Origin of the sequence: Bradyrhizobium sp. (genome assembly GCF_035570375.1) — a bacterium.
Taxonomy (GTDB): domain Bacteria; phylum Pseudomonadota; class Alphaproteobacteria; order Rhizobiales; family Xanthobacteraceae; genus Bradyrhizobium.
Map to the genome: position 1 here is coordinate 1 of NZ_DATMLW010000152.1, position 47,809 is coordinate 47,809.

37 protein-coding genes and 1 pseudogene are annotated in these 47,809 nt (G+C 60.9%); 23 read left to right on the forward strand and 15 right to left on the reverse strand.

From position 1 onward, the window contains the following. The coding region (locus tag VNX23_RS15730) for a FecR family protein (RefSeq protein ID WP_414643011.1) at positions 1 to 2,249 on the reverse strand (2,249 nt) is incomplete at its 3' end. A gap of 595 nt (positions 2,250 to 2,844) precedes the next feature. Here VNX23_RS15730 and VNX23_RS15735 point away from each other — a divergent pair. From VNX23_RS15735 to VNX23_RS15765, 7 genes and pseudogenes are all read left to right on the forward strand, one after another. Further along, complete coding sequence (locus VNX23_RS15735) at positions 2,845 to 3,639, forward strand: transglutaminase-like cysteine peptidase (RefSeq protein ID WP_325631476.1); 795 nt, start codon at positions 2,845 to 2,847, stop codon at positions 3,637 to 3,639. Positions 3,640 to 4,207: 568 nt separating this feature from the next. After that, positions 4,208 to 5,305 (forward strand): lysozyme inhibitor LprI family protein, encoded by a 1,098-nt coding sequence (locus tag VNX23_RS15740; RefSeq protein ID WP_325631478.1) that lies wholly within the window; start codon positions 4,208 to 4,210, stop codon positions 5,303 to 5,305. A 175-nt stretch (positions 5,306 to 5,480) separates the two neighbouring features. Next, a complete protein-coding gene (locus tag VNX23_RS15745; RefSeq protein ID WP_325631479.1) occupies positions 5,481 to 6,233 on the forward strand; it encodes an ABC transporter ATP-binding protein in 753 nt (250 codons plus the stop codon). Continuing rightward, positions 6,230 to 7,753, forward strand: coding sequence for a permease (locus VNX23_RS15750; RefSeq protein WP_325631481.1), 1,524 nt, complete (start codon positions 6,230 to 6,232; stop codon positions 7,751 to 7,753). Before VNX23_RS15745 ends, VNX23_RS15750 begins: the two co-directional genes overlap by 4 nt. A gap of 406 nt (positions 7,754 to 8,159) precedes the next feature. Continuing rightward, positions 8,160 to 8,971, forward strand: a pseudogene (locus VNX23_RS15755) (MBL fold metallo-hydrolase). 44 nt (positions 8,972 to 9,015) lie between these two features. Then, complete coding sequence (locus tag VNX23_RS15760) at positions 9,016 to 10,068, forward strand: amidohydrolase family protein (protein WP_325631482.1); 1,053 nt, start codon at positions 9,016 to 9,018, stop codon at positions 10,066 to 10,068. 76 nt (positions 10,069 to 10,144) lie between these two features. Beyond that, positions 10,145 to 10,450, forward strand: coding sequence for an NAD-binding protein (locus VNX23_RS15765; RefSeq protein ID WP_414643012.1), 306 nt, complete (start codon positions 10,145 to 10,147; stop codon positions 10,448 to 10,450). A gap of 53 nt (positions 10,451 to 10,503) precedes the next feature. On the opposite strand, the gene VNX23_RS15770 is transcribed toward VNX23_RS15765, so the two are convergent. The 3 genes from VNX23_RS15770 to VNX23_RS15780 form a co-directional block, all read right to left on the reverse strand. After that, on the reverse strand, positions 10,504 to 11,760 hold the full coding sequence (locus VNX23_RS15770; protein ID WP_325631484.1) for an aminopeptidase: 1,257 nt from the start codon (positions 11,758 to 11,760) through the stop codon (positions 10,504 to 10,506). A 148-nt stretch (positions 11,761 to 11,908) separates the two neighbouring features. Continuing rightward, the gene (locus tag VNX23_RS15775; RefSeq protein ID WP_325631486.1) at positions 11,909 to 13,354 is read right to left on the reverse strand and encodes an MFS transporter; all 1,446 of its coding nucleotides are present in this window, start codon (positions 13,352 to 13,354) and stop codon (positions 11,909 to 11,911) included. Beyond that, entirely contained in the window at positions 13,351 to 14,520 is a 1,170-nt protein-coding gene (locus tag VNX23_RS15780) for an FAD-dependent monooxygenase (protein ID WP_325631487.1), read from the reverse strand. The genes VNX23_RS15775 and VNX23_RS15780 overlap by 4 nt, the downstream gene beginning before the upstream one ends. Positions 14,521 to 14,820: 300 nt before the next feature. Between VNX23_RS15780 and VNX23_RS15785 the strand changes: the two genes are divergently transcribed. The 4 genes from VNX23_RS15785 (at position 14,821) to VNX23_RS15800 (ending at position 20,335) form a co-directional block, all read left to right on the forward strand. Beyond that, on the forward strand, positions 14,821 to 15,435 hold the full coding sequence (locus VNX23_RS15785; RefSeq protein ID WP_325631488.1) for a helix-turn-helix domain-containing protein: 615 nt from the start codon (positions 14,821 to 14,823) through the stop codon (positions 15,433 to 15,435). After that, positions 15,432 to 18,125: a molybdopterin-dependent oxidoreductase gene (locus VNX23_RS15790; RefSeq protein WP_325631489.1), complete on the forward strand. Its 2,694-nt coding sequence runs from the start codon at positions 15,432 to 15,434 to the stop codon at positions 18,123 to 18,125. The genes VNX23_RS15785 and VNX23_RS15790 overlap by 4 nt, the downstream gene beginning before the upstream one ends. After that, complete coding sequence (locus VNX23_RS15795; protein ID WP_325631491.1) at positions 18,122 to 19,045, forward strand: FAD binding domain-containing protein; 924 nt, start codon at positions 18,122 to 18,124, stop codon at positions 19,043 to 19,045. The genes VNX23_RS15790 and VNX23_RS15795 overlap by 4 nt, the downstream gene beginning before the upstream one ends. Positions 19,046 to 19,240: 195 nt before the next feature. Beyond that, complete coding sequence (locus VNX23_RS15800) at positions 19,241 to 20,335, forward strand: PAS domain-containing protein (RefSeq protein ID WP_325631492.1); 1,095 nt, start codon at positions 19,241 to 19,243, stop codon at positions 20,333 to 20,335. Positions 20,336 to 20,433: 98 nt separating this feature from the next. On the opposite strand, the gene VNX23_RS15805 is transcribed toward VNX23_RS15800, so the two are convergent. The 6 genes from VNX23_RS15805 to VNX23_RS15830 form a co-directional block, all read right to left on the reverse strand. Continuing rightward, complete coding sequence (locus tag VNX23_RS15805; RefSeq protein WP_325631494.1) at positions 20,434 to 21,084, reverse strand: histidine phosphatase family protein; 651 nt, start codon at positions 21,082 to 21,084, stop codon at positions 20,434 to 20,436. Positions 21,085 to 21,142: 58 nt separating this feature from the next. Then, a complete protein-coding gene (locus tag VNX23_RS15810) occupies positions 21,143 to 21,784 on the reverse strand; it encodes a cytochrome b (protein WP_325631496.1) in 642 nt (213 codons plus the stop codon). A gap of 276 nt (positions 21,785 to 22,060) precedes the next feature. Then, entirely contained in the window at positions 22,061 to 22,591 is a 531-nt protein-coding gene (locus tag VNX23_RS15815) for a response regulator transcription factor (RefSeq protein ID WP_325631498.1), read from the reverse strand. 26 nt (positions 22,592 to 22,617) lie between these two features. Beyond that, positions 22,618 to 23,520 (reverse strand): S1C family serine protease, encoded by a 903-nt coding sequence (locus tag VNX23_RS15820; protein WP_325631500.1) that lies wholly within the window; start codon positions 23,518 to 23,520, stop codon positions 22,618 to 22,620. A gap of 214 nt (positions 23,521 to 23,734) precedes the next feature. Then, a complete protein-coding gene (locus VNX23_RS15825; RefSeq protein ID WP_325631502.1) occupies positions 23,735 to 26,095 on the reverse strand; it encodes a tetratricopeptide repeat protein in 2,361 nt (786 codons plus the stop codon). A 215-nt stretch (positions 26,096 to 26,310) separates the two neighbouring features. Then, positions 26,311 to 26,952, reverse strand: coding sequence for a hypothetical protein (locus VNX23_RS15830; protein WP_325631503.1), 642 nt, complete (start codon positions 26,950 to 26,952; stop codon positions 26,311 to 26,313). Between VNX23_RS15830 and VNX23_RS15835 the strand changes: the two genes are divergently transcribed. Continuing rightward, positions 26,912 to 27,673, forward strand: a complete 762-nt coding sequence (locus VNX23_RS15835; RefSeq protein WP_325631504.1) for a hypothetical protein — start codon at positions 26,912 to 26,914, stop codon at positions 27,671 to 27,673. The genes VNX23_RS15830 and VNX23_RS15835 overlap by 41 nt on opposite strands. Before the next feature lie 152 nt (positions 27,674 to 27,825). Beyond that, positions 27,826 to 29,151, forward strand: coding sequence for a TAXI family TRAP transporter solute-binding subunit (locus tag VNX23_RS15840; protein WP_325631506.1), 1,326 nt, complete (start codon positions 27,826 to 27,828; stop codon positions 29,149 to 29,151). Between the two features lie 4 nt (positions 29,152 to 29,155). Here the strand turns inward: VNX23_RS15840 and VNX23_RS15845 are convergent, their stop codons facing one another. The 4 genes from VNX23_RS15845 to phnA all read right to left on the reverse strand — a co-directional run bounded on the left by VNX23_RS15845 (position 29,156) and on the right by phnA (position 35,078). Then, on the reverse strand, positions 29,156 to 30,010 hold the full coding sequence (locus VNX23_RS15845; protein ID WP_325631507.1) for a hypothetical protein: 855 nt from the start codon (positions 30,008 to 30,010) through the stop codon (positions 29,156 to 29,158). Between the two features lie 121 nt (positions 30,011 to 30,131). Beyond that, complete coding sequence (locus VNX23_RS15850; RefSeq protein WP_325631509.1) at positions 30,132 to 31,367, reverse strand: rhodanese-like domain-containing protein; 1,236 nt, start codon at positions 31,365 to 31,367, stop codon at positions 30,132 to 30,134. Positions 31,368 to 32,281: 914 nt separating this feature from the next. Continuing rightward, positions 32,282 to 33,574 (reverse strand): MFS transporter, encoded by a 1,293-nt coding sequence (locus tag VNX23_RS15855; RefSeq protein WP_325631511.1) that lies wholly within the window; start codon positions 33,572 to 33,574, stop codon positions 32,282 to 32,284. Positions 33,575 to 33,839: 265 nt separating this feature from the next. Continuing rightward, the gene (gene phnA / locus VNX23_RS15860) at positions 33,840 to 35,078 is read right to left on the reverse strand and encodes a phosphonoacetate hydrolase (RefSeq protein WP_325631513.1); all 1,239 of its coding nucleotides are present in this window, start codon (positions 35,076 to 35,078) and stop codon (positions 33,840 to 33,842) included. Positions 35,079 to 35,379: 301 nt separating this feature from the next. Here phnA and VNX23_RS15865 point away from each other — a divergent pair, with 301 nt between their 5' ends. From VNX23_RS15865 to VNX23_RS15900, 8 genes are all read left to right on the forward strand, one after another. Beyond that, complete coding sequence (locus tag VNX23_RS15865) at positions 35,380 to 36,165, forward strand: 2-keto-4-pentenoate hydratase (protein ID WP_325631515.1); 786 nt, start codon at positions 35,380 to 35,382, stop codon at positions 36,163 to 36,165. A 157-nt stretch (positions 36,166 to 36,322) separates the two neighbouring features. Continuing rightward, positions 36,323 to 36,559, forward strand: a complete 237-nt coding sequence (locus VNX23_RS15870) for an antitoxin (RefSeq protein WP_325631516.1) — start codon at positions 36,323 to 36,325, stop codon at positions 36,557 to 36,559. 8 nt (positions 36,560 to 36,567) lie between these two features. Next, positions 36,568 to 36,957, forward strand: coding sequence for a type II toxin-antitoxin system VapC family toxin (locus tag VNX23_RS15875; protein ID WP_414643010.1), 390 nt, complete (start codon positions 36,568 to 36,570; stop codon positions 36,955 to 36,957). 497 nt (positions 36,958 to 37,454) lie between these two features. Next, positions 37,455 to 39,149 (forward strand): aspartate-alanine antiporter, encoded by a 1,695-nt coding sequence (gene aspT, locus VNX23_RS15880; RefSeq protein ID WP_325631520.1) that lies wholly within the window; start codon positions 37,455 to 37,457, stop codon positions 39,147 to 39,149. 201 nt (positions 39,150 to 39,350) lie between these two features. After that, the gene (gene pflB / locus VNX23_RS15885; protein ID WP_325631522.1) at positions 39,351 to 41,621 is read left to right on the forward strand and encodes a formate C-acetyltransferase; all 2,271 of its coding nucleotides are present in this window, start codon (positions 39,351 to 39,353) and stop codon (positions 41,619 to 41,621) included. A gap of 14 nt (positions 41,622 to 41,635) precedes the next feature. Beyond that, complete coding sequence (pflA, locus tag VNX23_RS15890; RefSeq protein ID WP_325631524.1) at positions 41,636 to 42,463, forward strand: pyruvate formate-lyase-activating protein; 828 nt, start codon at positions 41,636 to 41,638, stop codon at positions 42,461 to 42,463. A 35-nt stretch (positions 42,464 to 42,498) separates the two neighbouring features. After that, positions 42,499 to 44,103, forward strand: coding sequence for a YidE/YbjL duplication (locus tag VNX23_RS15895; RefSeq protein ID WP_325631525.1), 1,605 nt, complete (start codon positions 42,499 to 42,501; stop codon positions 44,101 to 44,103). A gap of 24 nt (positions 44,104 to 44,127) precedes the next feature. Continuing rightward, positions 44,128 to 44,991 carry a formate/nitrite transporter family protein gene (locus VNX23_RS15900; protein ID WP_325631527.1) on the forward strand — a complete coding sequence of 288 codons (864 nt, stop codon included), beginning with the start codon at positions 44,128 to 44,130 and terminating at the stop codon, positions 44,989 to 44,991. Between the two features lie 352 nt (positions 44,992 to 45,343). Here VNX23_RS15900 and VNX23_RS15905 read toward each other — a convergent pair whose 3' ends face one another. Further along, positions 45,344 to 45,574, reverse strand: coding sequence for a hypothetical protein (locus VNX23_RS15905; RefSeq protein ID WP_325631528.1), 231 nt, complete (start codon positions 45,572 to 45,574; stop codon positions 45,344 to 45,346). Positions 45,575 to 46,071: 497 nt separating this feature from the next. On the opposite strand from VNX23_RS15905, the gene VNX23_RS15910 reads away from it, so the two are divergent. Then, entirely contained in the window at positions 46,072 to 47,043 is a 972-nt protein-coding gene (locus VNX23_RS15910; protein ID WP_325631530.1) for an ABC transporter substrate-binding protein, read from the forward strand. 433 nt (positions 47,044 to 47,476) lie between these two features. Continuing rightward, a partial coding sequence (locus VNX23_RS15915; RefSeq protein WP_325631532.1) for a CBS domain-containing protein occupies positions 47,477 to 47,809 on the forward strand: 333 nt, incomplete at its 3' end.

The following is a 47,809-nucleotide window of genomic DNA, read 5'->3' on the forward strand; positions in this document are numbered from 1 at the left end:
GCGTTGGTCACCGTCAGCTGGAATTTGCCGCCGCCAAGATCGGTCACCGTCGGGCCAGAACTCGTCAGCGTCGCGCCGTGGTCGAGCGTCACCGTGATCGTCACGCTGTCGTCGGTGGTGTCCTCAAACAGCGCCGCCGCATTGGTCAATCCCAGCGTCAGCGTGCTGCTGCCGTTCTCGTTGATCGTCGCCGCCGACGCCGTCACCACCGGCTGATCGGCAACCGGGTTCACCGTCAGCGTCGCCGAGGTCGTGCCTGCGATCGAGGTGGAGCTGCCGTCATGCGCCACCGCCGAGACGCCAACATTCACCGTACCTTCGAACTCGCCGGACGGCACGATCGCCAGCCCGGCAAGATCGGCGGTGCTGGTCGCCGTCACCGTAAACGTGCCGTCGCCATTGTCGACGACCTTCGCGCCAGTGCCGGTCTGCGTCAGCTTGGCGCCTTGGTCGAGCGTCACCGTGATCGTCACACTGTCGTCGCCGTCCGCAAACAGCGCCGACGCGTTGGTCAGCGTCAGCGCCAGGGTGCTGGTGCTGTTCTCGTTGGTCGGTGCCACCGACGCCGTCACCACCGGCACACTCGCAATCGGGACAACCGTACCGGCCGAAGTCGTGCCGGTTTCGGCGAAGTTATGCGTGTCGATGAACGACACGGTCACCGTCAGCGTCTTACCCCCGGCAGAATCGCCCGGTGTGAAGGTGTTCATGCCGGCGCCGGAAGCCACCACCTTGCCGTCGACCAGCCAGGTATAGGTGATCAGGTCCGAGCTTGGTGCATCCGGCTCGGTGACGGTCGCGGTGACCGTCGCGCCTTCGACCGCGTTGTGGCTAGCATTGAGCCCGCTTAGCGAGATTGCAGCATTCTCGGCCGGGTTCTCCTGAACCACGCCAAAACCGATGGTCTGTGGAGTGGCGCCGGTCACGACCAGCTGAAGGAACATGCCTTCCTGGTCTTCAGACGGCGTGAAGTTCTGAGCGGTGCTGACCGTGACCCAGCCGGTCTGGCCGTCCTTGGAAACCTGCCAGGCGAGACTGTCACCGGTACCGCCTATGGTGGTGATCGTCGTATTTTCCGTCGCCGTCGTCGCGTTAACCTGAAACGGAACGAAAAAGGTAGATGTCAGATTGTTCTGAAGGCCGTTACCATTTGTGCCATTGTTGAGGTTGGCAAAGGTCGGGAGCTGGACCGATCCGTCCGGCGAATGGAGGCCGCTCAAGCCGTTGGGCACGATCGAATCGTTCTGGACGACCGTCGTCTTGGTGTTGGAGCTGTCCGAGAACTTCAGCGAGAACACGTCCTGGATTAGCTTTTGCACATCGGGCGGCAGCGGCTCACTCGAGTAGTTGACCTGGCCGCTGCTGATGTTGACCTGCTGCCCGGCCTTGTCGACGACCGCGTACTGGGTGAGTGTGACCTTGTCGTACAGGATATAGGAGCCGGTCGTGCCGTCCGGCTCGACCAGGACCTGGCATTTCAAAACGGGCGGCGGCAGCGCCGAGAGATTGAGGTCGGTATCGACCGGCGGAAGCGGAATCTGGAAATCGATCTCGGTCAGAACCGCCGTGCCGCGGATACCCATCGTCGCGACCGGCGTGTCGACCTTCATGTCGCCGTGTTTTGCGGTCTCGCCGGCGACAAAGGTGATGGTCCCCGCCACCAGGCTCAGCAGCGACGAATTGTTCGACCCGTTCGGGTCGTAGACCATCTCGTTGAGCACCATTCGCGAATTCGACAACAGGCCGAACACCGTGCCGTCGATGAAGGTGATGCCGAGCGTCGCGTGGGTTCCGGTCTGAACCACGTCGCCTTTTTCGACGTTGTCGCCGTTGTTGAGGATGATCGCGACGCCGTTGCGAAGACAGGTCGCACTGCCCTCGAGCTTGGTCACATGACCGATGACCTTGGCTGCAGCGGCGCTGCCATCGGCCTGCGCGTACTGGACGTGACCGGAGAGCGCATTGACCAGGTCGCCAGTGAGATGAGCGCCGTCGGGCGATGCCAGCGGCGCGCGATTTTCGCCCTTGAAGTAATCGTGCAGAACCAGCTCTTGACCGTCCTTTGAAAGGACCAGATCGAGACCGGACTTCTTGTAGTCTCCGTTGAAAAGCAAATGCGCGTTCGGAACGATGATCGCGTCCGAAGGAACGTGGGAGGCCCGAACGGTGTCGACGTTGAAGTGGCCGAATGAATGCGGACTCGAAACGTCAGCAGAAAAATTGGCGTCGAATTTGCCGGAGTAATTCACAGGCGCCACCGCAATGGTTAATATTTTTATAATTTTGAAAGTCTAAGCTTCCTTACCACCAGGAAGCTCTTCGCGAAACCATCTCCTGCTTGTGCAAGACGGCCCAAACCGCCAAGGAAGCATCATCTATTCTGACGAATCGCCGGGTGTAGCAAGTATTCGTAGGATCAAGTGTAGCCTTCAGGCAGTTTTGGCCGAGAGCAATCCAGCGCTTTGATATATTGTCATGTATAGACCGCCGCACAGATACTCTCCTGAGCTTTGTTCAGCACCTGCGGGTAGAGTAATGCGCCACTTTCAGCCCCGAAAATGTGAACTAGATAACAAAGCGTGGAACTTTCGACGAATTAGCACAAATTAGCTATGTGTTGCGGAAAATTGGAAGGTTTACAATCCGCCTCTCGCGCCGAGGGCTAAATCCATAAAATTTTCCCGAGAATCTCGAGGTTAATTTCAGCCTGATCGGCATTTTTCCCCAAGTCCCGCCGTTCTTTACGCGGATTTAGAGCCGCCTCGCCCATCATCCCCCCTTCAAGAAACGATCCGTCTCGGGCGGCTTAAGAGCCGCGCCGATGCGCGGACAGGGGGACGCGAGATGGGATTTTTCAATCTTTCGCAACCATGGCGGGTGGTGGCGCTTGCCTCCAGCCTGCTTTGGCTCGCCACGGCAGACCTCAAAGCGGCAAGCTTGATTTCGCCGGGTGCATTGGACCTGATCCACAAATCCGCCGAGCCGTTCGGGCTGTTCACTTCGAGGATTTACGGCGGCGGCTTGCGTGACAAATGGATGGGCGTGGAGCGCAAGCTCGGTGATGAAAGAGTGCAGCTTGCCCTTTGCGACGGCGACCGTGCGCGTTGCGTGTCGCCGGCAGCCCTTCGATTCCTCGCCATCGTGGACAATGCGAGGGTGCGCGATGGACGCGCCAGGCTCGGCGAGATCAATCGGGCGATCAATCTGGCGATCAGGCCGATGAGCGACCTCGCTCAACACGGCGAGATCGACGTGTGGAGTTCGCCATTGGTTACTTTCACCACCGGCGCGGGCGATTGCGAAGACTATGCGATCGCAAAGTTCGTAGCGCTGCAGATGGCCGGTATCTCGCCCGACGATCTCAGGATCGTCGTCCTGCGCGACACCATTCGCGGCGAGGATCATGCCGTCGCGATGGCGCGGCTAAACGACCGCTGGCTCACGCTGGACAACCGACGCATGGCGCTGGTCGAGGACGCAGACGTCAGGAATTATCGGCCGCTCTTTGTCATCGATCAGCACGGCGTGATGCGCTATGAAGACCCGGTACCGGCCGCCGCCGTGTCGCGCCCGGATTCACCACAGGCAACGGCCGTCAATTTTGTCGCCCCGGCGGGCATGAACTCAAAATCGAACTGACGTTCGGATAGTTGCGGTTACGGGCGAGCGGACTTGCCAGCACGGCAAATTCAGGAGGCGGCCGCGGGGCGGCCCTCGCGTTCATTTGTCGATGCAGGCGCTGATGTGCGCGGCACGATCCCTTTTCGGGACCTTGGCCTCGTCCGCCTTCTTTGAGCATTGAAGCATTCTGAGCTGCTCGGCGCGTCGCTTTTCAGCGGCCGCACGATACTCCGGCGCGACTGAATCGGGGTCCACGAGCTTTTGCGCTGCGCTCGCATCGCCCGCCAGAACAAGGGTCAGGATGGCCGGCAGGAGGGCCAGTCCAGCGGAAGATCTCCGGGCAGCTGCCCCAGGGGTTTTCCTTGAAATCATTATTGCAGACCAGGTCCGTTAATCAATGACCGCCTCGGCTCGGCGCCTCCATGGCGATATGCTAGCACAGCTTCGGCCGGCATCAACTTTTCGGCGGCAAAGGAGGGGAGCCGCGGCAATAATGTCATTTCGCCGCGATGTTCGAAAAGCTACCATGGCCCGCAATTTGGCTTGATTTATCTGGAGATCGGGGATGCGGGCAATCGGGTTGGCAATGATCGCAATGCAGGTCGGGCTCACCGTTGCCGGAAAAGCGGAAACTCCGGCAGAGTCCGACCGGTCGATCACCGACGTGCTTCCGCTCTTTGTCAAGAATCGTTGCGAGGATATCCGAAACCCCGCCGATCAGATGTTTTGCGGCGACCCCGAACTCAACGCCGTCGGCGTCAAACTCAACGCAGCGATCGCCGAAAGGCTGAACCGGATTCCAAACCACAATCTTGCGGTTGTGGAGAATGCCGAATGGATCCGCGAGCGCAATTCAAGCTGTGGCATCCTTGGAAGGCTGAGCGTCAGGGGGCAGGAAATCAAAGCTGTCAGGGACTGCCTGCTGAAGGAAACGAAAGAGAGGATCGAAATCCTGTCCGATCCGAATTTCGATTGCCTCGCCAACAATACGACCGCAGGACGTTTGATTTGCGGCGATCCGTCATTGGCGTTGGCCAAGACCGAACTCAATGAAATGGTCATGCCGTTGATCGCCAAGTTGAATGAAGACGACGCCCGCGAGGCGTTCGCCGAATTCGAACGCTGGGGCCGGGAACGCGACCGCAAATGCGGCCTTGAGGAAAAGCAACACGGACCGTCGCAAGATCCGGCGACTTCCGAGAGCTGCCTCGCCGATTATTTCACCGGGAAAATAGCCGAGGTTTCTGCCGCCAAGGGCGATCCGAAGAAACTCTTCCGGCGTCCGCGCTCTACGCCGCAGCCGAATGCCGACGCGGTCGACCTCTGTGTCGCACAAATTCATTCAACCAACCTCTGCCTGGATTTCGTCGCCGTGGAACGCGTGTTTCAGATCGACAGCGATGTGAGCGAGAAGAATGCGGAGGTAATCGCCGAAGTCGAAATGGCGGTGCTGGCTCCGTTCACGGCCTGTAGCCCGATCGCGTCGAACTGCACGGGCACGTGCTGGGATTTGACCTCCAACCGACCAAAATCGACGCCCGGAACGCGCGACAATTTCGTCATCGGCTACCGGTTGAAAATCGAAAAATCGTTCGCGTTTCAAAAGACCGACAACGGCAGCTGGCGCTGCAATTCAACCACGCTGCAGCCGGTAGAGGTCGGCCTTGCCCTGACCGGACCCTAGTGCCGGCAAGAACCGGCTCGTCCCGCTTTAGCGCCTTCTGCAATTTTCGCCCCGCGATTCACCGCGCCGAAACGGTTTCGGTCCATGGTCTTTTGCGACCAGTGGTCCGCTTCTCCGGGTGGGCTCGCGAATGTTCAGATCCACTCACACCAGCAAACCAGGATCGTCCCGACGAATGACTCCCGATCAAACGGCGCTTCAAGTGCGAGGGTTAACAAAGCGTTTTGACCGCCTTGCGGTCGATGCGCTCGATCTGACCGTCCGCAAGGGTCAATTCTACGCCCTGCTCGGACCGAACGGCGCCGGGAAGACGACGACCTTGCGGATGGTTGCAGGGTTGTTGCGGCCCGACTCCGGCTTCGTCTCCATCCTCGGCATCGACGCACTCAACGACCCCGTCGCCGCCAAGCAGATCACGGCATGGGTATCGGACGAGCCGATGATATACGACAAACTGACCCCACTGGAATATCTCGAATTTGTCGCCGGGCTCTGGGGCATCGACCCGGCAATTGCAGAGCTATCCGCGCGCGAGCTGCTTGCATCGCTCGGTCTTGAACCGAACCTTCACGAGCGCTGCGAAGGCTTTTCCAAGGGCATGCGTCAAAAGGTGGCGCTCGCGGGCGCGCTGATACACGATCCCCGCCTGATCATCCTGGATGAGCCGCTGACCGGGCTCGACGCCGTATCCGCGCGCCACGTCAAGGGACTGCTCGGCGAGCGCGTGCGCGCCGGCTGCACCGTGATCATGACCACGCATATTCTCGAAGTGGCCGAACGCGTGGCCGATCGCATCGGCGTCATCGCTTCGGGACGGCTCGTCGCAGAAGGCACGCTTGCGGAGCTGCGCCAGCAGAACGGGAGAAACGACACCAGTCTCGAAGACATGTTCATCGCGCTGGTCGACAGCGAAGCCGTCGCCGCATGAATTCGGCCGCGTTGACCTGGTTTGCCCGGCACGAGATCCGGCTCGCATGGCGCGAATGGCTCGCGATGATGACGGGTGGCCGGCGCGGGCGCAAGCGCGTCGCCATCGTCGGAATCGTCATTCTGGCGGCGATCATGCACCTGCCGGCCTATGCCGTGATCGGAAGATTTGCCGACCTGCAGGCGCCGCTCGACAAATCCGCGCTCATCGTCATCACGGCGACTATATTCCTGGCCTGGGCCCTGATGTTGTCGCAGGCGATCGAGTCGGTGACGCGGGTGTTTTATGCCCGCTCCGACCTCGATCTGATCATGTCCTCGCCGGTCAAGCTCGCCAACGTGTTCTCGGTCCGCCTTGGTGCGATCGCGCTATCGGTCACGGTCATGGCGCTGTTTTTCGCGACGCCGTTCATCGACGTGCTGGTGTTCGGCGGCGGCGTCCGATGGTTCGCGGCCCTTGGCGTCGTCGTCGCCATCGGCCTTACCGCAGCCGCCGTTGCGATCGCGGTGACGATCGGGCTGTTCCGGATGATCGGTCCACGGCGGACCCGGCTCGCCGCCCAAATTCTCGCCGCGATCATCGGGGCCGGTTTCGTCATTGCGCTCCAGGTCGCCGCGATCCTGTCTTACGGCACGCTGTCGCGCTTTGCGGTTCTAACCTCGGACGCGGCCGCGGCGTTTGCGCCCGAGGCGGACAGCCTGCTCTGGTTGCCTGCGCACGCAGTGCTTGGCGACGGCGAGGCATTGCTGCTGTTGCTGACTTTCGGTCTTCTGTTGCTCGGCTCGGTGATGGCAGGTTTTTCGGCGAGATTTGCCGACACCGCGATCCGCGCGTCGGCGAGTTCGGCACCGGCCCATTTTCTCTGGCGAAAGAGGCCGTTCCGCGCCGCCTCGCGCCAACAGGCGCTGCGGCGGAAGGAATTCCTGCTGCTGCGGCGCGACCCATGGCTGATGTCGCAAAGCCTCATGCAACTGCTCTATCTGGTGCCGCCCGCCCTGTTGCTCTGGCGGAGTTTCAGCGACAGTTCGACCGCCATAGTGCTGATCACGCCAGTGGTCGTGATGGCAGCGGGCCAACTTGCCGGCGGACTTGCGTGGCTCACGATTTCCGGCGAAGACGCCCCCGACTTCATGGCCACAGCGCCGCTGCCGCTGTCGCGGGCGATCCGCGCCAAGATCGAGGTGGTGCTGCTCGTCATCGGCGTCCTGTTCGCGCCACTGGTCCTGGCACTGGCGTTTGCGTCGCTGCCGCAGGCGGCGATCACCGCGCTCGGCGTCGCTGTTGCAACAATCTCTGCAACCGCGATCCAGCTCTGGTTCCGCGTGCAGGGCCGCCGCAGCCAGTTCCGCCGCCGTCAAACTTCGTCAAGACTCGCGACATTCGCGGAAGCGCTTTCCTCGATCGGATGGGCCGGCACCGCAGCCCTGGCGCTGGCGATGCCCGCGGTTGCGGTCACCAGCGGTGTCATGACATTGATCCTCCTGGGCGGGACCTGGAAGCTGAGCCCGCGCCGGGAGTGAGCGGCGCTAGATCATGATGCGATCAAGTCGAATCGCATCATGATCTCATCTCTATGTTTGAGCATGATCTCCGCGCAAACGCGTTCCGCGTTTGTCGCGAGGGAAAACCGGTTTCCACTTTTCCGGATCATGCTCTAGTGGTCCGATTCTAACATTCGCATCCCATCTCAGGAGACACCTTTGCGAATGTTAGAATCAAAGGACCACTAGCAACTATAAGATTCTCGTGGAGTTTTGGATTTGACATTCGCTTTGCGAGTTCGCGGCTAGGTAGGTAGCGAATGTCAAATCCACTCCACTAGCTTCCACGATCCTCTTCAGCGCAGACATGCGCATTCGCCACGATGACGCATCGGAATTTCGGCGGTACATTGCGCGGCCGAAAGTCACCGGATGCAGGCCTGCCATGCTTCGATTCCTTGCTGTCATCGCTGGTCTGCTCGGCGCTCTGCTCGCACCTGCGTCGGCACAAGACGTCCCGCGCAGCGAATGTCTTGCAATGGCCGAAACTTCGCCCCGCGCCACGCCCGTCAGCCTGCGCCGGCCGGCGAAGGCCGACGAGGTCGAGATCACCTATGCCGGACACTCGACCTATTACATCGACACGCCCGGCGGCGTGCGGATCGCGACCGACTTCAGCGGCGCCTATACCACCGGGCGGCTTCCCGATGTCATCACCATGAACAGGGCGCACGCACTCACTACACCCTGTTTCCCGACCCGCGCATTCCTCACGTGCTGCACGGCTGGGGAGAGGATGGCAAGCCGGCGCAGATCGCCGAGCGCATCGGCGACGTCTACATCCGCAATGTGACCACCGATATCCGCCGCTATTTCATGGATGACTCGAGCGCGGAGATGATCAAGGACGGCAACTCGATCTTCATCTTCGAGGTCGCGGGTCTCTGTATCGGCCATCTCGGCCACCTGCACCACAAGCTCGACGAAACCCACTTCGCTGCCATCGGCAGGCTCGATATCGTGATGGTGCCGATCGACGGCGCCTACACGATGTCGCTCGACGGTATCTCCGAAATCACGCGACGTTTACGCTCTTCGGTGGTGCTGCCGATGCATCGCTTCGCAACCCCGCTCGACGAGTTCATGAGCAGGATCGGTCAGCAATTCGAGATCGACCAGAGATCCGAACGGAGCTTGAGGATTTCGCGGGATTCGCTGCCGGGCACGCCGACCGTCATCATCCTCCGCGGCGTTTGAACATGCCGATGTGAGCGCCCCCCAGGTACGGAGAGAAATCATCCATGATCGCCAGCACCTTGTCTGTCTCCAAAAGTGGCCTTTATGCCGATCCGCGGCCGGACTGGCTCGCCTTGCGCGAAGAGGAAATTCTCGAACCCGCACGCCAAATCGTCGATCCGCATCATCATTTGTGGGATCGCGACGACCAGCGCTATCTGATCGAGGAGATGACATCCGACCTCGTTTCCGGTCACAACGTCATCGCGACGGTCTATGTCGAGGCCCGTTCGATGTACCGCGCTCGCGGAGCTGAGGCGTTTCGCCCCGTCGGCGAAGTCGAATTCGCCAATGGTGTCGCGGCGATGAGCGCGAGCGGTGGTTACGGACCCGCCGCTGTCTGCGCCGGCATCGTCGGCCATGTCAACCTCTTGCTCGGCGACGGCGCAAAGGCCGTGCTCGAGGCGGAAATCGCCGCCGGTCAAGGCCGCTTCCGCGGTATCCGCCATTCCTCCGCCTGGGACGGCGACGCCAGCGTCGCGGGGATGTATGCGACGCGGCCGAAAGGACTGTTGCTTGATTCCACCTTCCGAAGGGGTTTTGCCTGCCTCGCACCACTCGGCTTGAGTTTCGACGCATGGCTGTTCCACCCGCAGATCGGCGAACTCACCGATCTTGCGCGCGCCTTTCCGGACACGAGGATCGTGCTCGATCATTGCGGCGGCCCGGCCGGCCTCGGCGTTTACGCCAACCGGCGCGAGGAGATTTTCGTCACGTGGAAAACTTCGATTGAGGAGATCGCAAAGTGTCCGAATGTCGTCGTGAAGCTCGGCGGCCTTGCCATGCGGCTACTCGGATTTGATTTTCACGAACGCCCCGTTCCGCCCTCCTCGGAGCAACTGACCGTGGCATGGCGGCCGTATATCGAGACCTGCATCGAAGCGTTCGGTCCGCAGCGCTGCATGTTCGAGAGCAATTTTCCGCCCGACAAGGGTAGTTGCAGCTATCAGGTGATTTTCAACGCCTTCAAGCGCATCGCGATGGCCTGCAGCGAAGCCGAAAAAACCGCGCTGTTTTCGAAGACAGCCATCGACATTTACCGCCTGAAGCTCGGCTGAGTTCCCCAAACGGATAAACCGACGACCGCGCGCTGAAGCTCGTGGTCAACACGCTGTTCGGAACGAAATCGCCGCGATTGCCGAATTACTGGGATTGCTGCGCGGATCGGGCTGCAATCAGGCGGCGGCGACCGAAATCCTGTCATCGCTTCCGGTGACGAGCCTGGCGGCAAAGGGCGCACTTTCCCTCATGCTGACGCAAGCGGACGCGCCACTGTTTCCAATCGATCTTGTCGAGAAGGATTTCGCCTACACGCTTGCCGAGGCCGACAAGTCGTCCGTCGCGCTTCCGGTGACCCAAGCCGTACATGCGCGCTTCGCAAAGGCAAAGGCTCGGGGTCTTGCGCGATCGAACATCACCGCGATAGCGCGGCTATATTAGCTGCGCCAGTTTCACGCCAGTAAGAAACTCCTAAGCTTTCCTTGCGGGTGTATTCAGGCCCACTCGCCCTTACGGAATACGGGCACGCGCCTGCCGTCAGCGTAAAGCCCGTCGATATCGATCTTGTCGGAACCGATCATCCAGTCGATATGGATGAGACTCGTATTGCCGCCCTGAACGGCGATCTGCTCGGGCGTCAACTTCGCTCCGTCGACGAAGCACTTCGAATAGCATTGGCCGAGCGCGATGTGGCAGGCGGCGTTTTCGTCGAACAACGTGTTGAAGAACAACAAGCCGCTTTTCGAAATCGGCGAAGAATGCGGCACCAGCGCCACTTCGCCGAGGCGGCGCGCGCCATCGTCGGTGTCGAGGACCTTGTTGAGGACCTCCTCGCCGCGGCTCGCCTTGGCCTCGACGATTCGCCCCTCCTCGAAACGCACCGCGATGTTTTCAATCAGCGAACCCTGATACGACAGCGGCTTGGTGCTGACGACGTGCCCGGAGACCCGCCTTGCGTGCGGCGTAGTGAAAACCTCCTCGGTCGGGATATTCGCATTGCAGGTGATCCCGTTCTTTGCCGTAGAGGCACCGCCCACCCATTCGTGACCATGAGCAAGCCCGATCGTCAGATCCGTGCCCGGGCCTGAGTAATGCAGGGCATCGAAGCGTTGACCGTTGAGCCATTCGGTCTTGTTGCCCAACATCGCATTGTGTGTCTGCCAGGCCGCGATGGCGTCTTCACGATCGACCCGGGACGCCGAAAAGATCGCATCTGCGAGCTTTGCGACCGCCACATCCTCTTCATCCTCGGGAAAAACCAGCTTCGCCCATGACGGCGATGGATAGGCGATGATGTTCCAGTTGATGTCGAAATTGACGATTCGTTCGAGCGCGGGCTTATAGGCGATCGAATTGGCCTTGCTGGCACGCGCAACCCTGACCGGATCCTCATTCGCCAGCAGCATCGGATTGTCGCCGACGATCGCAAGCCGCGCGGTGTTTCCCTCAAAGGCCTTCGCCATCCCGTTATAGAGCCAGTCCGCGGCGCGATCGAAGCCTTCATTTTGCCCAAAGCGGTAGCGTGACAGCGTGACCGCCTCATCGGCCAAAATCGGCGTGACGAGACCGGCTCCAGCCTTGTAGGCGTGTTCGGCAACCCTGCGCACCAGAGGCAACGCCGCGGTCGGCGCCGTCATCAACAGATCCTGTCCCGGTTTGAGCTGTAGTCCGACCTTGATGGCGAGTTCCGCGAGCCGGTCAAGCTTTACTGGATCGATCGGTTCAAAGGGACTGTGTTTGGGAGCATTCATGGTAACGGCCTGTTGATCGGTGAATCGAATTATAGCTGATCCGGCGCAGGCGCGTCGAATTAACAACAGCTCATTGCGGCAAAGATGGTGGGACAGGCCCCACTTATCAACGACAAAACTCACTTCAGATTTCAAGCTGGATCACGATTCAGCGCGCGATTTCTTCCAGACGCAGGTTGCGCGTTTCGATCATTCGGGTAGATGCAAGCAAGCCGACCATCGCTACGGCTGCGAACATCAGGAATACCGACTCGACACCGCCCTTGCCCACCATGAAGCCGACAAGGGCTGGTCCGATCGCCGAACCGATCCGGAGCCAGGAGGTGGCGACACCCGTTCCAATCGCGCGCATCCGCGTCGGATAGATTTCGGGCGTGTAGAGATAGACGACGGCGGCGATCGAGCCGATCAGCCCATAGCTGAGCGTGCTCAGCACGATGACCGACGAAATGTCCTGCGTTCCGCCAAAGGCCAGGAGGCCGAGCAACATCGCCCCGCCACCGAAGGCTCCCATCAGCCAGTATTTGCGGCCGGTGCGATCGATCACCATCGCACACAGCAAAACCAACACCACCTGAGCAACGTTGGTCATCGAAGCAGCGCGCAACGCCTGCGGAAGAGCGAGATGATAAACCGTGGTGTAGAGCGTAGGCAGCCAGTTGTTCAGACTGTTGGCAACGAGAAACGCGCAAGCCCACAATGTCCAGGCGATCAACGTGCGGCTACGATAGGCTGGCGACAACAATTCGCCAAACCTGCCGCGCGAGCGCGGCGGAACGGGCACTTGCGCCGGCAGGGTCACCGCCGCCGGCGCATTTTTCGTGGTCGCGCCGGCCGGGCCGGACGCAGCCTCCAGCCGCGTGACCACCGCCTCGGCCTCGGCGAGACGGCCCTTGCCTATCAGCCAGCGCGGCGATTCCGGCAATCGCAGCAACAAGAACGCGATGAGAAGTCCGGGAATGCCGCCGATCAGGAACATGATCTGCCATCCCATCAGCGGCACCAGCACCGCGCCGACCTGCCCGGTCACCATCAGGCCGATCGGAAAGATCATCTCATAGAGCAGGAAAAACCGGCCGCGGCCGCGCGCCCTGGAAAGCTCGCTGATATAGGTGGCGGCGACCGGCATCTCGCCTCCGACGCCGATGCCCTGGATGAAGCGGCAGAGCAGGAGAATATCGAAACTCCACGCAGCGGCACAGGCAAGACTCATCAGCGCGTAGATGGCGGTTGCCGCCGCGGCACAGGGTATCCGGCCATGGCGCTCGGCCGCCCAGCTGAAGGCGAGCGCACCCACGATCTGGCCCACATAGCTGGCGCCGATCGTGATGCCGACCTGCGGCGCCGTGATGTGCCAGAGCGGCACGAGGATCGGCAAGACGAAGGCGATCGACAGCGCATTGAAGGCGTCGAAGAATGTGGCGCTCCCCATTACCACGCGGGCGATGACGAACCAGCGCGACCTCGGCATCTGCTCCATGCGGGCAAGCAGGGCTGCGGCAGCTTGCTCGGATGCGAACGATGGCGTCGGCGATGCAACAGCGGGAGCCTCGGAGCGCTGCTCCGCGTTGACGACCGACAAAGGCTCTGTCATGCCGCGGCCGATTTCTCGGCGGACCCGGGCGTCGGCGCCGGTTCATCCAGCGAGACATTCCAGGCATCGTAGCCGTAGAGCCAGCCCGGATCGTCATTACCGCCGCTCATCCAGGTGTTGGCGCTTGAAATCTCCTGAATCCTGGAGGTGCGGGGCTTGCGATGAGCTTCGAAACGCTTGAATGCCGATTCGATTCCTTCGATCGAAACGTCCTTCAAACAACGCGCCAGTACCGCGGCGTCCTCGATCGAGGTAGCGGCGCCTTGAGCCATATAAGGCGTCATCGGATGGCAGGCGTCGCCGATCAGAATGACCCTGCCCCGGCTCCAGGACGGCAGTGGATCACGTTCGAGGATCGCCCATTTGTGGCAGTCGGGGCAGGCGTCGAGCACCATCCGCACCTCGGGATGGAAGCCCGCATAGGCCTTGCGCAACTCGTTGACGTCGCCCTTGGCCGACCACGACTCCCTCGTCATCCAGTCGGCTGGTTCCGGGACGCTGGTGACGAAGTAAAGCTGGCTGCGGTCCCTGGTCGTGTAATAGATCACGATGTGGCGATCCTCGCCCCACCATTTGGTCCGCGAGCGGGAGATTTCCTTCGGCAACAGGTGGGAGCTGAAAACGGAGCGATAGGCGATGCGACCGCGATGGATCGGCTTGTCCGGCCCGATGATGATCTTGCGCACGACCGAGTGAACGCCGTCGGCGCCGATCACGGCATCGGCTTTGGCTGTCGTCCCGTCGGAGAAGGACAGTGTCACCGGTCCGCCGTCCTGCTTAAGCCCAACCAGTTCCTTGTCGAGGTGGATGATCTCGTCCGGCACGATCGAAGTCAGTGCTTCGTGCAGGTCGGCGCGATGCATGCAGAGGAACGGCGCGCCGTAGAGATCCTCGGGCATCGGCAACTCGCGCTTGATTTCACCGGTGTCGCCGACGCGGTTGAGATGGGAGTACGGTGCAAAGGCGCGCTCGCGCAACATCGGCTCGACGCCGATCCCGCGCAGCACCTTCATTGAATTTGGCAGCATCTGAATGCCCGCGCCGATCCGGCCGAACTGATGCGCCTGTTCGTAGATTTCGACTTCCATGCCCGCCTGCCGAAGCGCGCCTGCGGCGGCCATGCCTGCCATCCCGGCGCCGACGATTGCAATTTTGGGGGACGGCATGACGCGCTGTGCTCCTGCTCTCACAAACGAAGGAGGCCTCACAAGGGCCTCCGACCCGCAATCAACCGGCGCGGATGGCGGGATGGTGGAATATAGCTTTTGGCCGGGTGGAACAAGGAAGCTCGTTTTGTACAAGCGATGCGCGCTTCACGGCAAATTCAACCGCTGTCGCAAAGCTGCGTCGCGCCTGGTGGTGTTTCGACGGGACGAGGCGCGGTGCCGGCCGGCGCCGCTCCCGAAGCCGGCCTTGAGGCTGACGCCTCCATTTGACAAATTGACGATCTTTGTCAAAATTGTCGGATGGGCTCCCCGGATCGCATCCTCTCGGCTGCGGAAAGTGTCTTCGCCAGGTTTGGCTTTCGACGCGCGTCGATGAGCCAGATTGCCGACGAAGCCGGGCTGACGCGACAGGCGCTCTATCATCATTATCCGAGCAAGGAAGCGCTGTTCCGCGCGGTGGTCGAGCAACTGCATGAACTGGCCTATGAGGCGGAGGCCGCGGCCGGCCTCGATCAGGAAGAGGCCGGGGGCGGGCTTGCCGATATTCTGGCCTCGCAAATCGGCGCGCGTTTTCGCTATCTGCTCGAATGCGTCGAGGAATCGCCGCAGGCCGAAGAGTTGCTGTCGGAGCATCAGCTTCAGACCCGCGACCTCTACCAGAGTTTCATCGAGCACAACGCCGATCTCCGCGCCGAGACCATCAATCGTGTCTGCGCCAAGCAGGGACTTTCCTTGCAGAACGGCATGACATCGCGCGATCTCGCCCGATGCATTCAGCTCGCCATTCGCGGCTTCAACGATCTGCGCCTGAACGCCTCGACCCTGGGCGAACTCGACAGGATGATCCGACTTCTGGTGGCCGGCGCGGTTGCGCCCGCCACCTCCCAGATCAGCAGCAAAAGGAGAGCGCGATGAGCACCGTGACGATCAACGGCCGCCTTGAGACCCTGCCAGAGGATCCCGAAGCGCTCCTCGTCGACGTGGTCCGCGACAGGATGAATTTGACCGGAACCAAGCTTGTCTGCGGGGCCGGCGTCTGCGGCGCCTGCACCGTATTGCTCGATGGCGTCCCCGTCGTGAGCTGCCTGATGCCGGCGAAAGCGGTCGCGGGCCGCAACATCACGACCGTCGAGGGAATTGGCGGCGCAAGGTTGCATCCGGTACAGCGGGCGTTCATGGCGCTGGATGCGCTGCAATGTGGCTTCTGCACACCGGGCTTCATTGTCGAGGCCGCGGCCTTCCACGACAACTGGCGAAAGGCCAAAGGCAATGCCGTTCCCTCCCGCGCGGAGATCGGCGCGGCTTTGTCGGGTCATCTCTGCCGTTGCGGTGCCTATGACAATATCTTGCGGGCGGTCGGAGAGGCCTGCAGCGGTCGCTTTGACGGCGAACAAACCCTGGCACCCCGCCTCGAGGCGCGCGACAAGGTGACGGGCACCGCGAAATATACGGTCGACATCCGGCACGATGGTCAGCTCGAGGGAGTGATCATTCGCTCGCATATCGCCCATGGCAAAGTCGTCCAGCTCGACCTTGCGCCTGCGCGCGCCGTGACGGGCGTGATGGCGGCGATTTCGCTGATCGAAGACGACCATATCGTCCGCTATGTCGGCGCGCCGATTGCAGCGATCGCCGCCAAGGATCGCGACACTGCACACCAGGCCGCCGCCGCGATCGGCATCCGATACGAGCCATTGCCGTCGGTGGTGGGATTGCAGGCCGCGCGCAAGCCGGATGCACCACTGGCGCTGGAAAAATCGGAACGCAGGAAGGCCGCGAACGTCTCGGAAGGTTCGCCGGCGCCCGCCCCATGGCGGCAAAATGTGCGAGGTCCGACTGCCGCGTTTTCGCACAAATCAAAGACGGTGCGCAGCGCGATCGCCGCAGCCGTCGAAGCCAATGATCCGCTGCTCGTCAAAGGCATCTTCCGCACCTCGGGCCAGTCCCATACCTGCCTCGAGCCGCACGCCACAGTGGCCCGCTTCGATGGCAACCGCCTGACCCTGCATGTTTCCACGCAGGCGGTATTTCATTTGATGGAGCTGGTCGCGAAACGATACAAGCTCGACCGCGACAAGGTCCGCGTGATCGCCGACCATGTCGGTGGCGGGTTTGGCTCGAAAGCAAGTCTTGGCATCGACACCATTGCCGCGATCGAACTTGCCCGTGAGGCGAAGGCCCCGGTCCGCGTGGCGCTCGACCGCCATGAGGAGTTGTCGGTCACCGGCCATCGCCCCGGAACGGAACTCGACATCGCGCTGTTGCCTTCGCGCGAAGGCAATCTCAAGGCGCTGGCGCTGACGGCATGGTCCGATAACGGTGCCGGCATCAACTCGACGATCGCAGCACTGGCACGTCTGATCTATCCCGCGGAGGCAAAGGCGCTGGTCGATTTCGACGTCATCAGCAATCTGCCGCCGGGCGCGCCTTTCCGCGGACCGGGCGGACCGCCAATGGCGTTCGCGCTGGAACAGGCCATTGACGAGGCCGCCTTGCGGATGCAGGTCGATCCCATCCAATTGCGCAAGCGATGGGACACCGATCCCAACCGCCAGCGTCTTTACGATTGGGCGGCGAACCTCGAAGTCTGGCGCAATGCCAGGGGAGCGGCGCCGACACGGAGCGGCCGTTATTGTCGCGGCGTCGGCGTGGCCACGGGTTATTGGCTCTATATCTGGCAGCCGGGCTCGAAAGTCGAACTGGCAGTCAAGGGCGGCCGCCTGATCGCGAGCACCGCCATCCAGGACATCGGCACCGGCAGTCGAACCGTGATCGCCAATACGGTCGCACGCGAATTCGAGCTCGAGCCGCACGAGGTGGAGGTCAGAATCGGGGATTCCAACCTGATCGAAGGTCCCGGCTCGGGCGGTAGCCGCACCACGGCCTCGGTCGTGCCTCCCACCCTGCTTGCGATACGAAAGCTGAAGGAAACGATCGAACGAAATGCGAAACGAAGGCCGGCGCCCGGCTCCAATGCGCCGTGGCGCGAACTGATCGCAGCGTCCTCCGACATCAGCGTGTCGGCGACGCGGCCCGAAGACTCCAGACACACACCTCCCGGTGTGCGCTCGCCCATGAAGGAAGCGGGCTTCATGGGAACGATTTTCAGCTGGATGCTGCGCCGCTTTTCAAATCTCGCCGTCGGCGCCGGCGTGCCGAGTTCGGTCCAGGTGGTCGAAGTGGAGGTCGATACCTGGCTCGGACATGTGCGGGTTCTCAAGGTTCACACGGGAATCGCGGTCGGCAAGCTCGCGGCACCCGCGCTTGCACATAGCCAGGCGGCAGGCTCGATCATCCAGGGTATCGGCTATGCGCTCTACGAAGGACGCGAGGCCGATCCGGCCAGCGGCAACATTCTGAGCGCCGGGCTTGAAGACTACCGCATCCCCGGCATTGCCGACACGCCCGATATCGAGGTTCATTTCGACGAAGCAGGATTCGATCACGTGCTCGGCGGCAGCGTCGGGATCGGCGAGGTCGCGACCGTCCCGACATCGCCGGCGATTGCGAACGCGATCCACAACGCCATAGGAGTGCGTGCTTATGAGCTTCCGATCCAGCCTGCCCGGCTCACGACAATGCTGAACCAGAGGAGCGTGGCATGACCGGCAACTCGATGGCTTCGGCGCAACAAAGCGAGTTCCGCGCTGCCGGAACGGATTTATCCGAACGACGGCGCAGCGGCGTGTCGCGCGGAAATATTGTCGATCTGGCGCGGCCGTCCGGATCTCGCGACGTCGAATGGGATGCGGATGGCGCGGCCAGCATCAGCGCATTCGCCACCATCTCGGTGATCGCCGCCGATCCGAAACTCGGCGGCGCCTATCCCGGGCTGACGGCAGCAGCCGCAGGCCTCGCGACGCCGCAGGTAAGGCATGTTGCGACGATCGGCGGCAATCTCGCCCAGCGCTCCCGCTGCTGGTACTATCGAGACCCGCATATCTCCTGTCTCAAGAAGGGCGGCTCCGTTTGTCCGGCGCGCGAGGGCAATCACCTTTACGGCGTCGCCTTCGATCTCGGCCCGTGCGTCGCGCCGCATCCTTCCACGCTGGCCGCAGCCCTCATGGCGTATGAGGCGACGGTGACGACCAATCTTCGTCCTCGTCTCGCCATCAACCAGTTGCTCGGCGACGGCTCGAACGGCAGCGCCGACCATGCTCTTCAGCCGGGCGAAATCGTGGAAAGCATCGAACTCGGTGCGCCCCTTGCGAACGAGCGTGCTCTCTATCGCCGCGCGATCAGCCGCAGCCATGCGGAGTGGCCGCTGGCGGAGATCGTTCTGCGCGCCGTGATAACGGATCGAACATTCAAGCTGGTTCGCATCGTGGCGGGCGGCGTTGCTCCGGTACCGCTTCGGCTTGCGGATGCAGAATCCGCCGCGCAAGGTGCCGCGGCGAATGCCGCGACCATCGCCGACGCAGTCGCGCGGTCGACGGGTGGAGCAAAACCGCTGCCGATGACCGGCTACAAGCTCGATCTGCTGCGGGGCCTCCTGCGAGATCTGCTTGAGAGAATTTCGGGCTAGAGCGGCGGAATTTCTGCTCGATTTGACGAGGTCTCGGGCGAGGCGGAAGGCAAGCCGTCCCGCCAGCGGACATTGATCTACCTCAACGTGCCTGCCAGGGCATCAGACTACTTATATCGGTTGCGGTGTGCCTCCAGCGCCAACGCGATTTCCGTCTTGCAAATGATTCAGGTCAGATTGCCGTCACGCAGATCGATGTCCGGAACAGCTCTTGCCCAGATCGAATCGATGTCGCGCATCTTCTTTGACGGCATCAGCCTGGGGGCGACGCTTTCCGATATCCATACGACGCAGATCCTATTCGCAAACCCGGCGTTCGCCCGGCTCGTTGGCTACACCGTCAATGAGCTCATTTCGGGCATGACATTCCTCGATCTTACTCATCCGGACGATCGCGAGCGAAATTTCAGGGTCCACAGCAGCTTGACGAACGCCGCGACGGGTCACTATCGCATCGATAAACGTTATGTCCGCAAGGACGGCGTCATCGTTTGGGGCCGCGTAACCGGCACCTCCATTTCGGACGAAACCGGAGCGTTGCGCTGGTCGACGGGAATCATCGAGGACATCACCGAGCAGCAGTTACTGAAGCAACGATTGGCCTTGTCGGAGGAGCTCAGTGGACTGGCCGCATGGCGCTGGGATGTGAAGGCCGCCACCGCCGAGCTTTCGCCGGCCTATAACCATGTCCTGGGACTTCTTCCCTACGCGTCCTCGCTTACGCTTGATGAATTCCTGGAACGGGTGCATCCCGACGACAGGACGTCCGTATCGGAATTCCTGAAGAACGCGCTGAAGGGAAATATTTACGCGCTGGAATACCGGATCGTCAGGCCGGACGGCAAGATCCGCTGGTTGCGCGGAATGGCAAGCGGCGTTCTGGACGGCGCGGGCGAAGTCGCCGAACTGGTCGGTGCGACGCTCGACATCACCGACGTCAAACTGCGCACGCAGGCGGCCGTCACCGACAAGAAGCTGCTGTCGATGATGCGGTTCATCGAGGAGAATTGGGAAACGAAATTCAAGGTCGAGGATATCGCGGCCAAATTCGGCATCAGTTCGCGAAAGTTATTCAGACATTTCGCATCGCGCGGAACGACCTTGATGGACTTCGTAAAGGACATCAGGCTGCAAAAGGTCCGTCAAAGGTTGGTTGCTCCGGACCCCACCAAGACGGTCACCGGCGTCAGCCTCGAATGCGGCTTCAATAATCTAGGTCACTTCGCAAGGGACTACCGCAGGAAGTTCGGCGAACTGCCGTCCGAAACCTTGCGGCGCCACCAGTCATGACAAGAGCCTGAAGAATCGGATGCTTCGATATCGCAGCATCGAGCCGGCTGGGATGGGCGCGAGAGCGCTGAACCAGCCGGCCCAGAGGAACCTTGAATTTACTTGGCCGCTGCAATCCGTGGCCATTCATCCATCTGCACGCGGGCCACGAGCTTGTAGCTGCCATCGGTGGGGCGGAAGATCGAGGCTTCGCCTTCCTTGGTGTCGAACCAATCCTTGCCCAACGCGGCAACGATATTCGGCTGGTGCGTGATCAGGATCGTGACCGTGTGAGCCTTCGGCGGCGTCGCGATCATCTTGCGAAAAGCGTCGGAGCGGCGGTTGTTTTCGTTTGGCGATACGATAAGTCCGCCTTCCGTCAGATCCGTCGTCTTTTCGATATCCTTGAAGCCGGCAATGACAGCCGTTTCATAGGCGCGGTTGAATTTGCTGGTATAGACCTTGCCCACGGGAACCCCGGCCTGACGGATGGCGTCGCCGAAAGCCTTGGCCAATGCCTTGCCCTTGTCGTTGAGATTGCGCTGAGCGGCAATGTTGTCGAAGTTCGTCGGATCGGTATCGGCCTGATCCGGGAAGGTGGCACCATGGCGAACGACCATGACAAGATCGCCTGCGCGCAACGCCTTCGCGATATCGGCATCCTGCAGGTTAGCTTGCGCCGATGCTTTCGGCATGGGTACTGCAAGCAGGGTGAAAACGCTCACGAGAGCTGCCATCGCGGCGATAATCGGTTTATTCATCGTAGACATAGTTGCTCCTTTTTTGATGTGATCTCCGTCCACGGCCAAGACCGGCCGCGAAGCGATTTTATTCCGCGTCGCTGACTGCCAACTGCACATTGGACTGGCGCGCTCCCACTGATTGCGACGTCCACGGCAGCATTCGTTGCAACACGCCGTCACGCAAAAACAGGCGATGGAAAAGCGCGGTTCCGGCATGGAGCCCGATCAGTGCGAGCAGCACATTGGCGCCAATCTCGTGCGCTTCCGCGAAGACGTGGCGGATGGCGTCATCCTGCTCGAACAGCGCCGGAACCTGCCAAATGAACAACTCAAACGGCGCGCCGCGAAACAGGGACCTGCCCAAGCCTGTGATCGGTTGGATCAGGAGCAGGGCATAGAGGCTGTATTCGTTGGCTTTCGCCAAGGTCTGCTGCAGCTTCGACATGCTTTCGGGGAAAGGCGGGAGGTAAGCGAAATTGTGCCGCCAGACGAGCCGCACCAGGCTGACGACCCAGATCAACGCACCCGACGTTCGGTGCGTCGTCAGGATGGTGACGGCAAGGCTGCTATCGTGATCGACGGCCTCGCGTAACCATGCGCTCGAGAATTGCAGGACGATCAGAAGCACCGTAAGCCAATGCAGGGTAATGCTGATCTGATCGAACCGCCCGCTTTCGAGCCCGGCCGTCCTCGCATATGTCTTTGCGGATTCTGAATTTTCTGTCATCTCGGTCTGCTCCAGGTCCCTGTTGGGTCCAATCTGCTCGCCGAGAAGACCTTGAGGGCCTCGGGTTTATTCCCCCAATCTTGAGTTCCCGAGCCCGCTATATTGCGACGGACCGATCGAGGTGCGTTGTCTTGTATCACGGAAGCCGGACGAAACCAGAGGTTGCACGGCGATTATTGGCCCTTTGCGACGTCGGGATGAGATGGCCAGGCCAGTCGCTGGCTGTGCGGCGGGGCTGAAGTCGCCAGGGATCGCTGCGAGAACGAGAGCGTTGTCTTACAACACGATCGTCTCGCGCCGGCGCCGTTCAGAAGCTTTGGCGACGGCTTCCGTCCTGGTGCGCGCGCCCAGTTTCCGGAACAGGGATTCGATATGGAATTTCACGGTGTGCAACGAGATGTCCAAACGGCGCGCGATCGCCTTGTTGGTCATGCCTTCGGCGAGCGCAGCCAGCACCTCGAGTTCCCGCGGCGTCAGCAATGCGTAAGCTTCGGTCTCGCGCATCGCGCCAAAGCCCGCGTCCCGTACTCCCGGACGCACGACGAGGCCCGCTGCGACCGCTCGTATCGCGGCGTCGATCTGGCTCGCATCCGCATCGCGAGGCAACAGGCCGGACGCCTCTTCATCCACGCCGCCAACGGCAACGACGAGGCGGTTTTCGCCAGGCGGCCGGCCGCCGTCCGCGAGGATCACGTCGGGAGTGTCCTGCATCTCCACGACGATGTGTCCGGCTTCGCTTACCACCCTGCCGAGGGCGGCGCGGCGAAGCGGATCCGTGGTGTGGACCGCCACGCGCAACCGCTCCATTGACGCCAAACTCCTCGCCGGTTCGCTCATGCCGCCTGCCGTTCTGCAATCGTCAACTGCACCGTGATCACCGCACCACCCCTGATGAGACGGATGTCCGTTTTGCGGCCAATGCTGTCGGCGCCGAGAAGGCGAGCCATTTTTCTGAATCGATGCGCCGGTATTCCGTCAGCACTGAGAATGATGTCGCCGGCCACGATTCCCGCCTGCGCCGCGGGCCCGTTCTCGACAACCGACATCACCATCAAGCCGCTGGACTGGCCGGCCGTTTCGCGCAACGCGTCCGGCACCGCGACCGCCTGCAGCGCAACGCCGAGCCAGCCGCGCGGGATGTGGCCGTCCTTCAAAAGCTGCGGCACGACGCGTTCGATGGTTGCGGCCGGAATGACAATGACCTGATCGCGCGGCCCGAAGGTCGACATGCCGAGACAACCGCCGACGGCGTCGAAAACGGGACCGCCTTCCTCGCGATGGGCCAGCCGAATGTCGAGCACAATTCGCCGGTCAATGAGGCCGCCGCGGCTGGAATGCCATTCGGGGCCCGCGAAATTGACTAGCCCCAGGCGCGCGCTGACGCCGCCTGCTCCGTCTGCCCCGATCGCAAGCGCAATTGCACCGGGACGCGCTTCGCCCGAAGCAAGCGCAGGCGCGGAAATCGAATCCGCAGGCTTGAGGATTGCGATATTGGTGCTGGGATCGCGTCCGGCGACCTTGGCCGTCAGCACCGAGCCGTTCGAGCCGACAAGCTCAAACTCGTCCTTTCGCGGCAGCGATTGCTCGGAGGCGACGACGACGCCGGATCGCCACGCCAGGCCCGTGACATGCCGCTCATGGGCGAGGCGGATGGCAACCACCGCGTTTTTGGCGGCTTCCGTGCGCGCAGCCAGCGCGGCCGAGAGCTGGCTTAAGGGTTCCGTTTGATCGGGCATCTGCAACTCCTATCGGTTCAAGATAGGAATGAATTTGAGGGATTCATCCTCCGCAGAATATCGGCCGGACGGCCGGGTTCGCACCGGCCATTTGACCGGGGGATGAAGTCGCAAACGCCAAGCAAGCCAGTATTAGGCGGAGAATCTCTTCAGCCCGGTTGTCGCCACACCGAGACTGCTCCAGCCGTCGATCGGGGATATCGCCTAGAAGCCCCTATTTCGGCAACGCTCCCCGCAGCTGCTGGATGAGCGCCGCCAGATTTCGGTCATCGGGCACGATTGCGGCCAGCCGCTCGGCATAGGCCAGCGCAGACCTCAAGTCGCCATTGGTGCGATTGAAGGCGATCAGCGCCGACAGGATATCGCGATCGCCGGGATGTCGCACCAAACCATCCGTCAGTACCGTGATGGCCTTGTCGCCTTGCCCGCCCGAGTTCAGCGCAACCGCATAGACATAAACGTATCGCGCGCTATCCGGCTCAAGCTCGGCCGCGCTTTGAAATTCGCTAAGTGCCGTGTCCGGCTTTTTGAGCCTGGTCAGGGTCAAGCCGAGCGCGTGGTGCGCCGCGGCCGCGCGCGGCGAAACGGCGATTGCGGCGCGTAACACGGCTTCTCCTTCACCGTCGCGGCCAAGCTGCCGGTAAAGGTCAGCCAGATTGATCGATGCTGCGAGATATTGCGGGCTCAATCGCAGCGCCGCCTTATATTCCGTCTCTGCCGCCGATGTTTCGTTTCGCCGGGCGAAGAAACTTCCCAACGTGGTGCGGGCTTCCGGCCGCTCGGCATTGGCGCGTTGCGCCTCGACGAACTCCGACGCGGCACGCTCAAAGCGCTCGCGATCCGGCGGAGGTTGGTTCGCCGTCGGGACAGGTGCGAGCAGCGAGGCGGCCCGGATGCGGACGCCGCGTACGGGATCGGCCAGCAGCGGCGAAACCCACGGCCAGATCTGGCCGGCCGGCACGCTTTCGAGCATGTCGAGTGCGCCGATCCTCACCATCGGATCGGGATCGTCCAATGCGCTGCGGGCCATGCCGATGTTCGTAGGCGAAGTACGAGGTGCAAGCTCGGTCAGCGCGCTGGCGCGCGCAATCGCCGGCACATTTCGGTCCGCAACAACCGCCGCAAGAAGTGCCGCAGCATCCAACTGATCTGTACGCGAGGCGTGGAAAGCACCCGCGTAGGTCTGAAAGCCCTTGCGATTGGGGCCGAACCAGGTTTCGACCGCCGCGGCGGCCCATTTTGAATCCTTGTCGGCGTGGCAATCGTTGCATGCGTTCGGCGTGCCGAGCTTCACCGAAAGATCGGGCCTCGGAATACGAAAGCTGTGATCATGGCGCCGGTCGATCACCATGTAGGTGCGCGCCGGCATATGGCAGGAGATGCAAGTCGGCTCGCCGCTACCTGCATGGTGGCGGTGGCCGACATTGGCATATTTGTCAGATGCGTGACATTGCAGGCAGACGCCTTCGCCCGGGGCCCGAAGCCCTGCGCCATGTGGATCATGGCAATCGCTGCAGGTGACGCCGGCGGCAAACATCCTGCTCTGTTTGAAGGGGCCATAATTATACGCCTCTACCACGTCGCGGATCTGGCCATCGGCGTGATAGGCGTTGCGCGTCAGTGGTTCGACCACATGTGTTTGCGATAACCATTGGCCCGGAACCCAGTCCTCGCGGAATTCGCCGCGACGCGCGTGACACAAGCCGCAGGTCTCGACTTCCTTGCGCAGTGCAGCCGGCGAGGCCGTGTGGCGTGCATTGCCGGTTTGCGGATCGATCGGCCAGGTTACGCCGTGGCGTTGATCGAAGCGAACGAGCAATCCCTTGTTCGGGTCTTCCCGCTTGCCGAACGGCCACCAGCTGTTCTGATCGCGTGCCCAGGCAGCGTGGGTTGACCCCTGTCCATGGCACGCCTCGCAACCGACGCTGATCTCCGCCCAGGTCGTGGCGAAGCTATCCACGCTGGCGTCGTAATTCCTGCGCAAGCCGGTCGAGTGGCACTCCGCGCACATGAAATTCCAGTTCTGGTCCAATTTCGTCCAGTGCAAAACGTCGTCGTGTTTGATCTCTTCGTCGGGGTAGAGATGAAACCAGCGCTGACCGCCTTTTTCTTTTTGTCTTGTGTCCCAGGCGATCGACAGCGCCTGAATCCGGCCATCCGGGAATTCGACGAGATATTGCTGCAGCGGATCGACGCCGAAGGTGTATTTCACCTCGAATTCGGCAAGTTTGCCGTCCGGCCCGTCGGTTTCGACGATAAACTTCCCGTCCTTTCGAAAGAAACGCGAATGCACGCCGTAATAGTCGAAGCTCGCACCGTTGAAGTCGCCGAGCACCGTCTCGTCGCTCGCGTGCTGCATCGCGGCCTTGTGCTGCGAGGTACTCCACAATCCTGCTTCCGCCTGGTGACACCCCGTGCACGTCTCGCTGCCGACGAAGCTCGCCGCTGTCGTAGCTTCACTTCCATTCCGCAACCGAAAACCGATCCCACCGACAACGACGATAAGCGCCGCGGCGAGCATCGCGAGCCAGAGCGAGCTTGCCTGGAAAAGAGCAATCCTGGATTTGTCGGGCAACGTCTCCTGCGGTGCGGCCCGCGTCGTCTCTCCGGCAGGTCTTTTCCCCGATCGATCCGCGCTGCCAGCTTTGCGTCGCTTACGTGCCAATGGGCTTGTCCTCAATGCCGGGCCTGCGAAAAGCGATCGAGCAACCCTTCGCCCGGATTGCAGCCCATCATCGGTCGGACTCCAGCCAAGTCAAACGGGAGGTGGACGCACACAGAGCCGGCAGATCAATTCGGGCAGCGCGCATACTTCATATCAAGTTCATCACCCATGCCCGGAAAGGTGCGGGATATGGTGTTGTCGTCGATGAGTTTCGCACTGAACTGAACACTTGACGCCATGATATCGTTTGCGCACGCGGCAATGAAATGAAAGAGATTGCCGTCCTGCTTGCGTGCCTTGATCGTGCAGGTCTGCAACTGCCCTCGAATCTTGTCTCCGTCGACGATGAAGCCGCCGCCGAACTGGTCGGAATCCTGAGCGAAGGCGATGGTACCTCCCTTTCTCGTAAAGACCTTGTTGCATACGGACACATCCGTGGCCCACGCGCCGTTCAGATCGGCCGCAAGGACAGGGCTTGCAAACGCAATCCAAGGTGCAGTGCAAGCCGTCAGTAATGCCAACCGTCTGATGTTCATCTTGTTTGTCCTGTTTCCTACAACCCTCAGATTCCTGCGTTTTCCTCCCATGCGCGGTCGGGAGCGAGATTGATCTCCATCAAGCCGGGGCAAAAAAAGTCCGGCATTGATCCGCGGCCGATGAAAATCGAGCACCGTCGCGATCGGCTCAAACGATCGATTTGATTTGCGGGAGGAGCAGAGCACCGCCATGACCCCGTTGCTGATGTCCTTGGCGGCTTTTGCCTGCATTTTCGCCGGCACTTTCCTGGGCATATTTATTCGCCGCAGGCTGCCCGATCGACACCTGAGCGGAGACACCAAGGATATCGTCAGGCAGGGTACGGCCCTGATCGCCACGCTTGCCTCTCTGGTTCTCGGTCTGCTGATTGCTTCAGCCAACGGAAAATTCGAGGCGGAAAGCAGCCAGATCAAGCAGCTGACGGCGAGCGTCGTTCTGCTGGATAGCATACTGGGCCTGTATGGGCCGGAAGCCGAGCCGGCCCGCGCGCAGCTGCGCCGCCAGGTTGGCGCGGCGGCCGATCGAATATGGAGCGAGGCCGCTCCAAGCTTTGGCAAGCCGACACCGTTCGAGCCGGCATCCGCTGGGCTCGCGCTCTACAACGAAGTCCTCAAACTCGTCCCAAAAGATGACGCGCAGCGCTTCTTGCAAGGGCGGGCCATGGATACGCTGGTGGATATCGGAAAAACGCGCATCCTCCTGTTCACGAGTGCCCGAGGATCGATCCCGATTCCCTTCCTGATCGTGCTGGTCGGCTGGCTCGCACTGATCTTTACGAGCATCAGCCTTTTTGCGGAAAGCAATGCAAGAACGATTACCATCCTTTTCATCTTTTCGTTCGCAGCATCAGCTGCGATCTTCCTGATCCTGGAGCTTGGCCAGCCTTTTGCCGGATTGATGCAGATCTCGGACGAGCCGCTGCGGAGCGCGTTGCCAGCCTTGCCAAAGTAACGAGGGACACCGAGAGATCGAGCGGCGGGATTCTTCAGGTTTTTCACGCCTGCGACCGGGGCCGCTATTGACCTGAGTCAATTGACGGTGTCGCCGGTCCAATAGAAAGGGGGCGCTGAGCGTCGCAGTTCCGGCACTGGGAGCAAAGTCTCATGGTTTCGATAAGAATGCCGTTTTGGCTGCGCTTTATTTCGCTGATTGGCGTGGTCGCTCTCTGCACCGGCGCGGGCCTCCTTGCTTACCGATGGTATACTCATCCTGTGACGCTTAAGCTGGCCGTCGGAACGATCGACGGCGAGGGAGCCAGGGCGATGTCGGCGATGGCCAGCCAGTTCGTCACCGACGGGGCACCAGTTCGATTGAAAGTCATCGATACCGGTACTGCTCTCGAAGCCGCCAAGGCGTTCGCTGCGGGAAAAGTCGATCTCGCCGCGGTTCGTGGCGGCGTCGGCGATTTGTCAGAGGCTCAGGCAATTGTCGTCCTTGCCCATGTCGCCGTCCTGCTGATCGCCCCGCCCGGCTCTTCCATCGACAGTATCGACAAGCTCAAGGGACGCACCGTCGGCGTGCTCGGAGGGGAGACAAACTCCGGGATCGTCGAAGCACTGAGTAACGCCTACGACCTTGCCCGCAGCAAGGTCGTATTCAAGAATCTCGGTTTGGAGGACGCGCGACAGGCCATTCAGTCGAAGCAGGTGAGCGCGCTGCTCGTCGTGATCCCCTTGACCGAGAAATACCTGACGCTGGTGAAGGGCCTCTTTCCGCAGGGATCAAAGACGCTGCCGGTGCTGATTCCCGTCGACTCGGCCGCGGCCATCGCCGATGCCAACCGCGCCTATGAAAGCTTCGACGTTCCAAAGGGCACGCTGCGGGGATCTCCCCCAGTCCCGGAGGACGATCTGACGACCTTGAGGACCTCGCTGTATCTCGTCGCCAAAAAGAGCCTCAGCTCTGACGTCGCAACGAACCTTACCCTGGCCATATTGAAGGCGCGCAGGGAGCTTCTGGGCGAAAACCGGCTGTTTGCGCAGATCACTTCACCGAGCACGGACGCCGATGCCTACCTCCCGGTTCATCCCGGTGCACTGGCGGTCTACAACGGCACGCAGCAAAGTTTCATGGATGAATACAGCAACTACATTTATCTCGGTCCGATGGTGCTGGGAGCGATTGCCTCGGTGCTTGCTGCCGCGTGGAAGTTTTTAGGTATCGGACAGCCTGAATTCAGGGCGGGCCCGCTGGATACGCTTTATGGTTTGTCCCGGCATATACGCAGCGTCAAGTCGGAGACCGAGCTTTCAAATATCGAGGACCAGATCGACAATATCCTGAAAGAGGAACGTCTCAAGGCCGAGAAGGACGATGAAAGTGCGGTCGATGCCGCGACATTGAACGTCGTGGCGCATCGCCTGGAGAATCTCATTCACGATCGCCGGGTGATGCTTGCTGCAAGACCGCCGGTCGCATCCGTGGCGTAGGCACCTAGAAGGTTTGGTTGAATCGGACTTGCGTCTTTATATTATAGACGGGGTAGTCCTTGATGATGGGCACGCCGAGCTCGAACGAGAGCGCGGCACCGCCGTCCAGTTTGCGTCCCACCCTGAAATCGAACGGCAGAAACAGCCGACCGGTCTGGCCGGTGATCGGATCCCCGAAATTGATCCTGATATCGGCACTCGGAAACAAGCTGACATACCATTGATCCGCCAGGCCGATGTTGAGGGTCGGTGCAATCTGCAGATCGCTGATATTTCTCCTGGTCGGATCGCCGGCGAAACTGGCGTCGTAACGCAAGACTGGCTCGAGATAGCTCGATGGACTGATTTCCCACAGCGCGTAACGCGCGCCGACCATTGGCATCACCTGCCATTTCCCGGAGCCGAACGTGTCGCCGCCCGTGGGGGTGATCAGGCGGGCGCCGAAGCCGACCGCAAGACGCTGGCTCAAATTATGAACGAGAACGGCCTGCACGTCGGCATCCCCTACCCCCAGCAAATAGTTGCGGTCGGGATTGTCGGAAGAGAAAGGATTTTTGGCGAGCACCGGCAGATCGGAGCGCAGCGCCAAAATCCACATCGGCGCCAAGTCGATCGCATGATCATAACGAAAATCGAGTGTACCGGTGGTGACGTTGGTGACGGTTCCATTGCTGCCGTTTGCCGGAGCGGTCCTGTAAGTGGTTATCAGCTGAAACAGATTTGTCGGCGGCCTGAAGAAATCCTCACCGGCATTCGTGCCCCCGGCTTCCTGCGAGAATGCCGGGATCGTCTGCAGCATCGCCGCAAGGACGAGGCAAGTCGCGATCCATGAACGGGCTTGCGCCCTCGTTTCAGACATAGCAAAGCCAGCGCCAGCAGGTTGCACGGAACAGGACCGCGAGGGCGGTGCGCGAGCCTGCACCTCGCGCAAGCTCGATCAACAACCCGGCCTTTCGGTGTTGACGCGCACGCCCCGCGCATCAGATTACAAAAAACCCGTGCGTCGCGTCACGTCGAAGTTGTTCGACAAGGCCAAATTCCCAGTCCAGGTAAGCCTGCATCGCTTTGGTATCGACATCGGTACCTTCATAGGGCCGACGGTAACGGTGGGCGGCATCCAGCCTCGGCACTACCTCGCCCGGCCCCACTTCAAGCGTCGCACGATCGTAGCCACCCTCGAGCACGTAGGTTTCAAAGCCCATCTGCGCGAGCCAGGATGCCGTCATGTCGGCGCGAACGCTCATGTTGTCGGTCAACAGGAGCCGCGCTCCGCGCACCGGTGCGGCCATGTCAATCTCCTGGACCAGCTGACCTCCGGGATAATGGCGAAAGCCCTCGATGTGCCCTGCCGCATATTCTTCGCTGGCGCGAACGTCAAAGCGGTAGAGCGTGCGATGAGGCTGCGCCTGCAGAACGGACGCCTCCTCCACGCTGAGATGACGAACGCCGGCGCGATAGGCGACATCACGGGCATTGGCCTTCGCGCCCTCGAACAGGCCGATCTCGCCGTGACGATCCGCGCCATGCTCGAGCTCCTGGCTGGCGAGAGTCCAGCCGATCGTTCCGTTGCGAAGCGCCACGACCCTGTTCGCGATCCCGGCATTGATCAGCGACTGGGTGCCGATGATCGAACGGGTGCGACCGGCGCAATTGACGACGATCGTCGTCTGGCGATCCGGCGCCACGCGGCCGGCGCGCAGCACCAGTTCTGCCCCGGGCACGCTGATCGATCCCGGAATGTTCATGGTCGCGTATTCGTCGGGCCGCCGGACGTCGAGAATCGCGATATCGGCCTTGTTCGCGATCAGGGTCGCGACATCCCCGGCCGGCAGCGACGGCGTATGCCGGCGCGACTCGACCAGTTCTCCAAATGCCTTGGCGTAGGAATTGACGTCCTCGAACAACTCCAAGCCCGCAGCCTTCCAGGCCGCCAGGCCGCCGTCGAGCTCACGAACATCGGTATATCCCGACGCTGCGAATGTTTCCGCCGCCGGGCCAACGAGACCTTCGCCGGTGTCGTAGAGCACGATGGGCACGTTCTTGCGGGGCAATCTTGCCGCGGCTTCCAGTTCGATCCGGTTTGCCGCCATGTTTGCCGCAAACAACGGGTGACCGGTGGCGAATTCTGCCTCGTGGCGCAGGTCAAGCAGCGCGATTTCCTCGCGCAACAGCAGCATGCGGCGGACTTCTGAGGGCGTGATGGCTGATACGGTCATGGATGGTGGTCTGGATGGAACGGTCATGATGGAGGTCTGGATAAAGGGGTGGTTAGTCTTGCATCGTTACGCTTGCCGATTCAACTCTATGCGACGCTCGCACAAATTCGGCGGGCTCAATATTTCGGGCGGCCAAACGTCGTCCCCGCGGACGCGGGGACCCATAACCACCGGCCGGGTTTATTGACAAAGCCGTCTGCCACTTGCGCCCAAAAGAAAGGCCGCAGCGTATGGGTCCCTGCGTTCGCAGGGACGACGAGTGATCGATTTCAAATTTTTATGTAGCCCATTACTCCGTCATTCCGGGATGGTCCGAGCGATCAGACCCGGAATCTCGAGAGTCCGGGTTCGGTGCGTTACATCGCCCCGGAATGACAGGAGCGATCGGACACACCTCCGCCTTCCCGTGGCGCAATGCGCCCGAGGTTTTCCGGGAACCAGATCGCCCCAAACAGAGGGCGCAGGGAAAGCCGGGGTGCTCAGCGCACCCGTAGCCTCGCGTGCGAATGAAAAAAGCACACGAGCATAGTCACCACAGGTTAGCCGAACAATCCGGCATTCCCTGCACAATGGTTTTAACGGTTTCCTTCGTGCTCTCCCTGGTGAGCCGGGCTTTGTTGCCACCATCGTCAGCGGATCATCCCACCGACTTGATGCCAGCGTCGGGGCATCAGGACCACACGACTTCGCCGTCCGCGATTAACGCACTCGTCTCGTGCGTCACCCGCGTCCATCGCATCCCGCCTCACGTTTCGTGACGATAGCGCATACGCCCCTCTTGCCGAGGCGGGACAGGCGAATCGATAAAGCTGTTTCTACCAAACGGCGAAGCAGAATATTTTTGCAAAGACCCGTTGACACGGAGGCAAATCAGCTCGCGTTTTCGTCCCCGCTTCCGCGCGTTTTCGACTCTGCTATCGCCTGATGAGAAGCGCCGAAAACGCGCTGCCGATGCAAAGCGCGGCAACGACGGGGAAGATGACCGACGTATCTCCGGTATGGTCCATGAAGCGGCCGATGAGGGGCTCGCCCAATCCTGCGCATGCATAGGAGATGAAGTTCAGGACGCCGGTTGCTGTTCCCGAAAGACGCCGTCCGAAAATATCCGGACACAGCGCCCAGAAAGAGGACGCCGGACCGAAGACGAAGAAACCGCACAAGAACAGCCCGAAAATCCCCAGCAGACTGCCATGCGGCACGAAACCCATCGCGATCGCGATGACGGCCGCCAGAATCATGTAGCTGATGATGGCCGGATAGCGTCGCGCGCCAAACACGACGTCGGACATCCAACTGTTGGTCGACGCACCGAGCGCCATTCCGATCGGCAACGCGACCGTGATCCATACCGGGTCGATCGCAGCGGATGCCGATTTCCAGTTCGGCCCGAGGAAATGCACGGGGATCCAGACCAGGAGCGCGTATCGCGCCGCGTTTTGAAATCCGATCGACAGGCCCGTGGCATAGAGCCGCCAGTTCGACAGTACCGAGTGATAGCGGGCCGCGCTGGATTCGTCCGCGCCTTCCGCCTCCTCGTCAGCCGAGCGATCGTCGGCCGGATGGCTCAATCCGAGATCCTCCGGCTTCTCGCGAACGGTCACGAACATCACGATCGCCCCGAACAGCATGAGAACGACCGAGAGGCGGAAAATCCAGCGCCAGTCGAGACCGAAACTGCCGAGAATGACGATGGGGAGGAAATAGGCCAGCACCGACGAAAACCCGGACATGCCGACGTAGAACGAATAGACAAAGCCCCGGTTCTTGTGTCCCCACCAATTGGAAAGCAGCCGGCTTCCCGGCGCAAAGCCCATGGACTGAAAATAGCCGTTCAAGCCCCACGCCAGCAGGATGCTGACGAAGCCGGTGCCAAAGCTGGTGGCCCAGTTGGCCGCGAACGAGAGCACGGCACCTGTAAACATCATGGTGCGTCCGCCAAACTTGTCGCCGAGGTTGCCATTGATCGACTGGCCAACCGCGTAGGCCCAGAGCATCGCGGCGCTTACCCATCCGAGCATTTCCTTGGAAAGTCCAAGCTCCTTCTGGATGCCGGGGATCGCAAATCCAAATGTCTGCCGGCCGGTGTAATAGAAGAGGTAGCAGAACGAGACCCCCAGCAAGGCCGTCCACTTGTAGCGTCGATAAAGCGCCTCGCTGTCGGCGGAGGCGGTGAAAGGTCCCGCCACGGCCTGCCCTGTCTCAACCATCACACACGCTCCCTGATTCTTTTTGGATTCTGGTCACCTAGGTTTAGCTGGAGAGGCATCGAACGTGTCACCTCTCCCCTTGCGGGAGAGGTCGGATCGCGTCGAAGATGCGATACGGGTGAGGCCTACCGAGCCGAAAGATCTGGCCTTGATGCTCGTATAATGCCCCTCATCCGGCGCGGACTTCGTCCGCGCCACCTTCTCCCGCGAGGGGAGAAGGAACGGAGTTTGCGTCTCAACTGATTCGATCAAAACTCATCTCGCTCTAGGCCTGCGCCAAACCGTTCAAGGCGAAATCGAAGATATCGAAATTGCGCAGCCGTCGCGTCCTCTCGAGATTCCGGTATTTTTCGTTGACCGGATGCGAGACGATGAAAGGCACGACCTGCTCGCTCAATCCGCCGTGGGATCGAAGGCGGTGGCCGTGAAGGCCGGTGAGGTCATGCTCGGCGCGGCTGGCACCGATCACGGCGTGGGTGTCACCGATGGCCACGAAATCTCCCTCGCGATCGAGCGGCATCTCGTAACGGCCCGCGGCGCTCTTGCCGTCCAGAACCAGCGCGATCCCGGGTAAAGCGGCAGCCGCATCCATCACGGCAGCAAGTTCCAGCGGCTTGCGGAGATAGACCCTGACGAACGATCCGAGCGCGCCATGATGCTTCACGAAGGGGTCGGTGATCGGGCAGATCACGCGCACCGCGTCGGCTCCGAAACGATGGTTGAGTTCCTCTTCCAGGAACACCACGCGCGGCGTGCCGTCCGCATTGGTCTTGTCGTTCATGCCGTGATCGGCGATCAGGCCGACCACCGCGCCGAGGCTGGCGAGCCGGCCGACCTTGGCGTCGACTGCGTTGTGGAAGGCATCCGCCTCGCGTTCGCCGGGGCCGTGGGCATGCTGGACCAGATCCGACAATGAAAGGTAGAAGAGATCGGCGCGGCCCTGCTCGAGCAGCTTGATGCCGGCATCGAGCACGAACAGCGAAAGGTCCGGGCTGTACATGTCCGGCGAGGGACGCCCGACCAGCGCCTCGACATTGTCGATGCCGTTTTCGGCGCGCGTTGCATGGGCGGCCTTTTCCGAGGAGAAGCAGATTCCGCCCTCCATGCGATGGCCGAGCATCTTTCGAAGCTTGTCCTTGGCCGTAATCGCGGCGACGCGGACGCCACCGCGCGACATTTCGGCAAGGATGGTGGTGGCGCGCATCGGGCTTGCATCGACGATCATGATCTCCTCGCCGGTCTTCCGGTCGAGGTAGTAGTTGCCGGAAATGCCGTGAAGTGCCGGCGGCGCGCCGGTCACGATCGAAACATTGTTGGGATTGGTGAATGTCGGCATCGCGGCATCGGCCAGTGCGAAAAAGCCCTCGCGCATCATCCTGGAAATGTTTGGAAACACCTCGGAAGCATTGCCAACATCGAGATAGCGCGGGTCGCAGCCGTCCAGGCAAACAACCACCGTGGGGCGCCGAGGTTTGGCATAGGTTCGCCCGTTGACCTGGATCATAATCGCCTTGGTTTTCTTTGAGGATTTTTTGGCAGGAATCGACGACCATAAGATGACACGGGCAAAAATCGGAAACCGCGTGCCGTCTTCAGGCTATCGGAGCCAATCGCGATCCGACAATGATTATGTTTGCAAGCCTGAGCCGCAAGGCCGGGGGCGTTTGCGGCCAATTGCATCCTTGTCCATGACGCGAAGTCTGGAATTCGATGGCTGCGCCGTGGCTCTTTTTTCGGTGTTTGACCGCGAGCGGCACGCTAGGATTTCACGAAGAACGAGGATTTCACGAAGAAAAGGAGGTTTTATGGAGGACACCGCGGCCACGCGCGCAGCGCAGGCGCTGCTCGCCGAACACAAGGCCAGGGCGCGCTTTACGTCGCTCGGCCCGCCGGAGGCACCGGCCACGATCTCGGACGCCTACGATATCCAGGAGAAGCACGTCAGCCTGCTGCGCAGCGCACACGGCGAGGGCGCAGGCTACAAGGTCGGACTCACATCGGCCGCGATGCAGGCATTTTGCGGAATCGACCATCCCATCGCAGGCGTCGTGCTGGCAAGCCGCGTGCATCGATCGGGAGTGACCGTTCGCCGAGCGGATTTCGGACGGCTGGGCCTGGAATTTGAAATCGCCGTGCGGATCGGTTCAGACATCCGCCTCGCGGGCGCAACCTTCAACGCCGAGACGATCGCGCCACACATCGACGGTGTTTGCGCGGCCATCGAACTGGTCGATGACCGGGATGCCGACTACGGCAAGCTCGATGTGCTTTCGCTTGTCGCCGACAATTCCTGGAACGCCGGCATCGTCCTGTCGGAATTTGCAAGCCAATGGCCCGATCTTGGCGGCGTGCGCGGGCGCGCGACGAGGGACCGCACCTCGATCGGCGAAGGCCACGGACGCGATATTCTCGGACATCCCTTCAATTCGGTCGCCTGGCTTGCCTCGCAACTGGCTTCGCGTGGAGTAGCCCTGAAGGCCGGCGAGATTGTGATGACGGGAAGCGTCATGAAGACGGTGTTTCCCACTGAGGATGCGGACTATCGCTTCGACCTCGATAAAATCGGCTTTGTCGAGGTCGAGGTGCGATAACGCGGCGAGAGAATAGGCTGATCAGCCAACATGGGAAAACTGCGGACGGCCGCTCCGAAATTGTGACTGGGGGTGCCGCGGATTCCATCCAAGCCAACTGCCTCTTGTAATCAGACGCGCGTTGGCATATGTCATTAGCATATGCTTGGAGATACTGATGTCTGAACCGAGACACGTCCGGTTGTTCCGCAACGGCCGCAATCAAGCGGTGCGTATTCCGGTGGAGTTCGAGCTGCCTGGTGATGAAGCGATCATGCACCGGGACGGTGAGCGCCTCGTTATCGAGCCGGCGCGCAAGCGCGGGCTTATCGCCTTGCTCAAGACCATGAAGCCGCTGGATGAGGAGTTTCCTCGGATCGATGACCCCGTACCTGCGCCGGAGCGAGTCCTGTGACTCGCTACATGCTGGACACGAACATCATATCCGATCTGATCAGAAAGCCGCAGGGCAAGGCAGCCAGGAGGATTGCAAGGGTCGGTGAGAACAATATCTGCACCAGCGTCATCGTGGCGACGGAGCTGCGCTACGGATGCGCAAAGAGCGGTTCGAAACGGCTGCTAAAGGCTGTTGAAGATCTGCTTGGTGAAATCACAGTGCTGCCGTTCGATGTCCCCGCCGATGCCGAGTACGGTGCTATCCGCTCGGAGTTGGAAACGGCCGGAACCCCGATCGGCAGCAACGATTTGCTGATTGCTGCCCACGCCTGTGCGACTGGTGCCACGATAGTGACGGCCAACGCCAACGAGTTTAAACGCATTCGCGGCCTGAAGGTCGAGAACTGGCTTGCCTGACTTGCCCGAGAGGGGCGGGCCACAATCGTTAGTGAATTGCGCGTGCGGCGCTGTAAATCTCAAGCCTGCGGGACGGCCCAAACAGACAATGCGCTTGATTTAGATCAACATCCGTCCCTTCACGCCGTTAAAAATTGCTTCGTTGCGGAGAATGATTCCTGGGCTCGGCCAGGTGTCCGGTGTCCCCGAGAATTTACTCTCGATGGGGGCACGATCTGACCCGAGGCGGAGCCTCGCGCTGGAATCCTATATTTGCTAGTGGTCCCGTGATTCTAACATTCGCAAAGTTACCGCTGCAACGGGATGCGAATGTTAGAATCGGACCGCTAGTGCGGCGAATTTGAAGTTCCTGTCAGGGTCGCGGCAAAATTGGTTATAGGAACTTCAAATTCAAAGCCGCACTAGAAACCAAAACTCGCCAGAGCTCCCTTGATTCCGAAGTTCGCATCAGGGGTCACCGCGATAGCTTGCGAACTTCGAAATCGGAGCTCCGGGTCATGCTCGCCTGGCTGGAACAGTTCCTGGTGCGCTATCCGGAGCTCGCATTGTTCCTGGTGATCGCCGCGGGTTATTGGATCGGAAGCTTCAAGATCGGAGCATTTTCCCTCGGACCGGTCACGGGCGCGCTTTTCGCAGGCCTGCTGGTAGGGCAGTTTGCACACGTCCCCGTCTCGGCGATGACCAAATCCTTCCTGTTTCTGCTGTTCCTGTTCGGTATCGGCTACTCGGTCGGCCCGCAATTCATGCTGGCCCTGAAACGCGACGGATTGAAGCCGGTGCTGCTCGCCATCGTCATGTGTATCACCGGCCTTGTGACTTCGATCGTCGTTGGCAAGATCCTGCAGCTGGATGCGGGCTTTGCAGCCGGGCTCATGTCGGGGGCGCTGAGCCAGAGCGCCGCCATGGGAACCGCGACAGATGCGATCAACGGACTGCCGCTGCCCGAGGCGGCGCGGGCCCAGCTGGTCGCCCACGTCGCGGTGGCGGACGCGGTCTGCTACATCTTTGGCTATGCCGGCGTGATCCTGTTCTGCACGACGATCGTTCCAATGCTGTTGAAGATCGATCTGAAGGCGGAAGCGTTAAAGCTCGAGCAGGCACTGGGAATGGATCGCGCCAAGCCGGGTCTCGCCTCTGCCTGGCGGAAGTTCGAACTGCGCGCTTATCGATTGGCCGAGGGTGCGCCTCTGGCGGGATCGAGCGTCGCCGAAGCCGAAGCGCGCGTGGCCGAGCACCGCCTGTTCATCCATCGGATCCGACGGGCACAAGGCATTCTCGAGGCAAAACCCAACTTGATACTCGAGCCTGGAGACGTGATCGCTTTGTCCGGACCGCGGCAGGTCATCGTCGAGTTGATCGGATCGCGCGCCGAGGAAATCGAGGACAAGGAGCTGCTCGATTTCGCGGTCACGGCCGTGGATGTTCTCCTGATCGATGCGAAGCTTGCCGGCATGAAACTTGGCGAGGCCTCAGAGCAGGAATGGGCCCGCGGGCTCTATTTGCGGTCCCTGAGCCGCGGCGGTCAGGAACTGCCGATTGCGGCCAACGTCGTGCTCCAGCGCGGCGATCTGCTCCGCATTGTCGGGCCCGAACCCATCGTCAACCGAGCGGCGGCAAAAATCGGCGCGATCGTCAGCCCCAATCCAAGCATCGATTTCGTGGTCATGGGCCTTGCGATATTTCTCGGCGGGCTCGTCGGCGTTCTCGTCACGTTTCCCGTTGGCGGCATCAAGCTCTCCCTCTCCACCAGCGTCGGCACGCTGCTCGCGGGACTCCTGGTCGGAAATCTCCGTACTCATTATCCCTTGTTCGGCCGGATTCCCGATGGCGCCATCAGCCTGATGACATCGCTCGGGCTCGCGGCGTTCGTTGGCCTGACCGGAATACACGCAGGGCCGGTGTTCGTGTCGGCCTTGAAGGAGGCCGGCATTGGACTGCTATTGGGCGGTGCCATGGTGACCCTGTTGCCGCAGATCGTCGGGTTTTGCATGGGCCATTTCGCCCTGCGGATGAATCCGATCCTCCTGCTCGGCGCGTTGACCGGAGGTCAGACCGTGACCGCGGCGATGGCGGCAGTGCAGGAACGCTCGGGCAGCCCCGTCGCCGTGCTCGGCTATACGCCGGCCTATCCGGTCGCCAACATCCTGCTGACGACCTGGGGCTCGATCATCGTCGTCGTGTTCGGCGGCTGAATGCGAGCCGCGAGCATCGTTGCATCGTTCCGGTCTCCGCAGACACCTCCAGCAGCCCATGGAGCTTTTCCCGCGGTTGATTGACCTAGATCAACAGACCGAGGCCGCCTGAAACTACGATCCTTCTTTGCGGCTGCACCGCCATAAGACGGAACGGTCCTGCAGCCGGCCAAACAAAAGCCGAACGCGGGGAGAGACGTCATGAAGGGCAGCGCAGCTCTGAGGAAGGATTCCAGTGAACGAGATAGCTGGACGGGCTTTCGGTCCGGCGACTGGCGCAGTTCCATCAATGTTCGCGACTTCATCGTTCGCAATGTGACGCCTTACGGCGGCGACGAGAAGTTCCTTGCCGGTTCGTCGAAGCGGACCAAGGCCGTCTGGGCGAAATTGCAACCTTATTTCGCGGATGAAAGAAAAAAGGGCGTGCTTGCGGTCGACGCGAAGCATCCTTCGACGCTGTTGGCTCACCCGGCCGGATACATCGACCGCGACAATGAAGTGATCGTGGGCCTGCAAACGGACCAGCCATTCAAGCGGGCGATCTTCCCGTTCGGGGGCTTGCGCATGGTCGAAGCAGGGCTGAAGGCGGCCGGCTTTGATGCCGACCCCGCGGTCCACGAGGCGTTCACAAAATACCGGAAATCGCACAATGACGGCGTGTTCGACGCCTACACGCCCGAAATCATGAATGCCCGCCGATCCGGTGTCATCACCGGCCTTCCCGATGCCTATGGGCGCGGGCGCATCATCGGCGACTATCGACGGGTGGCTCTCTACGGCGTCGACCGGCTGCTCGAGGTCAAGCGCGAGGAACGCGCGCAAATCAACGACATGTGGCCGACCGACGAAATCATCCGCTTGCGCGAAGAGCTGTCCGAGCAAATGCGCGCGCTGAAGGATCTCGCCGAGATGGCCAAGCTCTATGGCCACGACATCTCCAAACCGGCGATGAATGCCCGGGAGGCGTTCCAGTGGACCTATTTCGCCTATCTCGGCGCCATCAAGGAAGCCAACGGCGCGGCGATGTCGATCGGACGCATATCGAGCTTCCTCGACATCTTCATCGAGCGCGACCTGAAGGAAGGAGCGCTCGACGAGGCCGGCGCGCAGGAACTCTGGGACCAACTGGTGCAGAAACTGCGCATCGTCCGCTTCCTGCGGACGCCCGAATATGATGCGCTGTTCAGTGGCGACCCCTATTGGGCGACCGAATGCGTCGGCGGCATGGACCTGGACGGACGTACGCTGGTGACCAAGAGCAGCTATCGCATGCTGCACACCCTCTACAATCTCGGTCCCGCGCCCGAACCGAATATCACCGTGCTCTGGTCCAATCACATGCCGGACGCCTTCAAGCGTTACTGCGTGAAGGTCAGCCGTGATACCTCCTCGCTGCAGTACGAGAACGACGATCTGATGCGCCCCTTCTGGGGCGACGACTATGGCATCGCCTGCTGTGTCTCGGCGATGCGGCTCGGCAAGCAGATGCAGTTCTTCGGCGCGCGCGTCAACCTCGCCAAGGCTCTGCTTTACGCCATCAACGGCGGTCGCGACGAGGTGTCCGGCGAGCAGGTTTCGCCGCAGACGCTTCCGGTCTCCGGCGACTTCCTCGACTACGACGACGTCATGGCCAAATTCGACGCCACCATGGAATGGCTGGCGCGCACCTACGTGCACGCGATGAACTGCATCCACTACATGCATGACAAGTATTTCTACGAACGCCTGGAAATGGCGCTGCACGATCGCGACATCCTGCGCACCATGGCGTTCGGAATCGCCGGGCTCTCGGTCGTTGCCGACAGCCTCAGCGCGATCAAATACGGAAAAATCCGCGTCGCGCGCGACGCGACCGGGCTCGTGGTCGACTACCAGAACGAAGGCAATCGGGCGACGCCCCAGTTTGGCAACAACGACGACCGTGTCGATCAAATCGCCTCCTCCATCGTGACCAGCTTCATGGAGAAGATCCGCAAACATCCGACCTATCGGAACGCGACGCATACGCAAAGCGTGCTGACCATCACTTCGAACGTCGTCTATGGCAAGGCGACCGGAAACACCCCGGATGGCCGCAGGAAGGGCGAGCCGTTCGGACCGGGCGCCAATCCGATGCACGGACGCGACAGCCATGGTTGGCTCGCTTCATGCCTGTCCGTGGCAAAGCTTCCCTACAAGGATGCGCAGGACGGTATCAGCTACACCGTGTCGGTCGCTCCGCAGAAGGCGCATCTGTCCGAAGGCCAGCTTGTGGAAGAGGCAGCCAAAGCCTTCGACCTCTACTTCGATCACGGCGGATTCCACATGAACCTGAACGTGATCGACCGTGAAACGCTCGAAGACGCCGTGAAGAATCCGGACAAATATCCGCAACTCACCATCCGCGTGTCCGGCTATGCCGTGAATTTCGTCCGCCTGACGCCGGAGCAACAGAGAGACGTGATCAGCCGCACCTTCCATGGCCAGATTTGAGACCGGAGGCGGTCATGCCGGCATTGAGGCCGCTCGAATCGGGAAGTCGTTACGATCTCCGGGCGGGGCTGTCGCCGGACGCCCCCGACGAGTCGGAAGCAAAGGACGAGGAGGGTTCGTTCGGTTACTGCCACTCCTACGAGACGTCGTCGCGATACGATGGACCTGGCTTGCGTGCGGTACTGTTCCTCTCGGGTTGCCTGTTGCGTTGCACTTACTGCCACAACCCGGATACGTGGCATTTGAAGGACGGCACCTATGTCTCGCTCCAGCAGGTGCTTGAGCGGCTCGGCAGCTTTGCGCCGGCCCTGGTCAAGCTTGGCGGCGGTCTGACTGTTTCGGGGGGCGAGCCGATGGTGCAGCTCGCCTTTACCCGCCGGATTTTCCAGGGCGCGAAGGCGATGGGCCTGCACACGGCGGTTCAGACCTCCGGATTTCTTGGCGATCGCGCCGACGAGTCGTTCCTCTCGACGATCGACCTTGTTCTGCTCGACATCAAGAGCTCTGACCCCGACACCTACCGCCGGGTGACCGGCCGTGATCTTGCGCCGACGCTTCGCTTTGCGGAGCGGCTTGCTTCGCTCTCCAAGCCGGTCTGGGTCCGCTTCACACTGGTACCCGGCGAAACCGATGATCCCGGGAATGTCGCAGGCATCGCCAGGTTCGTCGCGCCCATGAAGAACGTCGAGTGGGTCGAGGTGCAACCCTTTCACAAGATGGGCGAGTTCAAGTGGAGGGCGATGAACCTCGAATACAAGCTGGCCAATATCGAGCCGCCCACCAAGCATCTGGTGAACAGGGTTGTCGAGCAGTTCCGCGACGCAGGCTGCCGCGCCCGCTAGGCAGCACTGGAAAAGAAACGATCGGGAGACAAAACATGTTGGACGTTGCGCGCGATATCATCGGCAGCCAGCCGATCTTGACGGCATTTCTCGCCATCGGCCTGGGCTATCTCGTCGGGCAGATCAGCATCGGAGGGTTCTCCCTTGGCGTCGGCGCGGTTCTCTTCGTTGGTCTTGCGATCGGAGCGTTCGCGCCCAAGGCCCAGATCACGGGTCCGATCGGCCTCACCGGCCTGATCATGTTCCTCTATGGCATCGGCATTCTCTATGGCCGCCAATTCTTCGAAGGCATGGTGGGCGTGGGACGGACGTACAATCTGCTGGCGCTGGTCGCGTGCGTGGCAGGCCTGTTCGTCGCCCTCGGCCTTGGAAAAATATTCGGGATCAAGCTCGGCCACACGATGGGCCTCTATGCGGGATCGATGACAAGCACGGCGACGCTTCAGGCCGCCCTCGACGTCATCAAGAACAAGGACCCATCGATCGGCTATTCGATTGCCTACCCCTTCGGCGTGATCGGTCCAATTCTCTGTATCTATTTCATGACGCGCGTCGTCAAACCAAAATTCCCGGTGAAGGCACAAAGCTTCCATATGGGCGAGATTTCGATCGCGGCCGCTTCCTCCGGCCGCAACCTTGAGGAGCTGATGAAGGACCTTCCGAGCGACGTGCAGGTGACGATGGTACGGACCGGCGGTCGCAATTTCGTTCCGACGCCCGACACGGTGATGTCGGCAGGTGATGCGGTCCTCATCGTTGCCGAGCGGGAAGAAGCCATCAAAGACGCAGCCGCACGGCTCGGTAAACTGGAGCCCGGCTTGCTCGCGAGTGATCGTGCCGATCTCGACTACATCAGGGTCTTTGTCGGCAAGGCGAACGTGGTCGGCGTTCCGCTCTCGAAGATGCAGATGCCTGCGGGCTTCCCGACTCATGTCCTGCATGTGCGCAGGTATGACGCCGATCTCGTGCCTGCTCCCGACCTGATGCTGGAATTCGGTGACCGGATCGGCGTTTTGCTGCCGCCGGACCGCAAGGAGGAGATCCGAAGGTTCTTCGGCGATACGGTGAAGTCGGCCGCCGAATTCAGTTACGTATCGCTGGGCGTAGGCATGGTGCTCGGGGTTTTGCTCGGCCTCATTCCCATTCCGATTCCGGGCATCGGTGTCGTCACGCTCGGCATCGGTGGCGGTCCGCTCATCGTCGCCCTCATCCTCGGCAAGTTGCGGCGCACCGGCCCGATGCTCTGGACGATGCCGCTGCCGGCGAACATCGTTTTGCGAAATTTCGGGCTTGCCATGTTCCTCGCCACGGTCGGCGTCAATGCCGGTCAACCCTTTGTCCGCACCGTTGCCGAATCCGGTTTCACGATGCTCTTCATCGGCATCGTCGTGCTCTTGACCACCGCGCTCATCGTCCTGCTGGCCGGCCATTACCTGCTCAAGATCCCTTATGATGATCTCGTAGGCGTCACATCGGGCGCGACGGGAAACCCCGCCATTTTGGTTTACTCGACCAAGATGGCGCCGACCGAGCGGCCCGACATCGGCTACGCCATGATCTTTCCGTCGATGACGTTGGTGAAGGTGATCGCCATCCAGATCGTCGGCTTGCTCGCTGGCGGCGCCGCCGCGGGCGGGTAGCTCGCGCCGAGCGAGGACTGAAGGATGTCCGACGAAGCATCCCCACCGCCTATCTTCAATCTGCAGGCTTACAGCCCGGCCGAGATCAAGGAGGCTGTCGAAAAGGTCGGGGTCAAAAAGGCCAATCTGCCGTTTCTGGTCTCCTTCATGCTGGCGATCGTGGCAGGCGGCGGTGTCGGGTTCGGCGCCGTTTACTACACCATTGTTGCGAGCGACCCGGAGCTCAGCTTCGCTACCACACGCGTCCTCGGCGGCCTGGTGTTTTCGCTCGGATTGGTACTTGTCATGGTGGGAGGCGCCGAGCTTTTTACAGGCAACAATTTGATCGTGATGGCCTGGGCGAGCGGAAGGGTTTCGACAGGGACGATGCTGCGTAACTGGACCATTGTCTGGTTCGGCAACCTGCTCGGATCGCTGGGGCTCATCGTTCTGATCTATTTTTCCCATCATCTCGACATGAATGACGGCCGCATCGGAGTCTCCATATTGAATACGGCTGCCGGAAAAATCCGGCCCGATATGGTGACGCTGTTCTTCAAGGGTATTCTTTGCAACGTGCTGGTGTGCGCGGCAGTCTGGCTTGCCTATGCAGGCCGGACGGTCACCGACAAAGTCGTCGCCGTCATATTGCCGGTCTCCGCCTTCATAGCCGCCGGCTTCGAGCACTGCGTGGCCAACATGTATTTTCTGCCCTTGGCCTGGCTGCTGGTCCAGACCGGCCACGTTCCGGCCAATTTCGACGTCTCACCGATTACGGTCTCTGGAATCCTTCACAATCTGGTTCCGGTCACGCTCGGCAATATCGTGGGCGGCGCCGGCCTTGTCGGTGCCGTCTATTGGGCGATCTATCGGGCAGCATTTGGCGCCTCATATCGCGCCGAGAAATAAGCGCAGTATTGCCGCGTCCGGAACCGGTGTTGCCGCAACCTGCTTCCTGCTTCATCACCGATAGCGGCGCTCCGCCTGGTTGGTCGGCGTCCCGCCGGCGTTGATCTACGCCGTATTCGCGATGACGCTTGACGCCGCTCAACCCGGAGCGCGGGCGTGACAGCTAAAGCATGATCCGGACCCGTAGGCCGCGTCAGCGCAAAGCGTGCAGCGGTTTTCCCTCGCGCCAAACGCGGAACGCGTTTGCGCGGAGATCATGCTCGATCAAAGAACAAAGCGCGATGACGATTCAACCAAATCTCATCGCGCTTTAGGACGGCGGCAGTTTTCGAATATTTCGGTTGGGCGCGACTTACTGGCAGATTTTGCCGTTGCAGTGCTGTGTGCACCAGGCGTGGCTGTCGCTGTCGGGATACCCAAGATGCCGCCCGTTCTTGCGGCACTGCTCGTAGGTGTGTGCGATTGGAATGCGGACCATCTTGCCATTGACGTCGGGGAACATCACGGTCTGGTCCGCCCGGATGCCTTGGCTGCCAGCCAGTAACACTGCCGCTGCGGTCATGCCTCGCAATAAAGTCCTCATGATACCCCCTCGATCTGATGATGGCACACAGAACAGCCGCGATTAGCGCAAGCTCGCTGCCTGTTCCATCGTGGTGCGGTTCGCGTCGCGCGATGCATTTCGTAGCATTCGACGAAGAATGCAATCCCAAAGAGAGTCCCGTGCAGCCGCAATGTCCGAGGCCGTGGCCGGTGGCGCTCCATGTCGTCGAATGGAAGAGCTGGTTTGGGACAATGATGTTGGGCCGAAATGGCGCGCCATTCAGAATAAAACTACAAACACATATGCCGTTGAAATAGCTATATAATTGTCAGTCAACCAGTCCTGAAACAGTGAATCATAGCCTTCCCAAGAAGTACCTTCGCTGGCCGAGCCAGGCGTCACCATGCGTGCGTGATGGAACGGTGGTCGCCTGTTTTCGCGCACGCTGCCAGCAAAGCCACGGCCAGCATCCCCATCGTCGGGATAGAAATCGTGCTAATTTTCTTCGCTTGTCTTGCCCAGGCAGGGAGGGCGCGATGAGGCGCAGGCAGGTCATTGTCGCTGTGGTTTGCGCGTTGGCTGGAAGGCCGTTCAACCTGTTCGCGCAACAGCTCAGCAAGACATGGCGAGTAGGGTTTATCGCCCATCGATACGAAAAGTTTTACGATCCTCTTTTTTCAGGCCTGAAAGAGCTCGGCTACGTAGAGGGACAAAACCTGATCGTCGAGCGGCGATACGCGGAAGGAAACGCCGAGCGGTTTAAGGAGTTTGCTGCCGAGATGGTGAGGCTGAACGTCGATGCGGTGATTGTCGTGACGACGCCTGCCGCCGTGGCCGTGAAGAACGAGACTAAGACCATTCCAATCATCCACCCTGCGGCGATTGACCCTGTGGGTACCGGCCTGATCGCAAGCCTGGCTCACCCCGGCGGCAACGTGACGGGGTTTGCAGTGCTAAATGCAGAGACGAGTGCAAAACGTGTAGAGCTACTCCAGGAAGTGATCCCTGGGCTCACCAACGGTGCCGTGCTCTGGAATTCCGCCAACCCTGCTAATTCACTCGCGTGGCAAGAGACAGAAAGCGCTGGTCGTAAGCTGGGAGTAACGCTGAGGTCGCAGGAGGTGCGGAGCCCGAAAGATTTTGAGGGTGCTTTTGCGGAGATGTCCGAGCAACCCCCCGGCGCCTTGCTTGTAGTGCAAGATGCGCTGACACTGGAGTATCGAAAGGAAATTATCGACTTCGCATTGCGCAACAAGCTGCCAGGCATGTTTGTTGGAAAGGAGTGGGTCGAGGAAGGTGGACTGTTGTCTTACAGCGACCGTTCTGCCGAGAGGTATCGACGCGCTGCGGGTATCGTTGACAAAATCTTGAGAGGAACGAAGCCTTCTGACATCCCAGTCGAGCAACCCACGACATTCGAACTCGCCGTCAACCTGAAGACAGCGAAGGCAATCGGATTGAAGTTGTCACCCACCTTCCTCGCGCGCGCCGATCTGGTGATCGAATGACTGCTTCTGGCCCTTCGCGTCATTTCGCGGCCGCGCAGCAATTTCGTCGATTTTGGAGAGAAGCGGACATCGATTGGCAGGCAAGATCGACCGGTTCGGTCGCGAATGACCCCGAGCAGACCTCTCATGGAGGCCAATCCATTTTGGGGGATATGTGATCATGGCGCCTTCTGTCAGCACCGGCGACGGAGGCAGAAAAGTCGCGGGCGAATACCTTGTCGCCGAACCGCTTGATTACTTCCATTTCGCCGAGGCGCCTGTCTGGGGTTTACGGGTTGGTGTTACAGCCCGATCCCGAAACAAGAGCTGCAGCGGGATTTTCACCGCCTCGATGGCGTAGCCCGGCGCGATGCTGACAAGGCTAGATATTTCGACTAACCTTCAATGCGGACCATCAATGCGGCGCAGGAACAGGGCCCTCGACAGGAGATCGATGAGCACAGTAAAAAACGCTCTGGCCCAGAAGAGTGTCGCCCTGATCCATGTTCGTTCCGGCGACATGGTCGTCGAAGCCTTGCGCCAGATGCGCGACAACCGGGTCCGGTCGGTGCTGGTCATCGACGACGACGTGCTGGTCGGTATCGTGACCCAGGGTGACTGCGCCATCAAAGTGCTGCTGTCCGGGCTCGATGCGAAGCAGACGCCGGTGGGCCAAGTGATGACGGGCAACCCGGTGACGGTCAAGCCGGACGATCGGCTGGAAGGCTGCATGGCAATGATGGCTGCGCGCGGTTTTCGCCATCTGCCAGTCCTGGACGCGGGCAAG

What these genes read in the sequence shown, in the direction of transcription:
- VNX23_RS15820 (WP_325631500.1), bottom strand. Translation starts at nt 23,520, where the DNA reads ATGCCCGATCAAACGGAACCCTTAAGCCAGCTCTCGGCCGCGCTGGCT.
- VNX23_RS15780 (WP_325631487.1), bottom strand. Translation starts at nt 14,520, where the DNA reads ATGCCGTCCCCCAAAATTGCAATCGTCGGCGCCGGGATGGCAGGCATG.
- VNX23_RS15910 (WP_325631530.1), top strand. Translation starts at nt 46,072, where the DNA reads ATGAGGCGCAGGCAGGTCATTGTCGCTGTGGTTTGCGCGTTGGCTGGA.
- VNX23_RS15835 (WP_325631504.1), top strand. Translation starts at nt 26,912, where the DNA reads ATGACCCCGTTGCTGATGTCCTTGGCGGCTTTTGCCTGCATTTTCGCC.
- VNX23_RS15895 (WP_325631525.1), top strand. Translation starts at nt 42,499, where the DNA reads ATGTTGGACGTTGCGCGCGATATCATCGGCAGCCAGCCGATCTTGACG.
- VNX23_RS15845 (WP_325631507.1), bottom strand. Translation starts at nt 30,010, where the DNA reads ATGTCTGAAACGAGGGCGCAAGCCCGTTCATGGATCGCGACTTGCCTC.
- VNX23_RS15875 (WP_414643010.1), top strand. Translation starts at nt 36,568, where the DNA reads ATGCTGGACACGAACATCATATCCGATCTGATCAGAAAGCCGCAGGGC.
- VNX23_RS15785 (WP_325631488.1), top strand. Translation starts at nt 14,821, where the DNA reads ATGGGCTCCCCGGATCGCATCCTCTCGGCTGCGGAAAGTGTCTTCGCC.
- phnA (WP_325631513.1), bottom strand. Translation starts at nt 35,078, where the DNA reads ATGATCCAGGTCAACGGGCGAACCTATGCCAAACCTCGGCGCCCCACG.
- pflB (WP_325631522.1), top strand. Translation starts at nt 39,351, where the DNA reads ATGAAGGGCAGCGCAGCTCTGAGGAAGGATTCCAGTGAACGAGATAGC.
- VNX23_RS15800 (WP_325631492.1), top strand. Translation starts at nt 19,241, where the DNA reads ATGTCCGGAACAGCTCTTGCCCAGATCGAATCGATGTCGCGCATCTTC.
- VNX23_RS15740 (WP_325631478.1), top strand. Translation starts at nt 4,208, where the DNA reads ATGATCGCAATGCAGGTCGGGCTCACCGTTGCCGGAAAAGCGGAAACT.
- VNX23_RS15805 (WP_325631494.1), bottom strand. Translation starts at nt 21,084, where the DNA reads ATGTCTACGATGAATAAACCGATTATCGCCGCGATGGCAGCTCTCGTG.
- aspT (WP_325631520.1), top strand. Translation starts at nt 37,455, where the DNA reads ATGCTCGCCTGGCTGGAACAGTTCCTGGTGCGCTATCCGGAGCTCGCA.
- VNX23_RS15830 (WP_325631503.1), bottom strand. Translation starts at nt 26,952, where the DNA reads ATGCAGGCAAAAGCCGCCAAGGACATCAGCAACGGGGTCATGGCGGTG.
- VNX23_RS15855 (WP_325631511.1), bottom strand. Translation starts at nt 33,574, where the DNA reads ATGGTTGAGACAGGGCAGGCCGTGGCGGGACCTTTCACCGCCTCCGCC.
- VNX23_RS15900 (WP_325631527.1), top strand. Translation starts at nt 44,128, where the DNA reads ATGTCCGACGAAGCATCCCCACCGCCTATCTTCAATCTGCAGGCTTAC.
- VNX23_RS15905 (WP_325631528.1), bottom strand. Translation starts at nt 45,574, where the DNA reads ATGAGGACTTTATTGCGAGGCATGACCGCAGCGGCAGTGTTACTGGCT.
- VNX23_RS15735 (WP_325631476.1), top strand. Translation starts at nt 2,845, where the DNA reads ATGGGATTTTTCAATCTTTCGCAACCATGGCGGGTGGTGGCGCTTGCC.
- VNX23_RS15840 (WP_325631506.1), top strand. Translation starts at nt 27,826, where the DNA reads ATGGTTTCGATAAGAATGCCGTTTTGGCTGCGCTTTATTTCGCTGATT.
- VNX23_RS15790 (WP_325631489.1), top strand. Translation starts at nt 15,432, where the DNA reads ATGAGCACCGTGACGATCAACGGCCGCCTTGAGACCCTGCCAGAGGAT.
- VNX23_RS15770 (WP_325631484.1), bottom strand. Translation starts at nt 11,760, where the DNA reads ATGAATGCTCCCAAACACAGTCCCTTTGAACCGATCGATCCAGTAAAG.
- VNX23_RS15750 (WP_325631481.1), top strand. Translation starts at nt 6,230, where the DNA reads ATGAATTCGGCCGCGTTGACCTGGTTTGCCCGGCACGAGATCCGGCTC.
- VNX23_RS15865 (WP_325631515.1), top strand. Translation starts at nt 35,380, where the DNA reads ATGGAGGACACCGCGGCCACGCGCGCAGCGCAGGCGCTGCTCGCCGAA.
- VNX23_RS15810 (WP_325631496.1), bottom strand. Translation starts at nt 21,784, where the DNA reads ATGACAGAAAATTCAGAATCCGCAAAGACATATGCGAGGACGGCCGGG.
- VNX23_RS15775 (WP_325631486.1), bottom strand. Translation starts at nt 13,354, where the DNA reads ATGACAGAGCCTTTGTCGGTCGTCAACGCGGAGCAGCGCTCCGAGGCT.
- VNX23_RS15850 (WP_325631509.1), bottom strand. Translation starts at nt 31,367, where the DNA reads ATGACCGTATCAGCCATCACGCCCTCAGAAGTCCGCCGCATGCTGCTG.
- VNX23_RS15760 (WP_325631482.1), top strand. Translation starts at nt 9,016, where the DNA reads ATGATCGCCAGCACCTTGTCTGTCTCCAAAAGTGGCCTTTATGCCGAT.
- VNX23_RS15870 (WP_325631516.1), top strand. Translation starts at nt 36,323, where the DNA reads ATGTCTGAACCGAGACACGTCCGGTTGTTCCGCAACGGCCGCAATCAA.
- VNX23_RS15815 (WP_325631498.1), bottom strand. Translation starts at nt 22,591, where the DNA reads ATGGAGCGGTTGCGCGTGGCGGTCCACACCACGGATCCGCTTCGCCGC.
- VNX23_RS15745 (WP_325631479.1), top strand. Translation starts at nt 5,481, where the DNA reads ATGACTCCCGATCAAACGGCGCTTCAAGTGCGAGGGTTAACAAAGCGT.
- VNX23_RS15795 (WP_325631491.1), top strand. Translation starts at nt 18,122, where the DNA reads ATGACCGGCAACTCGATGGCTTCGGCGCAACAAAGCGAGTTCCGCGCT.
- pflA (WP_325631524.1), top strand. Translation starts at nt 41,636, where the DNA reads ATGCCGGCATTGAGGCCGCTCGAATCGGGAAGTCGTTACGATCTCCGG.